We start from the raw sequence: 56,840 nt of genomic DNA on the forward strand, positions 1-56,840 counted from the left end.
CCTGAGCTCATCGAAGATTGCCCCCCTGATGCGGGTTACCGCATAGGTTTTGAATTTCACGTGCTTTTCAGGGTCAAACTTGTTTATCGCATCAATCAGTCCAAAAACTCCGAAACCCACCAGGTCATCGAACTCAACGTTATGCGGCATTCCCATGGCGACCTTTCCGGCAACGTATTTAACCAGAGGCGCATACTGCTTTACAAAAGCATCGCGTATTTTTGGATCCCGGTTTTTCTTGTAAAGGGCCCAGAGTTCTTCTTCAGTTTTTCCCTGCAATGCGGTCTCTGCCATATCTTATCCTTCCTGGTCCCGTTTCATCATCGTTTTCACAGCCCTGGCTACATCTCCCGGATTCTGGGTCTCCCCAAGTATATCCACCTCAGACTCCCTTCCTCCGGACGAAGGTTCCTCGTCGGATTCGGAACCCCAGCCGGAATCGAAGGAATCGCTGAAGGCGTCCAGACTGGGAAGACCATCTAGCTCTTCAACCGAATCTACCGCTTCCTCGCCTTCGTCATCGGAAACAGAACCATCAGGTTCCGATGAAGTGGAAGCCTGAATTTCCTCAACAAAACCGTCACCTTCGGAAAAGAGATCACCAGCTCCGGAGGCAGTATCGAATTTTCTCCCGGTCTCATCATCCTCGAGGGTAATATCAACGCTTCCACCCGGGCTTTTCTCAGGCTCATCCTCAGTGCCTGCATCCTGGTCCACCGATTTTTTATTCTCAGGGATAAGCTCCGGAAACAATGTTCTTCCCAGGAGAGCTACCCCCATTCCCAGGCCGGCAAAAACAAGCCCGGACAGGAAGGCCCTGACAATAATACTCAGAAAGCCAACCCCGCTTATAAGTCCGATTAAAAACGATGCAATAAACGCGAAACCGGCAGGGCCGGCCGCAAACAGCCAGGACACCACTTTATGCACACCTACCCTTATTACAGATTATGGGAAATGACTCCGGCAGTCAAGGTTTCCTTTTTTCGCCTAGTCTTTGCCCAGAAGCTTCCGGATAAAATTTCCAATACCGCTCCCCTCACGGTACTCAACCTTCTCAAGACGTCCGACAATATGCTTGACGCAGATAGCGGCTTTGCTGTTTGGGTCCACCACCATAAAAGGTTTCTGCTTCAATACGGAAGAACTGACCACCGGGTCGTCATATACATACCCGAGATAATCAACCTTCAGATTCAGAAACTGACCTGCTATGCTGATTACCCGCTCAGAAACCTTTTTGCCCTCAGTAACCGACTTGACCCGGTTGACAATCAACTTGAGTCCCAGGTTCATGTTGTCTATTTCCGTAGCGATTATCTTGATAATACCATAGGCATCGGTGATGGCGGTGGGCTCGGGAGTTGTTACGATAAGGGCCTCATCCGCGGCGGCAATAAAATCCAGTACATTGTGAGACACTCCGGCGCTCGTATCTATGACGATTACATCCGCCTCCGAGAGCCCCGAAAGTTCTTCAATAAAGTGCTCCCGTTCCTCATCAGAAAGATTGGCGATCTTGGAAAATCCGGAAGCCCCCGCGATTATCTGAATACCATAGTTGGTATCCAGAAGGATTTCCTGCAGGTTCTTCTGCTTTCGAATCAAATGGTAGAGATTATATTTCGGGATAATTCCCAGTACCACATTGACATTCGCCAGTCCGAGGTCGGCATCCATTACGATGACCTTTTTCCCCAGCCGGGCATAGGCAAGGGCAATATTTATGGACAGATTCGTTTTGCCGACCCCACCCTTTCCGCTCGCCACGGCGATTATCCGGGTTTTCTGATTCCCGGCACCGTTTTTCGAACGCATGATTTCCCGCAGCTGTTCCGCTTGATCCGTCATTCCCATACTCCGTTCTTGACATATTCAGCCCCCGACGGGGTACCACTTGCCCGTCCTTCCCTGGGACGTAAACTCATTTTAGCAGATTTAAAACCATCGAGATTCATCAACAGCCGGGGTACGGATGCTTCATGTATGTCCTGAGGTACAGATTGTCCGTCGGTAAGAAAAGCAACCGGTTTGTTGTGCTCGGTGATGACACTGATAACATTTCCAATGCGCTGGGTCTCATCAAGCTTTGTCAGAATTATAGCCTGGTACCCGAAGGGTTCAAAGGTTTTGAAAAGATCCTTTATGTCAGAAATCTTGGTGGTGGAACTCAAGGTAAGAAAGACTTCGGCATCGTGACCACAGGCATCCAGCATCTCCCGCATCTCGGCGAGTTTCATATAGTCCCTGGGACTCTTTCCTATGGTATCGATAAGTATCAGGTCCGCTCCCTCGTACAGGGCCAGGGTCTTCTTCAGGTCCTGAAAACTCTCGACACCGCTTACCGGAATATTCATGATGCTCCCGTAGGTGTCGATCTGCTGTTTGGCACCTATACGGTAATTGTCGATGGTTATCATGCGGACATCCACAGGCTTCCCGCCCTTGTGTCCCAGTCCATAGATGGCGGCGAGTTTCGCGATTGTCGTCGTTTTTCCCACCCCGGTGGGACCAACCAGAATCATAATTTTCGGAGTTACCCTGGGCTCGTATATTTTGATCTTCTCACCGATCCACTGAAACACCGAGGACTCCACAATATCCTGACGGTCCAGATCTTCCAGGGACATCTCACGACGCAATCGGTTACTCATTTCACGGATAAACCCGGCGCTGAACTCATTTTCCTCGAGGAGCTGTTCCATCGCCACAATCGAGGGATGAAGCTCCTCCTGTTTCTGGGGTTCATGGGTATCCAGACGTTCCTGTATGGCGTTAACTGCTTTGAGAACCTGCTGCAGGGTTCCGTCGCTGCTTCCCTTGACGCTTTCCAGAATCTTTTTTCGTTCCTCTTCCGGATCAAGCATCTTCCTCGGCGGCTTGGGTGCTTCCTTTGCAATATATCCCGTTACCTCTATGCCCTCCCGGGCGAACATTCCCAGGAAACCGCCCACACGTACACTTCGCTGGGTAAGCACACGGGCTCTTTCGCCATAACGGTCCCGTATTTTTTGCAGTACTTCACGGTGCGAAGCCGCCCGCTCAGTAAAATACTCCATGCCTGCTCCTTATATTCGGTCGCCTGTCCGGTCGCCATCGGACCTGTCTCTTCCGGCGCCGGCGTATCTCAAAATCAGGCGCTTTCGCGCTCATCCAGGCTTATTTCTCCCAGAGGTTCAATGTTTATGTCCGTCGGTATCTCCGGAACCGACAGGACCGCTACTTCCGGCAGATCCCGCAGAAGACTTGCCCGGACCAGGGGCCGGGCAGCTTCGGAACAGAGGATCAGGGGAACATAGCCCTGACGCTGTACGCTGTGAACGGCATTCGCGACAGCGTTAATCCAGCGACGATAGAGCCCCGGTTCCAGCGCTGCCGTGACTCCTGATGCCGTTTCCGTTCTCGAATCGATAATCTCCCCTTCCATCTCAGGATTTATCGTCAGCACGTGCAGAATCTTGTTGCCATCACTGAACTGCAGGCAGATCTGCCGTCCCAGAATCTGCCGCGCCTTTTCTGTCAGGAAGGTCGTATCCTTCGATACCGGGGCATAATCCGCCAGGGCCTCGAGAATGGGTACCATATTCCGTATGGAAACGTGTTCAGCCAGCAGGGATTGCAGGACCTTTTGAATCTCTCCCAGGGAGAGGACCTTGGTAACCTCATCCACAACGGCCGAGTAATCGCGCTTGAGCTCATCCAGGATCTTCCGCATCTCCTGACGTCCCAGCATCTCCCAGGCATGGGATTTGATGATTTCCGTCAGATGCGTTGCGATTATCGAAGGACTGTCCACGACAGTATAGCCGGCACGCTCCGCCTTGTCCCGCAAGTCCTCGGTTATCCAGAGGGCGGGAAGTCCGAAAGCCGGATCCCTGGTGGATTCTCCCTGCAGCTCCGTCTCAACGCCTCCGGGATTGATGGCAAGGAACTGCCCCGTCCGTATCGTTCCCCGGCCGACCTCGACACCCTTTATCTTTATGCAGTATTCAGAGGGTTCGAGGCGCATGTTGTCGATAATCCGTATCCGCGGAACCGCCAGACCCAGTTCCAGGGCGGTCTCGCGGCGGATGCGGGTGATTCTATCCAGCAGCTCCGCCCCCTGGTCCCTGTCGACCAGGGGTATAAGTCCGTATCCGAGTTCCAGCGAAAGGGGATCCACCGGAACGACGGGAGCGAACTCCGTCGGTCCTTCGGGTGCCCGCTCCTTCTCCGCCGCCTCTTCCGCCTGTTCCCGGAAGCGGACCTCCTTACGGGTAAGCCGGAAAGCCACGATCCCGGTAAGTATCCCCAGGGGTATCATGATGTACCAGGGGAAGCCCGGCAGGAGTCCCAGAAGGATTAAAGCAACAGCGGCGATCCAGTATACCCTGGACTGCTGAGAGAACTGCTTTGATACATCCGAGCCGAAAGTACCGTCTGATATTGCTCGGGTAACGATAAGACCGGTGGCGACGGAGACCAGCAGGGCCGGGAACTGGGTTACCAGTCCGTCGCCGACAGTCAGGGAAACATAGTTGTTCAGGGCTGCCGCAAAGGGTTCCCCGTGGATCGACATGCCCACGATCAGTCCGCCGATCATGTTTATCAGTGTAATGAGAATTCCGACTTTGACGTTACCCGAGACAAACTTCGTCGAACCGTCCATGGCCCCGTAAAAGTCAACTTCCCGCTGCAGGTCGTTCTTCTTTTTCTGGGCCTCCTCCTCCGTCAGGGAACCGGAATTGTACTCCGCTTCAATTGCCATCTGTTTTCCCGGCAGGGAATCAAGGGTAAAACGGGCGGCGACTTCCGCGACCCTGGTTGCACCCTTGGTAATTACAATGAACTGGACCGCGATTATTATGATGAATATGATAAGCCCGATAACAAGACCCTCGGAACCGGAAGTTCCGACGACAAAGGTCGCAAAGGCCCTGACTATTCGTCCGTCAAAATTGATTCCCTGGGAAAGAATCAAGCGGGTGGAAGAAATATTCAAGCCGAGACCGAACACGGTGGTTATAAGCAGTAAAGTCGGGAACACCGAAAAATCCAGTGCCCTGTGGGTATACAGAACAATGAGGATAACCACAAGGCTGAGCATCAGGTTCAATGCCATGAGAAGGTCAAGAATGAATGTGGGCAGGGGAATGATCAGCATCATTACAAAGAACAGAACACCCACGGCTACAAAAACATCACTGCGATTATTCAGAAAAGAGGTGGAGAGTATTTTCTGTACATCCGACATCAGCCTACCTCCCTTTCACGCCCGGCCATGCCGTAAACCTGGGCAAGGATAATGGCGGTTACTTCGTAATATGTTTCGGGAATCTCATCCCCTATTTCCACCTCGGCGTACAGGGCCCGGGCGAGAGGTTTATTTTCGATTACCGGAACACTGTTCTCCCGGGCAATCTCCCTTATTCTCAGGGCCATGTTGTCCTGCCCCTTGGCGCTGACCGTGGGGGCGGACATGGTTTCCCGCTTCCACTGCAGTGCTATGGCAAAGTGCGTCGGGTTAGTAATGACCACATCCGCCTCGGGTACCGCACGCATCATATTCTGGGAGAGAATCTGCTGCATCCGTTCCCTCAGCCTGCTCTTTATTAGGGGATCTCCCTCGGTCATCTTCCGTTCTTCCTTCAACTCCTGCTTGCTCATTTTCAGGGATTCCCGGTGCTGATGACGCTGGAACATGTAATCGGGAAACGAGAGTGCAAGCATCAGCAGTGCAGCCTCTATAAGAATCTTGAGAGCTGCAAGGGCTATTGCCTGCAGGGACATGAAGAAGGGGACATCCACGAAGCGTACAATCCTGTCCATCTCCATTCGTATATTGATATAGGCGACAAGACCGATGGCAATGACTTTGAAGAAAGTCTTCCCCAGGTTGAAAAGAGCTTCCGTGGAAAAGAAGGATCTCTGCAGGAATTTCCCCAGGTTCGGAACAATCTTGTTCATATCAGGGGTAATGGTCTTTGTGGTAAACAGAAAGCCCACCTGCAGAAGGTTCGCCATTATGGCGGAAACGAAGGCGATTCCAAAAACCGGCAGGGTAAGACGGGCGGAATACCGGACAAAAACGGGGAAGATTCCATTATCGCCCACTATATTCGTTTCCACCGACACCGTAAAAAAGTATTGAATCATCTCGAGCATTGTTTTCAGCGTATAGGATCCCAGAAGTGCGATGGCGAGAATGGGAAAAAGCAGGACTATGGCTGCGGAGAATTCGGAGGATTTGGCGACCTTGCCCTCTTCCCGGGCTTTTCGAATCTTATGCTCCGTCGGGTCCTCGGTTCTTCCTTCATCCTCCGCGGCAAACCAGTTTAAAGGAATCTCCCAGGGCCGTAAAACAGCTTCATGCCCGGCGGGTATTCTGCTGCGTATCAGGAGGAGGAAGTAAATCCGCTGAAGGCTCTCCAGAGCACGGGTAAGGGAATTACCAGTCATACCGCCGCCCCAGTTCCGGTTCTGAAAAGACGCATGATTTCCAGAAAACCGGAATTAAGGATGGTAACATAGGCAAAGGTTATAGCCGGCAGCGTAAGGAGCAGAACGATAAATGCGACCCCTATTCGAATCGGAAATCCCAGCATAAGCAGATTCATCTGGGGTGCCGCCTTCGCCAGGAGTCCCTCGGAAACCGTTACCAGCATCAGGGTGCCCATTACCGGAAAGGCGATAATAAGAGACTGTCCAAAGAGGTTTGTGAGCCCCCTTCCCAGCATGGAGACGATGTACTCCTGCTGCAGCACCAGATCCACGGCCCGGAAAGCCTGGAAGGAACGGTAGATCCCCTTCAGAAATATATCCATGAAACCGCTTGCCGCCATGAAGGCGTACATGGCAAGGAGGTTCAGAAACTGTCCCATCAGGGGCAGTTCGATCTGGGCCAGGGGATCGAACACCACGGAGGCTCCGAATCCCATTTGAAAAGCGTAGAACTGTCCGGAAATCAGAAGTACCGAATAGATCATGGTAATGAAGAATCCCACAAGGATTCCGATCATCGCCTCTCCCATCATCAGCATCCCATAACCCAGGGCGTTGTCGGGCAGGGGATATCCGAATCCCTGTACCATGGGAAACACCGCCAGGCTGGTAAAAAGGGTAAGGGCGACCCGGGCGACCCCGGGAATGGAAGACGACGAAATAAGCGGGGCGGTCTGAAACAGGGCGAAAATCCGCGCGAAGATGAGAAGATAAATCTGGGCGTTTACAATAACCTGTTCAAACTCCATCTGAAATTACATCATCCTTACAATACCATCTGCGGTATCTGTCGAATAATATCGATTGTATAGGCCCGCATGGAACCGAATATAATCGGTCCAAAAAGGACCAGGGCCAGAAATATTGCAATTATCTTTGGAACAAAGGTCAGTGTCTGTTCCTGGATCGAGGTCGTGGCTTGAAAAATAGAGATGATCAGTCCGACTCCCATACCAATAAGCAGCATGGGAGAAGAAATAATCAATACCTGAAAAACCGCGTTCCGCATCAGGGCAACGGCATATCCAATGGACATTTTCTCCTCCCGTAAAATCAGCACTTTTTTCCCGGCGCCGCCGGTTTTTAAAAGAAACTCGCCACAACCTGTTCCGTAATAAGCCCCCAGCCGTCTACAAGTACAAAAAGGATCAGCTTGAAGGGCATGGAAATCATAACCGGCGGCAGCATTATCATACCCATGGACATGAGGGTTGAAGCGACAACCATGTCTATAATGATAAAGGGTATGAACAGCAGAATCCCGATCTTGAAGGCAACGGTCAGCTCATGGAGTACAAAGGCCGGTATGAGTACATGAGTCGGAACCTCCGTTGCGTTTGCCGGACGCGGCAGATCCGACAGGCGCATGAACAGTTCGATATTGTTATAATTCCGCTGCATCTGCCTGAACATAAAAAGCCTTAAAGGGCCTTCCGCATTTGCATACATCTCTTCAAAACCGATATCCCCTTCGGCGAAGGGAACGAAACTCTCTTCATACACAGTGGTCAGGGTCGGCCACATTATGAAAATTGTTAAAAACAGAGCGATACCCATGAGTACCTGGTTAGGCGGCACCTGCTGTAACGACAGAGCCCGTTTGATAAAGTCAAACACGATAGCGATACGCAGAAATGCAGTGGTAAGTATTAGTATCGATGGAGAGAGGGTGATGACCGCAAGAAGCAGAAGCAGCTGCAGCGACAGTGCGACTTCCTGATTGTCTCCGGCGCTCCGGATCGTGAGATCGACAAACGGAATATTCAAGCCGTCAGCTGGTACATTGACATCCTGCGCCTCCTGGGCAGTCAATACACCGCTACACGTCACCACTATCAGCAGGATGACGAGTACTTTTTGTTTCATTCCCCCCCCGGTACATCTCGAAACTACTCACTTCAGCATACTCACAGATTCTTCATCCTTTGTCCCTGGTTTTTCAGGAAGTGGGCCGATGACGATACCGAGTCGTCCCCGCCCTCTTCGTTTCCGGAAAGAAGTCCGCCGATAAGCTGCCTGAAGCTTTTTTTCGGGGAGGAATCTTCCCGGGCAAGAAAAACGTCAATCTCGTCACGGCTCTCTTTATCATCGATTTCCGCGATAAGGTTGACGCTGTTTTCGGCGGATCCTACAAGCAGGAAACGCCGCCCCAGAGAAATAAGATGTACACTGCGTGTACTGGAGAGGGATTTTGAAGAGAGGATCCGGATAAGATCATTGTCCGGGTATCCCCTGCCCGCAATGCGCTTGAGCAGGAAGAACAGTCCGTAGATAGCTGCAACGACTCCCCCGAGAACCAGGACCATGGAGACAAAACTCCATATCGTGAGGTTTCCACCGGGCTCGACAGCTTCTGTTGTGTTGTTTTCCGCAGCTCCTTCACCGCCGTCGAAGATTATGTCTTCTTCAGACACAATGGCTTCTCCTGCAGGAGCTTCGCTTTCTTCCCTTTCCTGTGCTGAGAGGCTACCAACCACAGCCGCCACTAACAGCAGGAAAAGAAGCACGTTTTTTTTCAATGTCCCCCCCCAGAGACGTTATATCATAAGCCTACCAACAAAGTCGGCGTTTGTCCAGATTTAACTCCTTATATCATGTCAAATCAGACATTCTTTCCATGGGAGATACGATTTCGGTTACCCGAACACCGAAATTCTCGTCAATTACAACAACCTCGCCCTTGGCGATGAGTTTGTGATTAACCAGAATATCCACCGGTTCGCCTGCCAGCTTGTCCAGCTCGATAATCGTTCCTTCTCCCATTCCAAGAATCTCACGGATGAGCCGCTTGGTCCGTCCCAGCTCAACGGTCATCTCCATATAGACATCCATCAGGAGTCCGATATTTCCCTGATCACCGGCCGCAGCCTGGGGATACAGATTAGGAAACTGAACCGACTGTACATTCGGCGGCTGCTGATAACTCATGCTCATGCCCTGAGGCATCTGCTGTTGCATTCCTCCTCCCATCATTCCCTGTCCCATGGCGCCCATCTGCGATGACGGCTGAACACCGGGAGATGGAGAAGCCTGTTGAGGCTTAACGACATCTGAAACAGCGGAAATAGAAAATACCTCCATCAGCTGAGAAGGTTTTTCTCCTTCGATAGTCACGGGGTAACTGACTCTAAGGAACCCGTCACCGGGCAGTGAAATATCGTCCCGGGAAAGTATCTCGGTTTCCCCGGGACTGGTCATTACGGTCTTCCGTACAGCATCTCCCAGGGTAGTGGCTATGGCCCCGGCAAGGGTATTTCCCGCTTCCGACAGGGCGGACAGGGCTGCCTCGTCCAGGTCAATCTGCTCCTGTCCCATCATCAACCCGGCTATGGCGGTAGCCAGATTGACAGGCATCAGGTACATATGTTCCCCCACAATACCTTCGGAAAAACCTATGCTGGTTACCACCAGCTGTTCAGGAGCGGTCCCGACAAAGCCGTCCCGGGTCATAAATTCAACCTCGGGCTTTCCGATGTTGACGCTTTTTCCTATAATGCCGCTCAGATTCGAGGCCTGACTCGATACAGCCCCGGACAGCTTTGACGCGAAGGCCATCTGCTGTTCCTGGGATAACCCGGCGGGAGCCTGGCCTGCGCTCTCCTCCCCGCCAAAATCAAATCCGCCGCCGCCCTGCAGCAAAGCATCAATTTCGTCTTGCGATAATGAACCATCACTCATGGCTACTCTTCTCCTTCGACGGCGAGCTCTTCGAACTCTTCTTTTTCTATATCCTCAAGTTTCTGTGTTATCTGCACAGCCACCTTGTTTCCCACAAGGCCCGGCCTGCAGAGAAACTTTTTACGGTTCCCGATCTTCAGAACCATAGGGTCCGTTGTTCGGGTATCCTGAAGCCGTATGACATCTCCAACCCGGAGAGACAATACATCCCGCACGGTAAGGTTAATACTGCCGATTTCCGCAACAACATTGACATGTACGGTGGACAGACGTTCCTTTATGATATTCAGGTTCTCCGTTGTCGCACCGGAACGCACGGTGGAATACATGTACTGTGCTGAGAGCTTGGAAATAATCGGCTCGATGGTCAGATAGGGAATACAGAAGTTCATCATACCTTCCACTTCCCCGACCTTCGTTTCCAGGGTTACAAGCACAACCATTTCCGTGGGAGGGACAATCTGGGCGAACTGGGGATTCGTTTCAATCTGTCCCAGCCGCGGCCTGAGATCGATAACCTGGCTCCAGGCTTCCCGAAGGTTCCCCAGTATGCGGACTATGATTCCCTCCATTACCGACTGCTCGATATCCGAGAGGTCCCGCTGCACCTTCGTCCCTTCCCCCTGTCCGCCGAAGAGGCGGTCGATGATGGAAAAAGTAATGGCGGGATCGATCTCCAGCACCGCGGAGCCCTTCAGGGGATCCATATTTATTATCCCCAGGGTAGTGGGATTGGGTATGGACCGTATAAACTCCTCGTAGGTCAGCTGATCAACCGAGGCGACGTGGACATGGACCATGCTCCGAAGCTGCGCGGAGAGGGCGGTGGTGGTCAGGCGCGCGAAGGTCTCGTGCATAATGGAGACAGTACGAATCTGTTCCTTGGAAAATTTGTCCGGACGCTTGAAATCATAGATCTTGATCTTCCGCTGATCCGTTGCCTGAGAAACCTCTTCGCTTTCGATATCCCCTGTCGAAATCGCCGTTAACAGCTGGTCGATTTCATCCTGGGATAAAACCTCATTCATCCTCTACCCTCTAAACCGTCTCGGATGCTAAAAATCAAGTATCTGCAGGTCCATAATAATAACCCTTTCGATGTTTGGACCTGTAAGCCTGTCATTGATAAGGGTCTTCAGTTCGTTTGTTATCTGGGCCTCGTGCCGGGGAGTAAGCTCCGCCGCATTTTTTGTGCTGAAGTAGTGCCGTATTTCCGCCTGCAGAGGTGACTGCCGGTCGTTCAGCTCTGTAAGTATGGTTTTATTGTCCTTCTCGAAGCCGATCTTTACCTTGACGATCACCGTCATGGGTTCGGTATCCGAGGTCCTTGTACGGATCTCCTCTATTCCGTCCCACCACTGCAGAATCGGGGCGACTCCCTGGTAGTCCGGAGAAACCGCGGGCAGGGACTGCTGTGCCGAACCCCGTCCGAGGATCTGCATGGTAATGACAACCACGGTGACAATAAAGATTATAGCCGCAAGCCCCATGGCTACCAGCTTGAGGATTTTTATTACTATTTCGGGGAGAAAACCTCCCCTTCCTCCGGAGTCCGGTTCAACACCGCCGGTTACATCTTCGTCGCCGAATACGACATCTTCGTCTGCCATGTCCACCTACTCCTGAAGAGCGGTAAATACCGCCCTTACATAAAAAAGTATCAAATATATGTTCCTTATGCAAACCCTCATTGTTCCCTGCCTATAAGTGTCCTTCACTCAGGATTACAATGTCTATACGCCGGTTGTAGGCCCGGCCTTCGGGGGTATCATTCGTCGCCAGGGGCACCGTATCGGAAAAGCCTGCAACCTGAAACTGGTCCTCCGGCACCCCGTACTGAACCAGGTATTTCAGGGTATTGATCGCCCTTGCCGAGGACAGCTCCCAGTTCGTCGGCCAGGGACCGGTCGGATCCGTTGGAGCCGCATCGGTATGCCCTTCTATCCTGAACTTCCGTCCCTCCAGGGATATAAGCAGCTGAGATACCTTCTGCAGGGTCTCACGGGTATTTTCGATGTCTATCTCCGCACTGGCGGGGCGAAAAAACGAATCCGCCGCCAGACTGATTATAAGGCCCCGTTCATCCTCGGTAACCCGGACCTTCTTGGTCTTGATCTCCGGCTGGAACTGGCTTATCGCCCGCTTGCGGGCCTTGTCCAGGGCCCTTCCCTTGTCGACGGAAGGCAGGGTCATGATGTTGTTTCCCAGTTCCGCGAGCTCCCCTGCCTGGAGGGTGTTGCCCCCCTCGAGAACACCAAGACCGGAGAAGGCAGCCAGGATCAGCTTTAACTGGGAACCGTCCACCTCCGCGGTGGTATACATCATTACAAAAAATGTCAGAAGAAGGGTCACCATATCGCCATAGGTGAGCATCCAGTCGGCGGCGCCTTCGGGGGGACATTTTTTGCATTTATTCGGCCTTGGCATGCTTGCTACAAATCCTATTCGGCGGCAGATTCCGCCATGATTGCCTCTCTCTTAAGGGGAGGCAGAAAACTCAGAAGCTTGACTTCGAGAATCCGGGGGTTGTCTCCGGACTGGATGGAGAGGATCCCTTCGATCATAATCTCCTTGACCAGGGTCTCACCCTTGTCCCGGTCCTCCAGCTTTGCCTTGATGGGAATCAGTACCAGGTTGGCAAATATTGCACCGTACATGGTGGTAATAAGAGCCAGAGCCATACCCGATCCGATGGAATCAGCGTCGTTAAGGTTTGCCAGCATGGCGATAAGCCCTGCCAGGGTACCGATCATTCCGAAGGCGGGAGCGACCTTTCCCCAGAAGTCGAAGAGCATTATTCCGTCCTGGTGGCGTTCCTGTATCTGATTCAGCTCATTGTAGAGAAGGTTCTTGATTATTTCCGGATCAGTACCGTCGACAACCAGCTGAATTCCTTTTTTCATGAACTCCTGTTCAACCTCTTCCAGGTCGTCCTCCAGGGCAAGAAGCCCCTCGCGGCGGGCTTTTTCGGAAAAGTTGACCAGGGTGGAAATAATGGCCTCTTCTCCCCAGTTGGGAACATTGAGGGCATGGTTCAGATAACGCATCATTCCCAGCACCCGCTGAAGGGGACTGGAAACCATCAGGGCCGCAAAGGAGCCGCCGATAACCATAAAGATCGATGGAATATCGACATAGGAAGTCAGGCTTCCACCGGAAGTAAAGATTGACATCAGGATCATCACAAATCCGAGTATCAATCCAATAATCGTTCCTAAATCCATTCTTCGGTTACTCCTCGTTCTTGAAGGCCCCTATCTGCCTGCGGTATTCGATAATCGAATTCATAATCGTCCGGCGGTCCTCCCGGACCACCAGACGTTTACCCGACAGCATAATCAGGGTTGTATCCGGATTGGCTTCCATGTATTCGATCTGATGGGGGTTAACCCAGTAGACCGTTCCATCCAACCTTGTTACTTCAATCATCTGCGGCCTATTCTAACCCCTTAACGCTTTAAGGTCAAAAGCTCCTGCAGCATCTGGTCCGATGTTTGTATCGTTTTACTGTTGGACTGGAAACCCCGCTGTGTAACGATCATGTCGGTAAATTGTTCCGCCAGGTCCACGTTGCTCATTTCCAGGGCGCCGGCGATAAACTTGCCCTTGCCGGCAACACCGCTCTCGGAGACATTCGGGTCGCCTGAGTTGTTGGTCACGATGTAGGTACTCTCGCCGGCCTTCTCGAGCCCTCCGGGGTTAACGAAACTCGCCAGGGCGACCTGTCCGATGGTACGGTTGGTACCGTTGGAATAGACCCCGGTTATCATTCCGGACTGATCGACTTTGAAGCTCTCCAGGTATCCCATGGGATAACCGTTCTGCGCAAAGGCCTTGGTGGAACTCTTTTCAGCAAACTGGGTCATGGAGTTCACAACGCTCCCAACCTCTCCCAGATTCAGATTGAAGGTCTGCCGCAGCACGCCGCCTTCAGCGTCGGGATTGGCGTCGGGCACATCGAAAGAAATCTGCGTCTGAAGCGCCCCCTCTGTCAGTATATCACCCTGGGCGTCGGTTACCGATTCCAGGGTCCCGAGATTGTTGAAATTTACCGTAAAAGTGGCTGTGGCGTTGTTCGCCTCCCCGACCTCGGCAAGGGTGTTCGCCGTATCTGCACCGTCTGCGTCGGGATTCATGATTACCACCGCATCCCAGCTGTTCGGAGCTCCCACGGTCTTGGTAAAGTTAATCCGCATGGTGTGGGTGTTCCCGAAATCGTCATACACTGTCTTGTCGATGGTCCAGGTGTTCTGCAGTACTTCCGCGGGGCCCGCGTCGGCGGGGATTTCTCCAACTCTCTTATCCAGGTTACAGGCCAGATAGACTTCGCTGGTTGCGGAGGCAGGGTCCTTACCGCCTATGGGAATGGTAATGTCCCCCACATCGGAAGCTGTATTGATGATTGTCTGCCCCTCCACCTCCTGGGCCATCCATCCCTGGACCTTCAGGCCATTGGCGGGATTCACCAGGGTACCGGCTTCGTCAAGGCCAAAAGCGCCGGCTCTGGTGTAGAACTCCTTGTCTCCCTCCCGGAGGATAAAGAACCCGTTTCCCTGGATTGCGATATCCGTCATGACCCCGGTGGTCTGCAGGGAGCCCTGGGTGTGGATGGTATCGATAGCGGCAATAGTCATACCCAGTCCGACCTGTTTCGGGTTTACTCCCCCAAGGTCATCGGTAGGACGGGCGGCCCCGGACATTGTCTGGGACAGCATATCCTGAAAATTCACCCTCCCCTTTTTAAAACCGATCGTGTTGACGTTGGAGATGTTGTTACCAATAACATCCATCCGCGTCTGGTGATTCTGCAGACCGGAAACACCGGCATAAAGGGACCGCATCATATGTTCATATCCTCCTGGCGCATTACCTTTTCAATTTCATCCACATCGTAGTAGGTTCCGTTTACAAGAACCTGGGGGAATTCCCGTCCGGATACCGCTTCTACGGTACCGCGAATAACCTGATCTCCCCGAATAATCTCCACCTCGTGTCCCAGGGTATTCATGGCCTTCGATGAAGCCATTACCCCGGAGAGCTGAGTAAAGGAGCTTGCCATGTTCGTCATCTGTTCCAGTGTTGAGAACTGGGCCATCTGGGCAATAAACTCCTTGTCCTTCATGGGTTCACTGGGGTCCTGATGGGTCAGCTGGGTCAGAAGAATTTTAAGAAAATCATCCTTGTCGAGCTCCTGCTTTGACTGCCTGCCGGGATCGATCGTCTTGTTCAGCAGATCAACCTGCATCTGTGTTCTTGCCTTGTCGGCGCTGTTCATGGTTGTGGAAATATCCATCCTGCTCTTCTCCTACACATATACATTGACCCGACTCTCGCCGAAAATATAATCTTCGACCCTGGGTACCTGGTCATCAAAAATCCTGGTCATTTTTTCAAGAGGAAGCCCTTCGAGATTCTGTTCTCTTCGTCTTCCGGAAAAACCTTCCCTCTGTCCGACAGAGACGTCCAGGCCGGCGGTCTGAAAACCGTTTTCCCGGAAAGCCCGGTTCAGGGCCTCCATGTTCTCCTGAAAAACCTCTCGTACACTATTATTTTCGACAATTATTCGGCCGGCTATATGCCTATTATCCGAGAGATTCAGCCGTATCCGTACTTCCCCCAGTTTTTCCGGCTTGAGTATCAGGCGGATCTCACCCTGGTCCCTGTCCTTGAGTACAAACTGGGCTTTTTTTATGATCTCCCCGTTCCCCTCTTCCTTCAGAGCACGGGAAAGGTCTGCTGCAGCCTGGGCGGGACCGGTCTCGCCGCGGGAAATCGTGGAATCCGCCTTTCCATTGAAAGCCTCGATAACGATGAAATCCTGACGGTTCTGGCCTTCCGGCTTCAGGGAATCCTGCAAGCTGACAGCCTCGATCTTCTGTGCCTGGTGTGAAGCTGTCTGTTCGCTTTTTGTCTCCTTTCGGCTGCGAAGATCGATAAGTTCGGCCTTTACCGTCTGCCGCTGGGCATCATCGCCGGAATGAACCCTGCGAACAGCGGATGCATCGCGGCGGGCCTCACTGTCATGTCTGGTTTTTTCTGCAGCCGCTTTTCCTGCCTCTTTTGCACTTTCAGCATCTCCGGGGCCGATCCCTTCGCCGGATACAGTAAGGCCCTTTATGGCCGATTTTTCCTTATCCCTGGCATCAGAATCTGAGGTTTCTGTACGTCTTTCGGAAGAAGATGCTGACTTTTCCGGATCTATTCCGGCTTCCGCCTGTACCGGGACCTGTATCTTTACATCTGATTTGTTGTCTTTACCGGTTCCACGGGCTCCCGCGAAGACATTTTCAGGATTATTGACCTTCCGGCTGTTCTTTTCGGTGGTCTGTTTGCCATCCCCCCGGGGGGTCGGAACATGGACGGGGTTCTCTTTTTCATCCCTGGAAACGGATTCATCCGATCCTTCGCCGGAATGGTCCCTGTCTGCTTCCTTACTGTTTTCAGAAGTGTCGGTTTCCTCTTTTTTTGATTTCGCGGCGGCGTCCTTCACGGTTTCCGCATCTTTCGATTCCTTCGCCCTGCCAGGACTCTCCCCCTGAAGGTCCGCGTCTGTTTTCTCAGTCTCCCTCTGATCCGCCGAATTGCTCCTTTCCGTTTCTGCACGGGCAAGGTATTCGCCGAAAGGAGGCCCCTCAAGCTCCGTTACCTGGGGAGAAAACTCCGCAGGTCGATGGTCGCTGGAGATAAACTCTACCGGGGATATCATCTTTTTGTATCATCCTCCTTGAACCTCCGGTTTCTTGAGCATTTTTCGGTTTAAAACCGCAGCTCTGTCCGCAGGCATCAGAGACAACCAGTACGAAACGACCGAAACGTTCCCGGCCTCCCGGGCCATCTGTTCGGTCATGCGCAGAATGTCAATCACATCCTGGTCGTCCATTGCAACGAGCCGTTCGACAGCCGCTTCCGGGGGCATCCCCGCAAAATACTCCGCGGCTTGACGAAGGTTTGCACTCTTATTTTCGTACTGTTTTACAATTTCATTGAATGATTTTTCCCGATCTTCCAGCGCCTTTTCCCGCTCTTCAAGGGCTTCCAGCTTTTGAACAATCTCCTCTTCCCTGATATCCAGCTGCTCTTCCTGTTCCAGGAGGGCGGTTTCTCTCCGGTCAAGCTCTTCCCACAGCTTCTCCAGACGTGCCTCATCCAGCAGAAGGACGGAACCGTCATCCGGAACCTGCTCGGGGGTTTCCATTCCCAGCAGCCGGAACACCGGGTTCAGTCGTTCCCGGACATCCACCAGGCCCAGATGATCGAACCAGAGTAATCCACCGAGGAACAGAATTCCAATCAACAGGACGAGGACGATTATCCGGTATCCTGCATTTACCTTTGCCATTACTCTTTTCCTCCCGCTTCAATACGACGTGCGGCGGCACTGCTGTTCAGATCGTCCTGTTTCAGAATCTCGTTTTTGCGTTCTTCCCGGTAAAATTCCGCCGCTTTTTTTTCTTTCAGTTTCTCGAATACCTTTCGTTCCCGGGACGCCTCGATATAGCCGGCCTGTATTTTTTCCCGTTCCTTTCCAAGCCGGCCCAGATCCTGATGCAACTGACTGCTGGTATGCTCCATTCTCCTGATGTAATTTTCCGCAGCCACCCGGGCGACAAAATCATTTCCCGCAGCAGCTCCGGAAACAAAAGCCTGACGCCTCTTCCGCCCGCACTCGGCAATCCGCTGGCGAATCGCTTCCATACGTCCGGTAAGCTCGCCGAGTTTCTGTTCCCATTCCCGTTCCCGGTACTCCTTGAGTTCGAGGAGCTTCTGCAGCTTGAAATGAAAACGTCGCATTGCCTAATCCGTCCCCGCCAGTGAACGCAATGTTTCCAGAGTGTCTGCGATATCCGCCCGCTCATCGATTCCCTGCACCAGGAAGTCCCGTATGGCAGGCATCTTGGCGATTGCTTCATCCACAAGAGAATTGGCACCCTTTACGTATGCTCCCACGTTGATAAGGTCTTCGGACTCATAGTAGGCAGACAGCAGCTGTCGCAGTCTTCCCGCAGCTTTCAGGTCCGCTTCCTTCGCCACCTTGTTTCCCAGGCGCGACAGGGAATCAAGGACATCCACCGCCGGATAGTGATACCGCTGTGCCAGCTGCCGGCTCAGGATAACGTGTCCGTCCAGAATACCCCGTACCGTATCTGCCACGGGGTCATCCATATCATCGGCGTCCACAAGAATGGAATAAAATCCGGTAATTGTTCCCTTGTCGGAGGTACCGCAGCGTTCAAGAAGCTTGGGCAGCAGGGAAAAAACCGAGGGGGTGTATCCCCTGGTGGCCGGCGGTTCGCCCACGGCGAGGCCGATCTCCCGCTGGGCCCGGGCAAAACGGGTTACCGAATCGAAGAGAAGCATTACATCCTTGCCCTGGTCCCTGAAGTATTCGGCAATGGCCGTGGCGACGTAGGCACCTCTGAGGCGTGCCAGGGGGGGAGTATCGGAGGAGGAGACCACCAGCACTGAACGCTTGAGCCCCTCAGGCCCGAGATCGTTGTCGATGAACTCCTTGACCTCCCTGCCGCGTTCCCCGATGAGGGCAATCACGTTGACATCTGCGGAGGTGTTCCGGGCGATCATACCGAGAATGGTGGACTTTCCGACCCCGGAACCGGAGAAAATACCCAGTCGTTGTCCCTTTCCCACGGGGGTAAAGGCATCCAGGGAACGGACCCCGGTAACAATGCGTTCCTTAATGGCGGCACGACGCAAAACATCCGGCGGCTCCGCTATGACCGGGTAGGTTTCCACCGAACCGAGGGTGGGCCCGTTGTCCATGGGTCGGCCAAGGCTGTCCAGTACGCGCCCCAGCAGTCTGGGAGAGACGGGAACAGAGAGGGATTCACCCATGGCGGTAACACGACAGCCTGCCTCAATGCCCTCCATGCCCAGAAAGGGCATCAGCTGGACAGATTCCTCGGAAAACCCGACGATCTCCGCCGGCACGGTTCCCCTGCCCTTGGGGACATCGATATGACATAATTCGCCCACCATCCCATGGGGGCCGTGACTCTCGATCATGAGCCCCTTCACGCGCTGAATGAGTCCCGTATATTTTATAGGATCAAAGTCGCTGAGAACTGTATTATACTTTTCGAACATCCTTCCCTCCCTTAAAGGATGAACCTGGAACCTCAGGCCTCCCCTTTTTCTCTGATGGGTGCCATCTCCAGGATTTTTTCCTCAATTTCGTTGAATTGCGATTTTATCCTGGCATCGATCTCCCCGAAGTCTGTCTCGATAATACAGCCTCCACGGTCTACCCGGGAGTCTTCCATTACCGTTATGGATCTGACGTTCTCGACCATACGCATGAAATCCTTGACATGGTCGGTGGTAAGATCAACGTCTTCCAGGTTAACCCTGAGAATGACGTCTCCACGGCTCTTGAGTTTTCTCAGGGCCTGAATAACATTATTGATGACCACGTTCTTCTGGTTTTCCGAGATAACCTTGATTACCTTCTTTGCAATCAGAAGAACAAGGTTGATCACCTGGGTTTCGGATTCCTCGATTATCTCCGTGCGCTTTTCGATGGCGGAACTGATGATACCGTGAAGGTGGGTGACCAGCCGTTCAACCTCACCCCGACCCTCCTGGTAGCCTTCTTCCCGACCGGATTCAAAACCCTCGGCGTAGGCGTCCTTACGGATCTGTTCGAGCTGATCGTTGGCCTCTTTGAGAATCTCATCCCGCCGGGCTTCGGCTTCCGATTCAATCTCCGCGGCATTATCCTCGGCTTCCTGCTTCAGCTTCTCCCCTTCATCGGTCTTGGCCTTGAGAACCTGAAAAGCCCGTTCCTCCGCCTCCTTGACGATATTCTCCGCCTCTTCCTGTGCGGAGGCGATCATCCCGGCCTTCTCTTCTTCCCACTGAGCCCTGAAGGCCTCAGCCTCTCTGCGCAGGTCATCGGCGGTTGGTCCGCTGTACTCCTCTGCGGGAACAGGAACCTCCACGGGCTTCTGTTCCTTGAAGGGGGTATCGAGAACGATTCTGCCGGAACTTAACTGTGTTACCTCCGTGGGCCGGAAAACATTCTTTGCCATTCCCTACCTTCCCTATACCACCATCTCGTCCTCGCCGGAACGGGCAACAACAATTTCGCCCTGGTCCTCGAGCTTGCGGATAATGGAAACAATCTTCTGCTGGGTCTCCTCAACGTCCTTAAGCCGCACGGGACCCATGTACTCCATCTCCTCCTTGAGCATTCCCGCGGCGCGCTTGGACATATTGCGAAAAATCTTGTCCTGAACCTCGGCTTCCACACCCCGCAGGGCCTTGGCCAGTTCTCCGGTATCCACCTCCCGCAGCACCTTCTGAATCGCCCGGTCGTCGAGAAGCACGATATCCTCGAATACGAACATGCGCTTCTTGATCTCCTCTGCCAGTTCCGGATCCTCCTCTTCAAGGCTTTCGATGATGGTCTTTTCCGTCGAACGGTCCACCATATTGAGGATCTCAACGATATTCTCGACTCCACCGGCGGCGGTGTAGTCCTCGGAACTGAGGGTCGAAAGCTTCTTCTCAAGGACCCGTTCGACCTCCCGCAGAATGTTGGGGTCTGTACGGTCCATGGTTGCAATGCGCTTGGATACATCGGACTGTATCTCGTGGGGCAGACTGGCAAGTATTATGGATGCCTTCTGGGGTTCCAGGTAGGCCAGGATCAGAGCGATGGTCTGGGGATGCTCCTGCTGGATAAAGTTCAAGAGGTGCGCGGGGTCCGTACGCCGGATAAAGTCGAAGGGACGCACCTGCAGCGAACTGGTCAGACGATTGATGATATCCACCGCCTTCTGGGCACCCAGGGATTTTTCGAGAAGCTCCCTGGCGTAATCGATACCTCCGGAGGTTATGAAGTCCTGGGCCATCATGAGTTCCTTGAACTCCATCAGCACCGTGTCCCTGTCCTCAGAATCGATATTGTCCAGCCGCGCGATCTCGAAGGTAAGCGCTTCAATTTCGTCTTCCCTGAGGTGTTTGAAAATCTCCGACGAGATTTCCGATCCCAGGGTGACAAGAAAGATTGCAGCCTTCTGACGACCGGTGAGTTCCTTCTTTAAGCCCTTCTTGGGAGCCCCGCCTGCGGCGGCTCCCGGGGTCTGTGCTTTAGCTTGTTTGGCCATATCGAGTCTCCTTCGTCACTGTGCTACTCCTCAAGCAGCCAGGTGCGAATCAGCTGGGCAACATCCTCGGGATGCTCCCGGGCCATGTTGATGGCATGCTCCTGCATGTCCAGCCTGGCCCGCTCCTCGACGGACATTTCGACATCCACCCCCTCCTCTTCCGCACTTCTGAGGGCGGCCTCGCGCATAGCCTGGTGCTGCCGGGAGAGCTCCTCCTCCCTGAGTCTTCGACGCCGTTCCAGCTCGCGGCTTATCAGACGGAAGACGATAAGGGCGATAATCAGTACCGCCACGGCTATGAGGGAATAGATGATCATCTGCTGCAGCCGCTGCCGTGCCCTGAACTCCTCGTCCTCCATGGCGAACTGTGCAGTCCGGTCGAACTGCAGGTGTTCAACCGAAACGCTGTCCCCCCGGTTGCGATCATAGCCGATGGCATGCTCCACCAGGGTGCGGGCCTTCGCAAGGTCTTCATCGGAAACCGGGGTATAGTTGCGGACAATGCTTCCGGTACTGTCGAGTTTTACCGTACCCTTATCGGTATATTCCCTGCGCCACAGGCCGTCAATAGCGGCACCGACGCTTATGCGATTAATGACCCAGGGGGTTTTTTCTTCATAGGTATTCTTCTGGTTTACCTCTTCGTTCTGGGTAACCGAGTTGTTTTTATACTCCCCGAAGAGGGCGTCGGCATCCTTGTATGAGGGCGGCACCTGCCCTTCCACCCCGGGAGGACCTTCAGGATTGAAACCTGTTCCCTTCCACTGTTCGTCGATAACCTCCTTGGAACGGGTTACCGAGGGAACTACCTGCAGTTCCGAATAGGGTGTGGCCGGATTGTCGGGAACCATGGTTATGGGAAAGAACTCCTCCGTTTCCACAACCCGTTTGCTCATATCCAGGTCGATGTCGACCTTGAGCACCCGTACCCGATCCTCGCCGAAGATCTGCATAAGGGCTTTCTGTATCTCGTTACGGTAGGCCTTTTCGAGATTATCCTTCTGTGCAAGCTGCCGTTTGGTGAGTTCCAGGCGGTCAAAATCCGCCAGGTCCTCGAAATCATTCAGGACGTTCATATTGTGATCGCTGATCACAATATTCTCTTCCTGCAGGCCCTCAACGGCAAAACGTACCAGTTTTACAATACCCTCGATCTTTGCCCGGTTGGTGGAAATGCCTGATCCCGGAGACGGGGTAATTATGACCGACGCGGTTACCGGCTGCTGGTCGTCGCTGAAAAGCTCGGTTTCCGGCATTACCAGGGTAACCTCGGCATCGTCGACATCCGCCAGAGCCTCTATGTGCTGCTCCAGGCTGTCGGTTATTGCCCGCCTTAAGTTTACGTTCCGTTCAAAATCGGTAATAGTCCAGCGGTCGAGCTTGAAGACATCCCAGGGAGACACCTCCTTGGGAATAAGGTCTTCCCGCATCAGAATCGAGACCATTCGCTGGGCAGTAATTTTGTCTTTAACGAAAATCCGCCCCTCCGCAGAGATGGTGTGTTCCACCTTCTCCTCATCGAGACGCAAGGAAATTTCAGACAACTTTTCCTGATCGGTAATTGCGGTAGTCAGCAGCGGCACCATGCTCGGCCGGGAACTGAACGTCACCAGACCTGCCAGCGCGCCGATAACCGCGACGACGATTACAATAAACATGATCCGCTGAACCAGGGACCACTTACTCCAACCGCCCTTTACCTGCTCCAGGAACTTTTTCAACCATTCGTTCATCTCCCCTCCCAAGGCACTAATGGTTAATTAGCTCCGTTTGATAGAAATATGTAACCTACCTGGTTATCATCTTACAGCAGAACGAGATACTTGGCTACCGTAAACTGATAATCTCTTTGTAGGCCCGTATGGCTCCGTCAACAACGGATTTGGTCATGGTGACGGCCATATTCGCCTTCGCCATGGCAATTGTAACATCATGAGAATCAACACTCTCCGGGTCCGTAAGCATTGCCTGAGTCAGGGATGTACTCTCCTGCTGCAGGGCATTTGCGCCGTTCAGGGCCTTCACCATGGCCTGGGAAAAACCCGTGGTCGAACTGTCTTCAGGCTGATTCTGAGGAAGCTTGCCGGACAGATGCCTGGGATTTGTCCTTTCCAGCCCGATTTTGTGGCCCGAAACATGCATTGAATCAAAAATATCCATAGTTTACCTACCTTCCTATATCCAGCGAGCGCATGAACATGGTCTTCGAGCCGTTAACCAGGGCAATATTTGCCTCGTAGGAACGGCTGGCGGAGATCATATCCACCATCTCTTCAACAATATTGACGTTAGGCATTTCAACATAGCCGGTTTTCGGACCCGATTTGATTGCGTCGGGATGCGTCGGATCGTACACAAGCCGGGTTTTAGCATCCCTGTCCTTGGTAATCTCCGCGACCCTCACCCCTTTTCCGATGCCGTTATCCAGGCGCTTCGGTAAAAAGGGAATCTTGAAGTAGGGCTCCGAGACCCGGGGCTTCATTATCACCCGGCTGCGACGATAGGGTCCCCCCTCGGGGGTCCTGGTGGTGTCCGCGTTGGCAATATTATTGGAAATAACATCAAGACGAAGCCGCTGGGCGCTCAGACCCGATGCCGCCGTGTTTATGCTGGTAAACATACCCATTATTCTCTATCTCCTCTCTTCCGCTAACGCAGAACGGTGTTTACCTGACTGAACTGGTTCGCCACCGAACGGGTCATTATTTCGTAGCGCAGCTGGTTCTGCAGCTGGGCCATCATCTCTTCTTCCAGGTCCACATTGTTTCCGTTGTTATCCGACTGGGTCAGATAATCCAGGATCTTCTTCGGTTTTACCGTCCGGTAATCAGTACTCCGGTGAAAAGGAATATGCTTAGGATCGGTCAGCGCGGCCTTCAGGCGTCCCGTCGGTTTTTCCGAGTCCAGGGCCCGTTTGAGCTCAGCCTCGAAATTGATCTCGCTGCGCTTGAAGTTCGGCGTATCGGCGTTGGCAATGTTGTTGGAGATAACACTGCGCCTGAGTACAGCCACATCCATATTTCGATGCAGCAGATCGAGGGTTTTTCCAAAACTGTTACCGTAAAACACAGCATGCTCCTTGCATAATTCTCTTTCTTATCCTCTAGTTTCGGCAGGAACAGCGTCCCTCCTTACACCTCTGTTACAGGATGTACTGACTCAGGTCCTTGTCCTGAAGCACATCGCTCAACCGATCGTTCACGTAATCCGGGGTTATGGTTATGGTCTGCCCGCTTATTTCCGGCGCCGTAAAGGAGACCTCCTCCAGAAGCAGCTCCATTATGGTATGCAGCCTTCGGGCGCCGATGTTCTCGCTCATGCTGTTTACCTGGGCAGCTATCTCCGACAGCCGTTTTACCGCCTCGGGGGTAAAATCCAGGGTAACGTCCTCGGTACCGATAAGCGCCTTGTACTGGGTGATCAGGGCGTTCTGAGGCTGGGTCAATATCCTCTCGAATTCCTCGGCTCCCAGGTCCTTGAGCTCGACCCGCAGGGGGAAACGTCCCTGGAGTTCGGGAATCAGATCCGAAGGCTTGGAGATGTGAAAAGCCCCGGCGGCAATAAAGAGGATGTGACTGGTGTCGATCATCCCGTGCTTTGTATTTACGGTGCTGCCCTCCACGATGGGAAGAATATCCCGCTGGACCCCTTCGCGGCTCACGTCCGCTCCGGATCGGTTCTCCTTGCCTGCAACCTTGTCGATCTCGTCTATGAAGATGATTCCCATCTCCTGGACCCGATCCCTGGCGATCTCCGAAACCCTTTCGGTATCCACCAGCTTGTCCAGTTCCTCAGCCATGATTATTTCCCTGGCCCGTTTTACAGTTACCCGTTTTCTCTTCTTGCCTCCGCCGAGGATATTGGAAAGGTTGCCCAGGTTCAGGTCCATCTCTTCCATGCTGTTGCCGGCGAAAACCTCGATGGTCGGGAAACCTCCCCGGGATACGTTCACCTCAACACTCTTCTCCTCGAGTTTGCCTTCACGAAGCATCTTCCGGAACTTTTCCCGGGTATCGCTTCCACCGCTCTCCTCCACGGGAACAGGCATAGTGCCCTCCTTCGGGGCCTCCGGCTTTTTTATACCCGGAAGGAGAAGATCGAGGATCGCCTCCTCGGTCCGCCGTTCCGCCTCTTCCCGGACGCCCTCCTGAAGCTCCTCCTTGACCATGGAGACGGCCACACTCATGAGGTCCCGAACCATGGATTCCACGTCCCGTCCCACGTAGCCGACTTCGGTATACTTGGTGGCCTCCACCTTTACAAAGGGTGCGCCGCTGAGGCGGGAGAGACGACGGGCGATTTCAGTTTTTCCGACCCCGGTGGGGCCGATCATTATGATATTCTTGGGGGCAATCTCGTCCCTCAGCTCCTTGGGAAGCTTCTTTCTCCGGGTGCGGTTTCGCAGTGCGATGGCCACGGCTTTCTTTGCCTCGTTCTGACCGATAATGTATTTATCAAGCTCCGCCACAATTTCCCGGGGAGTCATGTCGTCAATAATCATGCCAGCTCCTCACTGATAATGGATTCGTTGGTGTAGATGCAGATTTTCGCCGCTATCCTCAGGCAGCGTCGGGCGATTTCCAGGGCGCTCAGATCGACACCGGAATCAAGGTAGGCCAGCGCAGCCGCGTAGGCATAACTTCCCCCGGAACCGATGGCAATGGCGCCCTCCTCGGGTTCGATAACATCCCCGGTCCCCGAAATCAGGAGTATCTTCTCCCTGTCCGCCACCAGCAGCATTGCCTCAAGGCGGCGAAGCATACGGTCCGTGCGCCAATCCTTGGCCAGCTCAACCGCAGCCCTTGTAAGGTCTCCCTTGTATTCCTTTATGCGGCCCTCGAAGTGTTCGAAGAGGGTAAAGGCGTCCGCCGTCGCCCCGGCAAAACCGACGAGGATTTTACCGTCGTATATGGTCCGCACTTTCTTGGCGTTACCTTTCATAACAGTATTGCCCAGGGTAACCTGGCCGTCCCCGGCCATGGCTGTTTTACCGTCTTTGCGTACAGCAAGTATGGTTGTCGCTTTCATCTGGTTCATTTATTCACATCCTTCGTGTCGCTCCCCTTTTCAGGGATATTCTTGCTTCCATGGGGGTGGGCCCTGGCATGGACGCCCCGCAGTCTGTCCAGCTCCACGTGGGTATAGACCTGGGTTGCCCTGAGGGATGAATGGCCCAAAAGTTCCTGAACAGTACGGATCCCCGCTCCCTTGTCCATCAGGTGAGTGGCAAAACTGTGCCGCAGCGTATGGGGAGAGATCTTCTTCCCCAGTTCCGCCCTCCGGGCAGCTTCGGCCACGACGGTACGGATACTGCGGTCGCTCAAGGCCCCGCCATTCCTGTTTATTAAAAGCGGGCCCTCAGGCCTATCCCTTTCCGTGGGAATCTTTCCTTTTCTCCGGAGAAGCTCCTGCCGAAGGGGGAGGTACACCGCCAGTGCGTCCAGGGCAGGACCTCCCAGGTAGACATATCTCTCCTTGTCGCCTTTACCAAGAACCCGTATCCGCCCCTCCGCCCTGCGGAGGTCTCTCATCCTGATCCCTGCTGCCTCGCTTACCCGACAGCCGGTAGAGTAGAGAAGCTCAAGGATAAACCGGTCACGGCTTCCGGCGAAGCCGTCTTCCTCAAGGGAGAGCATCCTGTCCATCTCCTGAACAAAAAGAAAATCCGGAAGCCTCCGGTTTGTTTTCAGCCCCTCAATCTCCGAGAGGGGATCAGTATCTATGACCTTCCGCTTCTGCAGGTAGCGGAACCATCCCCGCAGAGAGGAAAGAACCCGGTTTATACTGCGGGCCCCCAAACCCTTGCGGTTGAGAAAACCGATAAAACCCCGCAGGACCCGACGATCCGGCGGAAAGGAGAGGTCCTGAACCTGCGAATACTCTGCATAGAGCCGGACATCCCTGGAATAGGCTTCGACCGTCCTGGCGGAAAGACGCCGTATTCCTGCCAGATAATCAAGATATTCGTCTGCCAGAAATGCTGCAGAATATTCTCCTCCCCTGTTCATGGCAGCTGCTCCTCTGGCAGTGCCCGGGGTAAATATTCCCATTGGCTCTTCCACTCTTCCATGAGTTCACCGGCAGAGTTTATCGCCCGGGCTCCGTCTTCATGAAGAGCGAATCCGCCGTCACCGACACCTGTCTGAAAACAGTCGGCATGAACAAAAACCTCCCGCCCCTGTTCCAGGGCGTAATCCGCCGTAATCAGTGCCCCGGAGCGCCTGGGAGCCTGAACAATAACGCAGCAGCGGGACATTCCGCTGATAATTCTGTTGCGCATGGGAAAATGGTAGCGCCGGGGCTGAGTAAAAACGGAATACTCGCTGAAGAGCGCACCGCCTGAAGCAATCAGCCTTTCCGCAGTGGGTCTGCTTGAAGCAGGACCGACCTCGGAAACACCGGAACCCAGTACCGCGACAGTGACTCCGCCTCCATCGATGCAGCCTTCGTGGGCCTGGCGATCTATACCCCGGGCAAGTCCTGAAACAACCGAAACATTGAATCCGGCGAGTTCCCGGGCCAGTTCATAGGCGCTGCGGGCACCCCGCCCGTTGGGTCTGCGGGTCCCCACCAGGGCTGCATACGGCGCATTTGAATAAGGCCTCCTGCCGCGATAACAGAGGGCAAAGGGAGGATCGTAGATCTCCCGGAGCAGCTCCGGATACTCTCTGGAGGAGAAAGGGATAATTCCTCCGCCGTTTTTATCAAGCCACTCAACTTCTGCAGCAGCCTGATCATATACCTCGCCGGCATTCCAGTCTTCCCTGTAGCGCCGTCCGATAAGATCCGCAACCCGGGAGGCGTTTAAGGTACCGCAGTCATACCCGGCAAGCTCATGCAAAAGACAGCGTTCATGCAGGGTGAGCTTCGGCAGATGCTGGATAAAAGCGGTTGCGATCACCCGTTATCCTCCTGCAGGATTCCCAGGAGCCGCTCGGCTTCCCTGGCGGCATCACTGTCGGCATCGATGTCCATTATAGACCGGTACTGATCTTCAGCGGCCTCGTACTCCCCGATTGACGCATATGCCCGGGCAAGTACAAACCGCGCATCCGTATTGGATTCACTGATTGAAACAAGCCGCTCAAGATGGGGAATGGCCCTCTCCGGAGTTCCGAGCTCGAATACGTAGAGCACCCCCAGTCCGTAGAGGGCGTCCCGGTAATCCGGCCTGTACCTGAGGGCTTCGAGATAATAGTATTCAGCCTCGAGCATACCCTGACGCCGCTGTGTTTCATCTCCCCTGGTTTTTGCGATCCTTGCAGACGCGAGGGCGGCATAATAATAGAGGATATGGTTTTCCGGATAGATTCTCAGGGCCTTATCCAGGTACTCCAGAGCGGGACCGAACATCCCGTCATCAAAGAAATCCACCGCCAGCATCCTGTACAGGGTCCCCAGGCGGGCTGTTGAAGAGACAATCTTTTCCACGTCATCCGTGAGCGCACGGATATCCTCTTCCAGCGCCCGGACCTCCTCTTCCGTAACGGCGGTCTCTTCACCGGCTTCCAGGGCCCGGACGCGCTCGAGATACTCCCTGCGCTGGGGAGAGCATGAGGAAAGAAGTATGACGAGAACAAGTAAAAAGATGATCAGTTTTGAGAATGAACCGCTCTTATGCATCCTTTACCTCCTCACTATCATAACCCTGCAAAATGCCGTCCCGCTTCATCAAGCCTAACCCCGGGGATGGAATTCCCTGTGTGCCCGATGCAGTCCTCCCTCCGCAACATGGGTGTATATCTGAGTCGTGGTAATGTCCCGGTGCCCCAGGAGCTCCTGCACTGAGCGAAGATCCGCCCCCCCTTCCAGCAGGTGGGTCGCAAAGGAGTGTCTGAGGGTATGGATTTTTCCCTCCACTCCCGCTTCCAGGGCAATCTCCTTGAATCGTTTCCACATTCCTTTTCTGGAAAGCGGTCTGCCGCGATGGTTGAGAAAAACCGCGTTTGTCGGATGCCTCATAGATACAAGCCTCGGACGACCGAGGCTGAGGTAACTGTCCATTTGTTCTTTGGCCGCCTCCCCCATGGGGACAAAACGCTCTGCATCACCTTTACCTACAATTCTGACCACCAGGTCCTGGGGATAATACCGGTCAAGGCTCAGTCCGCAGGCTTCTGATACCCGCAGACCGCAGGAATAGATCAGTTCAAAGAGGGCCCGATCCCGCAGACCCAGGGGATAGGCAATATCGATCTGCTCCAGAAACCTTTCCACCTCTTCCAGACTCATGGTATCCGGCAGACGCCGGCCCGGGCGGGGTCGCTCCAGCAGGAGTGCCGGATTATCCTTCCGCAGGTCTTCAAGCACCAGGAAACGGAAAAATGAACGAAGTGCGCTGATTCCTCTGGCAGCGGTCCGGGGATCAGGGAGGAGACCCTCAGGAGTCCGCTGGTTCATGAGCCAGAAGGAGATTTGGCCTTCATCCGCCTCGACCGGGGATATCCCGGCCTCGAAAAGATAATCCAGAAAGCGGCCAACCACCCCGGCGTAGGTATCCACCGTGGCTTCGCTGTAATGCCGTTCGATCGCGAGGTAATCACGGTAGATCTGGAGCAGCTTCTGCACTACTCCCCCTGGCCTGCTATCTTTCGGTCCCTCAGAATGGTCGGAATTCCAAGATCGGTATCGCCGTTGTTTCGGCCGGAGAGAAAGAGACTCGGAGTCCCCCCCTTGGAAAGCCCTTTACCGCGAATTTCCAGCCAGTCCTTGTATTTGATAATCTCGTCCTCGTTCTCCTCTTCCGCGGCATCGGCATCCGCGGAAACAGCTTCGGATTTGAAACCCGTGGCAACAACGGTCACCCGAATTTCGTCCTCCATAGCGGGATCGAAAACACTCCCGGGAATGATCAGAGCGTCATCATCGGCGTTTGCGGTAATGATCTGGACCACCTCTTCATATTCCGACAGGGAAAGATCCTCTCCTCCGCTGATATTTACCAATATGCCTTTGGCACCTTCGATCCGGGCGTCTTCAAGCAGGGGGTTGTTGATGGCATTCGTCGCAGCATCCACCGCCCTGTTGTCACCATGACCGACGCCGATACCCATAAGGGCATCGCCCCGCCCCTTCATGACGGTACGCACATCGGCAAAATCGATGTTTATCTCTCCGGGTACGGTTATAAGTTCGGATATCCCCTGGACCCCCTGACGGAGAACATCGTCGGCCATAAGAAAGGCCTCTTTTATGGGAGTACGCTTTTCCACAATTTTCAGAAGGTACTGGTTGGGGATGGTAATCAGGGTGTCCACGGCTTCCCGCAGTTTACTGATTCCCTCCTCCGCCAGGCTGCGCTTTTTACGCCCCTCGAAATCGAAGGGTTTTGTTACCACCGCCACGGACAGTATGCCCAGTTCCCGGGCAATTTTTGCAACCACCGGCGCCGCTCCGGTACCGGTTCCGCCGCCCATTCCGGCGGTAATAAAGACCATATCGGCTCCACGCAGGGCCTCCTTGATCTTCTCGGCGTCCTCCATTGCAGCCTTCTCGCCGACCTCGGGAACTCCCCCCGCACCGAGCCCGGAGGTCAGCTTGGTTCCCAGGGGAAGCTTGACCTCCGCCTGGGAGCGCTGCAGAGCCTGCAGGTCCGTGTTCGCGGCGATGAATTGTACCTTCTTTAAGTTGGATGCGATCATGCGGTTTACTGCATTGCTTCCGCCGCCGCCGACGCCGATTACCTTGATCAATGTAGGATCAGCGCCCTGTTCTTCGATAACTTCAATATGCATTGCCCCCTCCCTGAAGCATTTTTATAAATTCTCCTTCCCTCAGATTCAACCGGACCCTACCAAAATCCGACCAGACCCTCAGGGAAGGCTTTTGCCTGCAGGCATCCCCGAATATTCCGGGATGCCCTGTTTAAAAGAATTCCTTCATCCAGCCCTTCAGCCTGCTCATGAGGCCTTCGCCCTTTCTGCGGCCGATACCGCCTTCGGTGACGGATACGCCTTCGCTTCCGTACAACACGAGGCCCATGGCCGTGGCGTATACGGGGTTCTGATACTCCTCCACCAGGCCCCTCAGTTTGTCGGGAATCCCGATGCGGGCGGGAATCCCGAAAACCTCGAGGGCAAGTTCTGCGGCGCCGGGAATCAGGGCTCCGCCGCCGGTGAGGACGACTCCTCCGCCCAGATGGCGCATATAATCCTTCTTCTCGAGCTGATCCCTTACCATGGAAAAGATTTCAGCCATTCTGGGCTGAATTATCTTTACCAGCTCCTGCCTGGGTATTGTGGCAGCGGGCCAGCCGCCTACTCCCGGGATCATAACCCGTTCGTCCTTATCCACGAGGGGCAGGTAACAGCACCCCGACTCCTTCTTGATCCTTTCCGCCACATCCAGGGGGGTCTTGAGGATTATCGATATATCGTTGGTAACCTGGCTTCCCCCCAGGGCCACCACATCGGTGTGATAGGGAGCTCCGTCCAGATGAACAAGGACATCCGTGGTTCCGCCCCCCAGATCGATAAGCAGGACACCAAGCTCCTTCTCGTCCTCTGTCAGCACAGCCCGGGAAGCGGCCAGGGATTCAAGAACAATCTCGCTGACCCGGAAACCGGCCCTGTTTACGCATTTGAGCAGGTTCTGGGCCGATGTTACAGAGCCGGTGACAATATGGACCTCCGCCTCGAGACGGATTCCAATCATATCCAGAGGATCCTTGATACCCCGCTGATCGTCGACAATGAACTCCTGGGGGATAACGTGCAGAACCTCCCTGTCCATGGGAATGACAATGGCCTTGGCGGCTTCGATAACCCTGGCGATATCCTCAGAGGAGATCTCCCGGTCCCGTCCCGAGACAGCCACAACCCCGCGGGAATTGATGCCCTCGATATGGGCGCCGGCGATACCGGTTATGACCGACTCAACCTCCCGGCCGGACATGAGTTCCGCGGCTTCTATTGCGGCGGCCACGGATTTTAATGTGGATTCGATATTTATAACTACACCGCGGCGCAGCCCCTGGGACGGAGCAGTACCGACACCGATTACTTCGAGGATGCCGTTGTCATTTGTTTCAGCGATACAGGCACAGACTTTGGTTGTTCCTATATCAAGTCCGACAATCAAACCGTCGTGCGGCACCGTCATCCCCCCCTTGTCCGGTATACGACTTCCCCGGCCCTGAAATCGAGCTCTGCCAGGCTCCCGGTGAGCCCCTGCTTCTGCACTACATCTATAACCAGCAGAATACCCTTCAGCAGTTCCGGATTTATTTCCGGACCGGTCCGGACCCGGACGCGGGCATGCCCCGGAAAGAGCACAACTTCATAGTCGGTTGTACTCTTTTTAACGAATTTTATCTCGCTTATCAAGCTGAAAAGCTCGGGAGAAGCTGCTTTCAGGTCGGAAAGTTGTTCAAGATAGCGCACCAGCTCTTCGGGAAACCTCATACCCGGCCGTGCGTCAACGAAGCGTACCCCGGAGATTACCGGCATGGGTTTGTTTTCTCCCGCTTCGGCGGCGATTATATAGCCCTCCCGGTCCACACAAAGAGGAATGCTGGAATTCCCGGTATCAACCAGAACTGAAGCCAGGGCTGCCCGGGGAACAATGCTCATGGCGATGGAATGGGGAAACTGCTTTTTTACCCTGGCGTCCTTGATCAAGGGATTGGCGATGAGTTTCTCTTCCAGGTCGCGTTCCCTGACGCCGAGGAATGATACGCCCCCTTCAAGGCCGGCGATCCTGAGGATCTCCTCGTTACCATAGGGATAATACCCATCAATATCCACTGAAACCTTTTTCAGGACAAGCCGGGGAGTGATTACCAGATGAAAAACCAGCTCCCCGATGAGTACAAGAAGAAGAAAAATGATCAGCACGGATAAAATCCGGTTCAGATCCAAGGCTCCCTTCTGCCTGTTGTGTTTATGACGGCTTTTTTTCCTGCCCAGAGGGGACTGGTTGTCCGCATAGTATCGCTCGTAAACGGCAAAACTGCTCACCGGAGACCTCCCTGCCTGGTATCGCTTCGGGAAATATTGTGCAGCAAACCGCACATGATCATGGTAATTATAAGAGAGGAACCCCCGGAGGAAAAAAACGGAAGAGGAATCCCCGTAGCCGGAACGAGGCCGGCAACGACCGCCATGTTGAACAGGGCCTGCAGGAAAATAGCGCTTACACAGCCGAAACCCAGGAGAAACGAGAAGGAATCTCCGCTTTTCAGGGCGATTCCGTAGCCCCTGACCGCGAAAATCACAAATACGGTTATGATGGCAAGGACTCCCAGCAGACCCGCCTCTTCCGCAAGGACGGCAAATACAAAGTCCGAATGGGCTTCGGGAAGCCCTCCGATTTTTTCGGTTCCATGTCCAAGTCCGGCGCCCATGAAGCCGCCCTTCTCCAGGGCATCCCTGGCGGCGATAACCTGATACCCCGTACCCACCGGATCGAGTTCCGGCTGCAGGAAGGCTATTATTCTCTGTACCCGGTGTTCCTTCGTGAAAATCAGCATGGCCCCCAGGGGAATAATCGCGGTCATCAGGAAAAGAAAATAGGAAAGTTTTACGCCGGAAACAAAAAATATTGCCCCGCTTACAGCAACAAGAAAGAAGGCTGTGGAGAAGTCATTCTGGCTGTAGATGATTAAGGCAAAAAGAGCAGTAATGATCAGAGGAGGAAGAACCGTATTAACCAGATCGTCCAGACGGTCCTTCTTTTTGCTGAAAAAGTGGGCAAGATAGACAATCAGCGCGAGCTTTGCCAGTTCCGACGGCTGGAAGGAGTTGCCGAAGAGGAAAACCCAGCGCCGGGCTCCCATCAGCTCACCGCCGATACCGGGAACAAAGGGAAGCAGCAGAGTGAAGCCGCTCAAGAGGAGAAAGGGAGCCACCATTTTCCGCAGTACTTCCAGAGAAACCCGGGCGGCCGCAAGGAACCCGACGCCCCCAAGCAGAAGAAACACTCCCCGTTTGAGGAGGAAATGATAAGAGTTTCCGAATTTCAATTCTCCGTAATAATAGGAGGCGGAAAACAGGAAGGCCGCCCCGAGCCCTGCCAGGAGCACCATTACACCGGTGAAGACAGGATCGGGAGGACGGGTATCTACTCTTTCCGCAACAAATATATTTCTCATTACTGCAGCTTAAGCGTCGAAAGACTGAGGATCGCAAAAAGACCACCGAGAATCCAGAAGCGTATCACGACCTTGCTTTCGTCCCATCCTTTCAGTTCAAAATGATGATGCAGCGGGGCCATCTTGAAGACCCGCTTTTTCCTGAACTTGTACGAAACAACCTGTATTATCACCGACATTGCTTCGAGAACAAAAACTCCGCCTACAATAATCAGGAGGACCTCTTTTTTTATCATCAGGGCAATAACACCCAGCACGCCCCCCAGGGCCAGGCTTCCGGTGTCCCCCATGAAGACCTCCGCTGGATGAGCATTGTACCAGAGGAAGCCCACGCTCGCCCCTACAAGGGCAAGGCAGGGTATGGCGAGCTCCCCACCCTCACGGATGTAGGGTACCAGGAGATACTCAGCGTAGTCGGCACGTCCCGTCAGGTAGGTCAGCAGTGTAAAGGCAAGCCCGACCAGGATAACAAGACCAATGGCCAGTCCGTCGAGACCGTCGGTAAGATTCACCGCGTTGGATGTAAATACCAGCAGAAGAACAGAAAAAGGAATATACAGCAGTCCGAGATCGACCACAGGATGCTTGAAGAAAGGTATATACAGAAGGGTTGTATACTCGGTTCTGTTCATATACAGATAGATGACGACCCCTCCGGCGATCAGCACCTGCCCCAGCAGCTTTGAGGAGACACTCAAACCGGCGGACGAACCCCTGAGAATCTTCAGGTAATCATCCAGAAAACCGATAAAGGCAAAGCCCATCAGGGCGGCCAGGGCAATCCAGGTATACATATTATGCAGATCCTGCCACAGCAGAACCGATACAAGAATGGAAACCAGGATAAGCAGTCCGCCCATTGTGGGAGTTCCGGATTTGACCAGGTGGCTTTCCGGTCCGTCATTGCGAATGGACTGACGGAATTTAAGGCGCCGCAGGAAGCTGATCATTGAGGGCCCCAGAATAAAGGAGACAAACAGAGCCGTCACAGCGGCGTAGGCCCCGCGGAAGGTTATGTACTGAAAAATGTTGAAGGCGGTTTCAAATTTAACCAGAGGCAGAAGCAGCTCTTTCAGCATACCTGCCTCCTGACGGATCCTTCCTGCAAAGCTTCGGCTATACGCTCAAGGCCGAGAGCCCGGGAACCCTTCAGATAGACGAGATCCCCGGGACGGACATATTCCAGCAGGTCAGCCTTCAGCTTGACATCCTCGGCACTCCAGAAGGCGGAATTTCCGCCCGCAGCTTTGTACGCGGAATAGGCATACCGGGCCTCGGGTCCAAGAAAAAACCAGGCGTCGAAACCGCTTGCGGCGCACACCCTGCCCGCCTCTTCGTGCAGCTCCTTCTCCAGGGAGCCGAGCTCCTTCATGGAACCGAATACGCCGACTCTTCGTCCCCTGGTCCATCCGCTGCTTTTAATCGTATCGAGACCGGCCCTGAGGCTCTCGGGATTCGAATTGTAGCAATCCTGGTAAAGGGAAATGTCGCCGGAGATAAATTCACTGCGTCCAAAGGAGGGACTCACCTCTTCAATACCGCGGATAATGGAATTATCCTCAGCGCCGCACAACTGGGCCACGGAGATTGCAGCACAGGCATTCATAACGTTATGCTCACCGGGCAGGCGCAGTTTAATCTGCTGTCCCTTGAAATGAATGATCGATCCTTCAAGCCCCCTGTACTCGACTTTCTCAACCCCCGGAGTACTGCCGGGCCCAAAGCTGCCGAAGGTTCCGCGTTTGCCCGCCAGAAGGCGGGAAGCAAAGGGTTCATCTTCCCGGATCAGACCCCGGGAAAGGGAGTCAAAACTCGAGAAAATCCCCCCTTTTTCATCGGCTATCGCTTCCCTGGAACCGAACATTCCGATATGGGCGGTTCCGATATTCGTAACCAGAGCGATATTCGGTTTCAGAATAGAAGCAAGAAGGGGTATTTCTCCCTGCCGGTTTGTTCCGAACTCAAATACACCGAAAAGATGTTCATGTCTAAGGCCAAAAACCGACAGGGGCAGACCTATTTCGGAATTATAATTCCCGGAGGACGCGTAGGTCGGACGATGATTTCGCAGAATTGAGGCCAGAAGCTCTTTCGTTGTTGTCTTGCCGTTGCTGCCGGTAACAGCGATCTTCAGAACCGAAGAATACCTGTCCAGATACCAGCGTGCCAGCTCCTGCAGAGCCGCCAGGGGATCCTTCACAAGGATAAAAGGCCCGGCCTCCCGTATTTCCAGAGGCAACAGTTCCCATTTATCCACATCAGCCAGGGCTCCTGCAGCACCTGCTTCAAAAGCGGCCTTCAGGTATGCGTGGCCGTCGGTCTTCTCCCCCGGCAGGGCGACAAAAAGATCCCCTCCCGCGAGGGTCCTGGTATCGATGGATACCCCGGTAACCGAAGCTCCGCAGGAAGCGCCGACAAAACGTCCCGATACGGCATCCACTGCATTTTCCAGTGTAAAGAGAGAATCAGCCATCATTCCCCCTTCCGGGAATTCGTACGCGAAGAATATCCTGCTGATCCGTTTTTTCCAGCCCCAGTTCTCTGGCAAGCTCACTGATTCGTGAGGGGGAAGAGGCGACTGCAATATTGACAATCATGAGTTTGTTTTCTTCAAACAGCTGTTGCTGCTCATCCTGCATCCTGGCAATATAGCGCTCTGCTTCCCAGAAACGGAATCCCTGCCAGATATTCAGAAAAAGCAGCGCCGGAACAGAAAACAACATAAAAACCACAAGTAAACGCTTCATACCTATTCCCACTCTTTCATTTTCCGGGCAACGCGAAATTTCGCGCTTCTGGACGGGGGATTATTGTGCTTTTCTTCCTCATCGGGAACAAGCGGCTTTTTGGTAAGAATAGAAACAATCGGTTCCCCCTCACATTTACACATCGGCCAATCTTCAGGACAAGTACAGGTCTTATTCTTGCCCAGAAAGAAATGTTTCACAATCCTGTCTTCCAGACTGTGAAAGGAGATTACGCCCATTCTTCCTCCCGGAGCGAGTATACGCAGGGCATATTCCAGGGCCTGTTCCAGGCGGGCCAGCTCACCGTTCACCGCGATCCGTAAAGCCTGAAAGCAACGCGTGGCGGGGTGGATTCTTCCCCGGCGGTATTTGTCGGGTACAGCCTTCCAGATAACCTCTTCCAGGGCCTTACTGCTGGCAAGAGGTTTTACCGCGCGGGCCCGGACCACCGCCGCGGCAATTCGCCGGGAATACCGTTCTTCACCGTAGTGATAGAGGATATTCGCCAGCTGCTCTTCCGGATATTCATTTACAATATCCGCGGCGGTGGTCTCGAGACTCGTATCGAGCCTCATATCAAGAGGCTCGTCTGCACGGAAGGTAAATCCTCTTTCTCCCTTTTCAAAATGGAAGACGGAAATACCCAGATCAAAGAGTATAAGGTTCGGACGTTCCCCTCCCAGTGGATAGTCCTTGAAAAACAGATTAAACCAGGTATTGAAAAAACGAACCCTGGGCGCATAGGGGGCAAGCCGTTTTCTGGCAATGTCCTGAATAGCAGAATCGGCATCAAGGCCGACAACCTTCAGGTCCGGATACTTCTGCAGGAAAAGTTCAGAATGCCCCCCCTCGCCCATCGTACAATCGACGAGCAGGGCATCATTCTTTTCCGGCGCAAGATATTCCAGAACCTCTCTGCTCATTACCGGAACATGCACAATATCCGTCATCCCCATTCCTTGCTCAAAAATTTAGAGGGAAAGTATTTTTCCCAGCTCCTCGGCGGCTGCCATGAACTCTTCTTCGTTGGATTCGAGATCTTCCTGGTAGGAAGATTCGTTCCATATTTCCATATAGTTTTCCAGCCCGAGGATTATCGTCTCCTTGTTCAGATCAGCATACTCCCGCAGGGTCGGAGGAATTGTGATCCTGCCCGCTTTGTCTATTTCCACTTCCTGGGCAGGAGCAATGATGCGGCGCTTCAGGATACGCGCCCTTTTCTGAAAAAGGGAAGTCGACTGGGTAAGCTGTTCAGCCAGAGACTTCCACTGTTCAAGAGGAAAAAGCCAGAGACAGGTTTCGACCCCCCGGGTCAGCACGAGGCGCTCCCCTTCGAGATCCGTCCGGAGTTTGGACGGGATCAGAAGTCGTCCCTTGTCGTCCAGGGAGTTTTTATATTCCCCGGTAATCACCCTGGCCTACCACTTTTCTCTACAATCTCCCACTTTTCCCCACACATAGTAACAATACTACCTCACCAGCCAAAATTGTCAACGTCAATTCTTTTTAATTAAAGTATTTGCGAAGAGATGCCGATACTATCAGCTTTACGTTTGTGTAGTAGCAAAAGATTTGCAGCTGGGTAATCATTGATCCGGAGGAATCATTGTGTCGATTTACCGGGTCCATTTTTCCTGGAAAGGCAAGGAAGTAAGCCTGAAAGCCCGCAGTCTGGATCTGACCCACCCCTACTTTGTTTCAATCAAGGATCTGATTCTGCCGAAGAACAGCAGCCTCATTATCAACCCCGCGGAAGACGATTTTCGCAAGGAGTTCTCCGAGGCGAAGCACATTATGTTGCCCTTTCAAAGCGTCTCCCTGATTGAGGAACTGCCCGAAGAGAACGCCGAAGGACCAAAGACCCTGAATTTCGTAAAAAAAGAGGAAGAGGACAAACCTGAATGACCCTGCAGGAGTATTATATTGTCTATCCCGACGGAGACCGGCAGGAAATCGAATTCCCCCTTCGGGTCAACCAGGTTGTAGACCTGAACGGAAGACCTCTCCGACCATCATGGCCGGCGCCGAGGATAATTGCCTACCGTATCTGCAAGGTGCGAACCACCGAGGAACGGGGCTTTTTGCGACGGTTCTATTATGCTGAACTCATGACTATGGAACAGCTTGAATCCTATGCCCGGCATGGAGAGTAAAAGCCCTTTTTTTCAGCCGTTTTCCTTGAATATTCTATAATCAATATCCGGAAAAACATTGTTCTTTTTTTCGATTCCGGTTACCCATTCGGTATCCACGGTGTTACGGCACAGGTTGTCGTATATGCGATTGAAGTTATACAGGTGTTCCTTTATGCGCTTCTCCGCGTAGGGAATCGTTGTACCGGTCTTGATAATAAATGGCCAGTCCGAAGCCTGGCTCAGAAGCACCTCCCGGGCTGCCTGATTCAGAACCCGCAGCTTGAGTCCGGACTCAGCAGGGTAACGCTTCACCAGGTCCTTCATCCGCTCTATGGCCTTGTGAACGTGCCGGTATATCCAGTCATTGCTGCCGTCGATCCATACCTCGGCGTATCCCTTGTTTCCCCAGCTGGAGAAGGTCGGTTCACCCCTGGGATTATCAGGGTAAACTTCAAGATAATCGCTGGGGGTAAGCATTTCAAGGCCGTCACCGGATTCAGCCATCAAACGAATCAGAGATTCAAGCCACTGTGGCCCTTCAAACCACCAGTGACCAAAAAGTTCCGCATCGTAGGGACAGACGATAACCGGAGGTCGGTCCATAAAACGCGACAGTTTGTCCGCCTGTTTTACCCTGTTGTAGAGAAAGTTCTCCGCGTGATCCTGGGCCTTCGCCGCTGCCACCCCGGGATCGTAGGGGCGCTTTTTATCAGTCTTTCCCGTAATCGCATAGTACTTGAAGCCTGTATATACGCGGATATCATCATCATGAATATAGGGCCGGATATAATCCATGGGCAGATCGAAGCCGATGTCCCGGTAAAACTCGCGATACGCGAAGTCTCCGGGATACCCCTCCTCTTCTGACCAGACCGCCCGGGAGGACGGAATATCCCGACCGAAAAGGGGAAGTCCGTTCCGGCATTCCATGGGAGCATAGATGCCGTAGGGGGACTTGGTATCGGAGAAAAGAATACCGTGGGGTGAAGCTATGCTGTAGTTCAGGTTGTACTGTTTGATGATCCGCTCGACTCCGGGATAATAACCGCATTCGGGCAGCCAGAATCCTTTTGGGGCGGTACCGAAAAGCCGCCCGTGATTTATTACCGCCGTATGGATCTGGGCCTCCACGGCTTCCGGGTACTCCTCGAAGAGGGGCAGAAAGGCGTGAGTCGCTGCAGTGGTAATAAGCTCTATATGCCCTGATTTTTCCAGCTCCCGTATTCCCCTGAGAATGTTGTTCTTGTACAGAACAGTAAAATCCTGATAATTCTGATCCAGCAGCTCTTTGTACATCCTCACCACAGGACGAAACTGCTCGTCATCCCGGGTGCGCAGAAGCTCCTTGCTGGCCAGCTCGAGCTGCTTTTCCAGATGACCCACATACCGTTTCTGCAGGAGTTCGTCATTCAGCATGCTCGCAAGAGTCGGAGATACCGAGAGGGTTATCCTGAAGGGGATTCCCTCTTCCTTCAATGCGAAAAACCGGCGAAGCAGGGGAAGATAGGTTTCCGATATAGCCTCAAAAAGCCAGTTTTCCTCAAGAAAGTGTGCATACTCCGGATGGCGCACAAAAGGCAAATGGGCATGTAAAACAAAACTGAGATATCCTCTCGGCATAAAAATCCTCTTAATTAGTCAGATGTACGTACTGGCTGTCTATCAGTGAGATTATTCTCTGAGGAATCTCATCTTTCTCATCGGCGATGTTTACATCAAAGAGTCCCGACAGAAAAAGGGTTTCAAGCAGCGGATTGTCGGCGGACTTCATCTCTTCCTGAACATCTCCCCGGGGACTGGAAATTATATTCGATCTGCATAATCGCTTTATGGATCCCTTGGTAATCGAAACCAGGTCGATGCAGTAACGGATTCCGCTCTGGGGCAGGTTGATGTACCAGCAGTCGTCGGAAAGCGAGACGGGAATGTCAAAATAGTCACTGAAACTCTTGATCGTCAGTTCACCGTCAGGGAGGGTATACACACGGAGGAAAAGCTCCGTAAGCCCCTCGGAGCGCTTTATTTCAGCAGCCTCGGAAGGGAATATCTCCCAGTAACAGAAAGCCCAGTAAGGATCCCTGAGCATCAGAAAAATTTTCGTTTCGTTATAGCTTTGAGGAATCGGATACTCATTGTCATCCGAAATAAAGATATCTTCATCCTGAACGACCTCGTATTTCTTTTCCTTTATCCGCATTGCAAGATTATTTAAAACCTCGCGATCCACACGGTCCTCGTCAAGGGCCTCGATAATCTGCTCGACGAGTTCTTCCCTCCCCGTTTCAGGAGAAAAATGAACTCCTTCTTTGCGTGCAAGCTCCCGGATTATCTCGTCGGAGAGTCCTAAAAGACGCTCTTTGGTCATGCATTCCTCCCACGAAGCATTTTGAAAGTCTAGAAAAAAGAGAAATTCCTGTCAAGTACCGAAACAGCGGGTCCAGCTCCAGCTGTTCAGCCCTCCCCGGATAAAGGTTTGCGGGCCAGGAGAATCATTACGTCCCCCTGATTCAGAAATTTACATGCCCTGTCGGCGATTCTCTTGAGAGGTGCCGGAGCCGTCCCGACAGCAAGGCCTCCCCAGGAACGCCGCTTCTCCACGCTGAAACCCTTGTCTTCAAGCAGGCGCCGGAGGGTGGTCCTGGAAAAAAGTACCATGTGATCATGTATAGCAGAGCGCCAGCCTTCTCCGAAGAGACGAGCCTGCATGCCCTGAATGTCCGGAGTCGTCACAAGGAAGATCCCCCCGGGAACAAGAATACGACGGACCTCATCAACGAAGGCCGCAGGATCGGTCAGATGCTCAATCAGGTGACTGCAGTGAACGACTCCGAAGCTCTCATCCCGGAAAGCCGCCTCCTCAAGGGTGCCGATAAAGATGCTGACCCCCCGTTTTTCTATTCCGTAGCGGGCCGAAGGAGCACATATTTCGACCCCTTGTTCCGAAAAACCCAGCTCCTTTACGTGGGCTATCAGCTTTCCGGTCGCACAGCCTACATCCAGGAAGCTTCGGGGAAGATCCCCCGCAAGCTCGGGGAACCCGATATCCTCGAGTCCCATGAGCATAAGAGAGAAGAAATTCTCCTCATTTTCACGTTCATATTCAAAGTATTCATCGTCATAGCGCTGCGCCAGATCCTCAAGCATCGGCTGCGGGTTCTGATACACCAGCCCGCAGCGGCCACAGGTCACAAAGCCCATACTCCCTGACCAGCGGGGACTGCTCTCCGGGTATCCGCACACAGGACATTCTATGAGCCTCTTTTTTTCTTCTCCGGGAGACATGGAAAAGGTCTTCATTACCGGACCGCCAAAGCCTTCTGAAATACGGTCTCGTTGCCGGCATAATCCGCTACAACGATTTCAAAACGCGTCTCACCGGGATTCAGATTGATCTCTCCGAGACTTATCCTGGTTTCACTGATATACATGGTGTCGTGGGAAAATCCCGGGGTATTCAGCAGATAATGGGTACCATCCCTGATGGAAAGGAATTCATAGGTCATGTATACCGATTCTGAACCGTTCATGTAAACGGTAACCCTGAAAGGCGCCATGGGCCAGTAATAGGAGTGCTCACTCTGATCATGCATCTCAAGCCTGAGATCCCAGCGCCCTGAAGCGACGGGTTCACTCCTCTCATCCAGAGCAATCTCCTCCTGTCCCCGTACCAGGAAAACTCCGCTTATGTTCGGGTGAGTGGTATCTATCAGGGGAGGCAGAATCAAAAGGGGATTGACGATATTATCCGTATCCGAATCTATCACCGAAAGATGCAGGTGTACTCCGAGGGAGCTTCCACTCTCCCCCATCACCCCCAGAGGAACCGCAGGGTCAAGCTGATAGTTCCGGGCGTCCTCGGTACTCTCCTGTAAATGGGCATACAGGGAACGCACCCCCCCTGTATGCTCGGCTACAACAAAGTTCCCCATACCGGAAGGAACACGCGAGGCCGGTGCCGATTCTTCGTAGAAGAAGATAAGCTCTCCCTGATCGACAGGATAGATCTCCTGTTCGCCGCCTCCAAGATCAATACCGGAATGGAAATGGTCTCCCCGGTCTTCACCGAAGGTACCCGTAAGGAGGATATTTTTTACCGGCCACTGATAATCCAGTGAAAAGAGGATCAGGGGGCAAAGAATCAACAGAGCAGAAACCGCAGACCTTTTTAACCGGACCATACTACACGGACTCCAGGCGGTAGACCAGAACATGTCGGTCTGCAATCAGAATAAGCCTGTTACCTGACCAGACAATCGAGGTTCCCGCACCTGTCCCGGGAAGCGTCAGATGCCCCCGGTACCGGCTTTCACTGCCCAGAAGCGTAATATACCCATCCGCCTCTTCACGACTCAATACAGCCAGCAGATCCGATCCGGGATGCCCTGCCACGGCGAGCAGCCGTCCGGGAAGGCTGAAATTCCTCCTCCGCAGATTTGACCGGTCAAGCACAAGAAGCCCATTTTCCTGTTCAATGGCGAATCGGCCTGAATGCAGGTCTGTTATACTAATGTTCCTTCTGAGTTCAGATTCGAGGGGAAAAGAGTCTATATTGTTCAGTTCGCCCTTCAGCTCTTCCAGAAGGTAGGCTGTCTGGGGATCTATACCGGCTACAACCACAGAGGCCTCCGCCGAAGCGTCCATGGCCGCACCGTAGGCGACCTTTATCCGGCCCTCCGGAGGTTCAAACCGGAAGATGATGCTGCCGTTCTGATCGAGAAACAGGAAAGTCCCGTTCAAGAGACCGACCAGGGTACGGTTTCCCGATGCCACACAGGTCGTCACGAGGGACGGAAAGGCGATACTCCACAGCTGCTCGCCCTCGGGGGTATACTCTCCAAGACGAAGGCGGTCCGTGGAAATCACGAGAAGACGATCATCAAGAAAAAAGGGGTACCCCCGGGTTTCAATCACAGCCCGGATATCCCCTTCCCGGTTTCGCAATACAAGCTGTGTGGAGACTGAATCGTAGTTAATTAAAGCTTCAGCAGAAACCGCAGCTCCGTAGCGGACTTTCTCGGTATACAGAGGCCGACCTTCGGGATCGAGAAATCCTGCATATCCTGAAGCGACAAAAGGGATGGTCCCGTCGACCGCCTGAGGCGCCGTTGAGACATCCAGATCAAATATCGCCTGAGGGGTGAGTGTCAGAGCTGAAGAGAGTTCTCTGGGGAAAAAAATCAGATATCCGAGAACAGCCAGAAAAGCCAGCAGGAGACGGTAACGTCGCTTCATAATCTACGGGACATCCTACTTACTTGCGCTGATACTGTCAACGAAGGTCTGAGTCAGCCTTTCCGTTTCGCCTGATCCACCCGTTTAGAGTCGGATTCCATTTTAGCCCGCCAGACATCCATCTTTTTCCGTATGACCTCGCTCTCTTCCACCTCTCCCAGAAGGATGTGAATACGGCGCAGGGCGGCAAGATAATTAATGGCAAGCTTGAAATCATCAATACGGGATGTGGAGAGTTCGTATTTTTCGCGATACCTGTTGGCGGATTGTTCAAGGAGCTGCTTGGTAAGACGCAGGTGGGCGCTTCTTTCGCTGTAAAAATCAGCCCGGGGATCCAGTCCGGCGGTCAGCTGCTTAAGATCCAGCAGATTTTTTACGATTGTGGCGTAGCGTCCTTCAATTTCGACAAAGGACCATTTCCACTTTGAATTTGCCCCGAAACCGTCTTCCACCGCATTGATGGAAAACCCGAGTTTTCTGATAAGCTCCCAGCGTTTTCCCTCGTCGAAGCTTTCAATCTTCTGAAGAAACTCCTCGTAATCGGAAAACGGGGCATCGATCTGACCTGAAACAGCATCTTCCAGATAGATGATCGCCTTATAGCAGCCCTTCCTGGCATCGTTCAGATAGGCTTCGTTCTTGACCCCAAGCAGGGAGAGGGAAAGGGCATTCATAAGCACGTAATAAGAGACCAGGTTGAGGACCTCATCGGCAAGAACAAGTTTATTCAGATTCGCGGTATCCCCTTCAACGGCGGCAAGCTCTTTTTCACGTTTCTGGATAGTCTCGACGGCTGCCTTGTATTCGGCGATCTTGTTTATATAGCGTCTTTTGGCCTCTTCGCTTATCTTACCCACTCTCCGACCTCTTGAGCCCCGCCTTGGGCGGATATTTTCCGATTAGTTCGCGGGCGTGGCTGATAGAGGCGGCTCCCACGGGATCACCGGACAGCATTCTGGCTATTTCGGTCACCCGTTCATCTTCGCTCAGGCTTCGTGTATGCGTGATAGTGCGTCCGTCCTCGATCTCTTTCGTCACCACAATATGATTATCGGCACGAACGGCCACAGATGCAAGATGTGTTATGCAAAGTATTTGTTTTCGTTCAGCCAGCAGGGAAAGCTGTTCTCCCAGGGCGAGCCCCACTTCTCCTCCGATGCCTGTGTCGATTTCATCGAAGATAAGCGAGTCGATCTGGTCAGCCTCGGACAGAACCGTTTTTATTGCCAGCATGAGACGGGAGAGTTCTCCTCCGGAAGCGATGGTTCTGAGGGGCTTAAGGGGCTCCCCCTGATTCGGAGCAATGAGAAACTCAACCTGGTCGGTACCGGAAGGTCCGCATACTGTCTTTCCGTTCTCCCCGGTCCTCGGCTCTACCTGTACGGAGAATACCGCCTTCTGCATTCCCAGGGGACGTATTCTCTCTTCCACGGCGGCCTTGAGATTCCCGGCAACCTGCCTGCGGGATTCGCTCACCGACCGGGCAATCTGTCCGATCTTGCGATTAAGCTCTGACAGCTGCTGTTCCATCTCCTCCTTTCTCTCCTGCCAGGAATCGATGGAGTTGATTTTTGCCGCGGAGTCCTCACGGTACTGAAGGACCTCCTCGATACTGTCGCCGTATTTTTTCTCCAGTCTGCGGATCTGCATGAGGCGCTGCTCGATTTCATCCAGGCGGCCGGGTGAAAACTGAACTTCGTCATTATAGGCCCGGACAGATTCGATTATGTCCTCCATTTCGAGAAAAGCCGATTCGAAGCGGCCCAGGAGGGGTTCCAGCTTCTGAACAATACCGGTCAGAAAACTCAGCTCATCCCTGGCTTTTCTTAGGTAAGCGATGGCCCCTCCCCGGCTTTCACTGGAAAGGCGGGAAAACTCCTCGAGATGGGAATATATCTTTTCCGCCTGGGAGATTATTTCGAGCTCTTCCTGAAGGGACTCTTCTTCTCCCGGCTTGAGATGGGCGGCGTCAATTTCCTCGATTGCATGATTCAGGAAATCGAGCTCCCGCAGCTGTTCACGCTCCGCCTGATTCATGGAGTCGTATTCCCTGCGCAGCCTGGTTAATTCGCTGAAGTTGGAGGCCAGCTGTGAAACCTGATTTTCGATACCGGCGAAGGAGTCCAGGAGCTTCCGGTGCTGATCAACCTGGAGCAGTGACTGGTGTTCATGCTGACCGTGCATGTCAAAAAGCAGGGAGGTGAACTCCTGAAGCGTTGCCCGGGGAATCTGGCTGTCCTGCAGAAAAACACTTCCCCGTCCGTTTCGGCGAATGACCCTGCGCACTATGACGGTCCCCTCTTCGGGTACGATATCGTGTTCAGAAAGCCATGCCAGGGCATCGGGATTATGATCCACCAGGAGAACCCCGGAGATTCTTGCCTCGTCGGCGTGGCTGCGGATTACACCCGTATCCGCCTTGTCCCCGAGAATTGCTCCCAGCGCCCCGACAATTATCGATTTTCCCGCACCGGTCTCTCCGGTAAGGATGTTCAGCCCCCGGGAAAATCGGATATTGATGGAATCTATAAGGGCGAAGTTCTCGATCCTCAGTTCCTCAAGCATCGGGGCCTCCCGACCAGTTGAGCTTGGTCCGCAGAACCTCGTAAAAGTTTCGTTTATCCGAACGGATCAGAGAGACCTTGCGGGAGGAGCGACGGATATGCAGCTTGTCTTCCGGTTCCAGGGGGAAGACTATCTGTCCATCCATGGTCAGGATTATCCTGGTACGCTGATCTTTTTCCACCAGAATGGTTATGCATCTGTCACCGTTGACAACAATGGTCCTGTTGGAAAGGGTAAAAGGGCAGATAGGATTCAATACCAGGGCTTCCATTTCCGGATCGAGGATCGGGCCGCCCGCCGCGGCGCTGTAGGCGGTGGATCCCGTCGGGGTGGAGACGATGATTCCATCCGCCCGGTATTTTCCCACCGGGGTATCGGAAATATCAACCGAAAGACGAACAACCTTGGATATCCCGTCGGAGGCCACAACGGCGTCGTTCAGGCCTTCGAATTCCCGAACGATCTCTCCCCTGCGCTCCACGGAGACGTTGACCAGGACCCGCTCGCTCAGGCCCAGGATCCCGGAACGATACTTCTCAAAGGCCTCTTTCCACTCATCCAGGGTAACCTCGGTAATGAAACCAAGACTGCCAATGTTGACCGCCAGAATAGGGACGTTGAGACCCGCCAGGGCCCTGGCGGTGTACAGCACAGTACCGTCGCCTCCCAGGGAAAAGACGATATCCGCGGCGTTCTCTTCGGAAAAACTTGATATATCCGGTTTGCCGGTGATACGGTTGACGGTATAGAAGATCCTGTGCTCCTGAAGATAGCTTCCGATATCGGAGATAAGAGACTCCGCCTTCTCCTTAAGGCAGTTCGCAACAAGCAGGGCACGCTTTACTTCTCTTTGCATTGACTCCAAGTCTACACCTTTTTTACGGCAAAGTGGATAATATTCTGACCAGCAATTCCGTGTTTTTCCGACCCATGGATGGGTACAGGGGAAAAAGAATGGTCCGTAAAGCCAGACTGGCAGCTACGGGGCAGTCGATTTCCTCCGACTGAAGCCTGGCATAGGGGGTGGAAGCAAAGGCGTTTTCCGTCTGGACACCGTTTCTCAGAGCATACTGCCGGACCTCATTCATCCCTGTATCGATGACCACCGGAAAAGCCGTGGGAACCACGCTTTTTTCGCTGTCCGGGGAGAAGCCGTGGTGTTTGGATTTCATCAGGGCCTGGGATAGAACTTCGTATATTTCACTTCGCTGCTGATGCATGCTCTCGATGTTCTGCATCTGGGCAAGGCCCAGAGCAGCATTTATGTCGGGCATGCGCGTTTCGGTCGGAAGTTCGTCCTCCAGAGGCTTCAAAAGGCGGCGGTATTTCATGCTTCCAGGCAGGATGACGGCCCCTCCGCCGGTTGTAATGGGATCCATGTATTCTGTACGGATCATCGTAAAGGCCGCTGCCCCCTGCTCGTCTTCCTCCGGAGCGGCTACCACGGATGTAAGGTCCTCAATAAGCGGCGTGCCCTGCTCGCGGAGGATCTCCGTATCCGGCCGGATGCCGAAGGGGGAATGAATTATCCAGGCGGCGGGATTCTGCTCCACAGTCCTCCGTACCCCTTCCGGGGATATGCAGGCAGAGGACTCATCCACATCGATAAAAAGGGGCTGCAGACCCAGGTTTTCCAGGGCATCAAGATAATAGAGGGGAGAAAGTGCGCTGACTGCCACACTCGCCCCCTGGGGAAGATCCAGGCTCCGCAATGCGAGGCCGAGAGCCTCGGTGGGGGAACGCAGGGCAAGCCCGAGCTTTTTGTCGAGATACCTGGAAAGCTCCTTGCTGAATTGTTCCGCAAGGCTTCCGGGCCCGATTTCATCACTGACCATACACGTTAAAACCGCGTCCATGTCCCGACGCTTCAAGGTAGGCTTATAAACTGGGATTGACATACTGTATTCTTATCTTTTTCCGATTTTTCCGAGCTGCTGCAGCTCTTTTGGATCGAAAATCCTTCTTATATCAAGAATAATCAGATACCCCGTCTCTTCGGATGTTACTCCCTGAATATACTCGGCGCCGATACCGGATATCATTTGCGGCGGGGGCTGTACTTTACTGCTGTCAATACTTATGACCCGGGAGACCTTGTCGATGAAGACTCCCAGCTGCATGCCATCGAGGTTAAGAATGAGAAATCCGGAAAGCAGCTTGTCTTCTTCGCTCAGAACAGCCCGACGAAGATGAAAACGCTTGTGCAGGTTGATAATCGGAATTATCTGGCCCCGAAGGTTGAAAATTCCTTCAACATAGTTCGGCGCATTCGGTATGGACCGCACCTCCTGGACCTTCTGGATCTCGTTGACCTGCATAATATCGATGCCATAGACCTCATCGCCTAGCTGAAAGGTAACCAGTTGTAACTGTTTTTCGTCTGCCATCCTAAAACCTCTTGGTAGTAGAATAATTTATGAATCAATGTTTTGCAATACGGTTTTCAACTTAGCAGTACGCAGAGAGCCGGGAGGGCCCCTGGAGGGCAGAATCCCGGTTTCTGCAGATTACAGCCGGTCGGCCTGGTCAGATGCTTCGTTTTCGTCTTATTGCAGCGAATACACTCTGGAGAACGATAAAAAAGCACAGCAGAGCGGAAAGTACAATCTTGTTCCACCAGGAGGATAAAGTCCCGTTACAGCGTATATAGGTCTCTATAACAGCCTTGATCAATACTCCGAAAAAGCTTCCGATAACCGTTCCCACCCCTCCGGAGAGCAGGGTGCCTCCGATTACCGTTGAAGCTATTACTTCGATCTCGAAGCCCCTGGCCTGCTCCACAAAGCCGCTGGTGGTATTCAGGCAGAAGACAAATCCCGCCAGAGAAGCGAGAAACCCGTTCAGAATATAGGCAAGCATCTTTGTGCGCCGGACATTCACGCCCATCAACAGAGCAGACCGCTCATTCCCGCCGATGGCAAACAGGGAGCGGCCGAACTTTGTATATTTCACAATGTACCAGACAACCACCAGTGCGCACAGAGCGATAATTACGCTGGGATGAACAAAGGGAAAGAGCTTGATTCCCCTCTTGTTCACCGTGGCTCCGAAAAAGAGATAGATATTCCTGGTCGCCATATTCAGAAAGGTTTCATTATCCGTAATGGCTATCTGGTCTACACTGATAACCGCGGTGAGGCCCCTGCAGAAAAAGAGGCCTGCAAGGGTGACAATAAAGGGCTGCAGCCGCATATACGCAATCAGCCAGCCCTGCACGGTACCGAATACCAGACCGAAAAGCAGTACTACGGCGATGGAAGCATAGGCATTCATCCCCATAACCTGCATCATATAAGCCAGCATCATGCAGACAAGGCCGATGACAGAACCGACGGAGATATCGATACCCCCGGTTATAACAACCGCGGTCATTCCTGCCGCGGCTATTATGAGCCCTGCGTTGTCAATGAGCATATTCATAAAGGTCTGCATATTACCGAAACCCTGGGCACTGTAGACCATTACCCCGCCGGCGTACATAATCAGGAACATTATGATTGTGATGAACAACAGAAAACCGGTACCGGCCATCTTCTCCTTGATGTAATTGCCGATTTTCATTGCAGCACCGCCTTTGGAGCTTCTGATTTCTGCCTGAAGTTTCGTATCCAGCGCTTCAGTTCCTCTGACTGCATGGATACAATCAGCACAACAACGATTGCCTTGTATACCGGAAGCTGGTCAGCCGTTATTCCCATGGCGTACAGACTCGTCGTCAGTGCCTGAATCGTAACTGCGCCGATCACCGCTCCAAGCAGGCTGAATTTTCCCCCCGACAGGCTGTTTCCCCCAAGGGCAACCGCGAGGATCGCATCCAGCTCCATGTAGAGGCCGATATTGTTTGCGTCGCTTGAATAGATCCGGCTGGAGGTAACCACGCCGGAAATAGCCGCGGTAAACCCGCATATGAGATAACACATGAAAATGATCATCTGAGAGTTGATACCCACCAGGCGCCCGGCCCTGCTGTTGATGCCGACGGTTTTAACATAGAGCCCCAGGGCAGTACGGGTCAGAATAAAATAGGCGATAATCACCACCCCCAGGGCAATGAATACCGGCGTGGGAACCACCACTCCGGGTAAAAAGCCGCCGATAGCCTTGAAGGATTCCATGCGCACGTACAGAATCTGCCCGGGAACCATTTTTCCGCCGATCTCCCTGGCGCTTATGAGCTGGGCGATTCCCCGGCCTGCGGTAAATAATATAAGAGTGGCAACCATGGCCTGTATTTTCAACCGGGATACAAGGAATCCGTTGAAGGCTCCGCAGGCCATCCCGGCCAGAAGGGCAAGGCCGATGCTGAGAAACATTGGTGTGGCGTAGGCATCATAGCTTGCCCCCAGCAGGCGAACGCATACCGCAGCCGCCACCGCACCGACAGCCCCCACAGAAATATCGATCCCCCCGGTGGCAATTACCAGGGTCATGCCGACGGCAAGTATGATGAGCTCGCTGGCACGGTTGATAATATCGATTATGTACCCGTAAAGTACGCCATTCTGAATGGAGATATTAAAAAACGTGGGGGTCTCGATGATGTTGATTATCAGAACGAGACAGAGAGCAAATATGGGTAAAAACAGCTGCTTTTTAGAAAGTGCAAGCGCTGCGTTCTTCAGCTTTCGTAATTCAGGATTCATGGGTCTGAGCTCCTCCGGCAATGGCCGTCATAACGTCATGCTGGGTAATATCATCGTTGTTCAGCTCTCCGACTTTCTGCCTGTCGCACAGAATACAAAGCCGGTTAACGGTCCGCAGCATTTCTTCTATCTCCGAGCTGATAAAGAGCACGGTAACCCCCTGTTTCGCCAGATCAATAATCAGCTTCTGGATCTCCGTCTTGGTACCAACGTCAATACCGCGGGTAGGCTCATCGAGGATCAGAAATTCCGGATTCGTGATAAGCCATCTGCCGAGGATTACCTTCTGCTGGTTCCCGCCGGAGAGCTGCTTTACCAGTGTTTCCGGCGATGGTGTCTTTATCTGAAGGAGCTCGATGTACTTCTCCGCCAGTTCATTCTGTTTTGCTTCCGGCAGAAGTTTCAGGATCCCGGTCTTGGCCTGCAGGGCTATCAGCAGGTTTTCCCGAACCGAGAGATCTTCTAGAATTCCCTCCTCCTTGCGGTCTTCCGGCAAAAAGGCCATTCCCAGTTTCATTGAATCGATGGGAGCCCTGGTGCGCACCGGGGTCTCCCTGACAAGGAGTTCCCCCCTGTCCGGTTTCTCGGCACAGTAGAGCAGCCGCGCCAGTTCGGATCTTCCCGAACCCAGCAGACCGGCGAGGCCTATGACCTCTCCCTTCTTGATAATCAGGTTAAAGGGGTCGATCATTCCGGCCCTGGTCAGATCCCTGGCCCTGACCATTATTGACTCGGTACTGCCGGAATCGGAATCAGCCTTGACACTTTTTATCTCTGCCAGATCGTCAAATTCACGCCCCAGCATCCGGGCAACGAGCTGAACCTTCGGAAGTTCCGCGACACGGTAGGTTCCGACCAGTGCCCCGTTTCTCAGTACAGTTATTGAATCGCAGATCTCATAGACCTGTTCAAGAAAGTGGGTGACAAAGATGATACCAACTCCCTGCTTTTTGAGGTTTCTCATGACCTCGAACAGGGTTTTTACCTCGCTTTCATCAAGAGAACTGGTAGGTTCATCGAGGATCAGGGCCCGGCAGTTGATATCGATCGCCCTGGCAATAGCCACCATCTGCTGAATGGCCACTGAATACTCTCCCAGGGGTTTGGATACATCGATGTTCAGACCGACTTCCTTGAGAGCCTGGCGGGCCATGGCCTCCATTGTCTTCCATTTAATGCCCCCGAAAAGATTCAGCGGCTGCCGTTCGAGAAACATGTTCTCTGCAACGGAGATATTCGGGCAAAGGTTGACCTCCTGGTACACCGTGCTGATTCCATTTCGCTGGGCTTCCTCGGGAGAATGGTTCACCACAGGGCCGTCCTGCCCCTGCACCCGGATTTCTCCGGCATCCATCTCATAAACCCCGGTCAGTACCTTAATCAGGGTGCTTTTTCCAGCACCGTTTTCCCCCATAAGGGCATGGATTTCGCCGCTTTTCAAAGAAAAATCCACGTTTTTCAGTGCCTGTACCCCGGGAAATGTCTTATCTATATGACGCATGGTCAAAATACTGTTATCTTCCATCCCTTTCCCTTCTTCCGGCTTGGTCGGGTCCAATAAAAAAAGGCAGGGATGCAAAGCACCCCATACCTTTTCACTTTTTTTGCAGATCAGTACATTCTGGTAGGAAGAATCTCTTTCGCGTTGGAGGTATCGAAAACCTCTTCCACGACATACTGGATTTTATCGACCTTCTCACCCCGCTCAAGCTTCTGGATGATCTCTGCCACCCGGGGACCGTGAAGAGGATTACATTCAACAGAGCAGTTGATCTCACCGGCTATCATCCGGTTGAAGGCCTCGTGCACTGCATCGAAGGAGATAATTATAATATCCTTGCCAGGCTGCTTTCCCACTGCCTTGATAGCGTCGATAGCACCGAAGGCCATATTGTCGTTTTCGGCGAATACAACATCGATGTCAGGGTACGCCTTCAGGAAAGATTCCATAACTTCCTGCCCCTTGGCCTGAGTAAATTCTCCGGTTTGTTTTGCAAGGAGTTTGAATTTCGGATTTGCATCGATACCTGCCAGGATTCCCTGGGTACGTCCGACCTGTGCGGAAGATCCGATTGTTCCCTGAAGAAGAACAATGTTCAGCTCCTGGCTGGCCAGACCGTTTTTCTTGACATAGTCATTCAGCCATTTAACGCCGTCCTGACCTTCCTTGAGGAAGTTTCCACCAACCCATGCTGTATAGAGGCTGTCGTCGGAAACATCCATCATGCGGTCAGAGAGGATAACGGGAATCCCGGCAGCCTTTGCTTCGCTGAGAACGGTTTCCCAGCCGGTCTCTACAACCGGTGCCACCACGATGTAATCCACATCCTGCTGAATAAAATTGCGGATCGCCTTGATCTGATTCTGCTGTTTCTGTTGAGCATCATCAAAAATAAGCCGATAGCCGTTTTCTTCAACAAAAGTACTTTTGAAGGATTCCGTGTTTGCCGTTCGCCAGTCAGACTCAGCACCGACCTGAGCATAGCCGACAACAATCAGATCATCCTCTGCACCTGCGGCAGCCTCGTCCTGTCCACCTGCGAACACATAGCCGAGGGAGAATACCGCCAAGACCATGAAAATCACTAATACCTTTTTCATAACTCCTCCTTGGAATTGTGATTGAGCTCATGGTATCCCCGCTGTGCTTCCCGGTACATGAGATATCTTCCTGAGTTTTTTATGAATTTTTACCCTGCTTTAAGATCAGTTTGGATTTTTTACGGAAAAAGTATAAAAAATTACGGACAGGCGCAGGGATCCCTGGAAACTGCCGTCATTCGATAGTCCCTGGGAGAAATGCCCGTGTTTTTTTTGAATATGAAGCTGAAGTAGTGGGGATCGCTGTACCCGACTTCGTAGGCGATATCGGAACACTTCATTGCACTGCAGCTCAGAAGTCTTTTAGCGTTTTCTATCCTGGTATTCGTCAGGTACTCGATAAAGGTTTCTCCGGCTTCCTGAGAAAAAATTGTGCTGAAGTGATTCGGGCTGACATATACGAAGGAGGCCACGGTATTCAGAGACATATCCTGACTCATGTAATTTTCGGCTATGTAGTTCTTTGCCTTTCGTATAATCCCGTTATGCCGGGTATTCATATGCTCATCCCGGTAAAGGATCCACATCTCAATAAGGTTTCTGAGTTGTCCGCGAAAGGGAATCGAAGAATCAGCAAGTGAATCCCCGAGATCATGTTGCAGGGAGACGGGAATTGCCTGCTGCGGATCGCCCTCAATCTCTTCAACCAGTCCCGAGATAATTTCTATCAGATCGTTGTAGACAAGAAGAAAAAAACTCGAGTCCGCAACGTCAAGGGACTTCCTGCCAAAGACATCAAGATACAGGTCAATAATGTCGTCGACCTCTTCCCGGGCGGCAAAACGAAGTCTTTCAACCACAGGGCCTTCTTCTTTTCGTCTGGAATTATCCCTGCGGCTCCACTGTATATCACTGACACCGATGATCTTGTTCTTCCCCGTCAGGGACATATATCGTACAGCACGGTCAGCATCTGCATAGGAATCGACAATCTCACCTACGTGGCTTACCATCGAACCAATCCCAATGGAAACCCTGCAGCCGCTGTTACGCTCAGTCTCAAAGCGTATCGCCTGGGCAAGGGAATACACGGTATCATCAGCAGAATCTCTGCTCAAATTCTTGAAAATAAGTCCCTGTTTTTCCAGACTGGGAGAAAAAAGCAGGACTTCCTCTCTCTCCTTTACCAGGGAGGATATAATCGATTTAACCACAGCATAGTCGGAAAAGGTATCCGATCCGGGCACAACATCCACGATCATTACAACATATGAGTTCGCTATAAGATCGATTCCCAGGGCACGGGCAGACTCAATCGCATCCCCTGAACTCAGCTGTCCGGTGACAAGATCACAAATCCATTTCTCCCGCATTACCTCCTGGGAAGAACGGATCTTCATTTTCAGGGTCTCGATATTGGTAATACGCTCCTTTTCTTCTTCTATCTGCCGGGTAACTTTCTCGAGGGTTGCGAGCATATCTGCAGAAGATACAGGCTTCAGCAGGTACTCGTCGATACCTATGGAAATCGCATCTTTTGCATATTGGAACTCATCGTGACCGGAAAGAATGATTATCTTAATCCAGGGCTGATCCTTCTTGACAATCCGCGAAAGGGTAAGTCCATCCATAAAGGGCATTTTTATATCCGTAATCAGTATGTCGGGTTTTACCTCCTGTAGAACCGTCAGTGCCATCTCTCCGTCAGGGGCCTCCCCCGCCAGTGTATAGGGAGTACGATCCCATGGAATACTGTTTCGGATTCCCTCCCTGGTAACAATTTCATCCTCAACAAGAAATACGCTATACATATTCTCTGATCTCCGGCAGTTTAAAAGTAACAACGGTTCCTTCTCTGTACCGGCTCTCAATATGCAGTTTCGTTCCGCTGTTGTAATAGAGGGCCAGACGTTTATTTACATTATACAGACCGTAAACATCACTCAATTCGGAGCTGTCCAGGCTTCCATCAATCTGTTTATTAATATCTTCCAGCCGCTCAGGTTTCAACCCGATACCATCATCGGCAACCTGAAAACAGAGGTAGGGCTTCTCTCTCCAGCCCTTTACTGAAAGTCTGCCCCGACCCCTCTTGTTCTTTATCCCGTGATACAGTGCATTCTCCACCAGGGGCTGCAGAAGAAGCTTGAGCATGGTTTTATCCGCCATCTCATTATCATAATCTATACTGTAATCCAGTATATCCCGATAGCGAATTTTCTGGATCGTTAAATAATTGAGTACATGTTCGAATTCGTCCTTGACAGAAACCCATTCCTTTCCGCGGCTCAGGGAGCGGCGAAAAAAGCTGGAAAAATTACGGGTGACAGAGATTACCTGTTCATACTGCCGTCCTTCGGCGAGCCATATTATTGAGTCGAGGGTGTTGTACAGAAAGTGGGGGGTAATCTGTGCCTGCAGGGCTTTCATCTCCGATTTCTGAAGATTTTTCTGTTCCCTGATATTTGCATCAATAAGTTCCTTGATCTTCACCGCCATGGAATTCAAATTTTCCGTAAGGTTGTCCAGCTCCAGTACATTCGGCAGATCGGCCCTGGCGGCCAGATTCCCGGCGGCAATCTGGCTGGATAACTTTTCAAGCT

The 56,840-nt window shown here is 52.9% G+C and carries 61 protein-coding genes (2 of these 61 cut by a window edge); 2 read left to right on the top strand and 59 right to left on the bottom strand.

Annotated features, from left to right (window positions below; translation table 11 throughout):
• The 43 genes from whiG to mraZ form a co-directional block, all read right to left on the bottom strand.
• A protein-coding gene (whiG, locus tag B4O97_RS13155; protein WP_083051485.1) for an RNA polymerase sigma factor WhiG crosses the window boundary here: on the bottom strand, positions 1-294 show its start. It extends 495 nt beyond the left edge of the window; the window shows 294 of its 789 coding nt (coding positions 1-294); the start codon lies at positions 292-294; its stop codon lies beyond the left edge, outside the window.
• A 3-nt stretch (positions 295-297) separates the two neighbouring features.
• Positions 298-921, bottom strand: a complete 624-nt coding sequence (locus B4O97_RS13160; RefSeq protein WP_143305707.1) for a midas domain-containing protein — start codon at positions 919-921, stop codon at positions 298-300.
• A gap of 69 nt (positions 922-990) precedes the next feature.
• Positions 991-1,851, bottom strand: a complete 861-nt coding sequence (locus B4O97_RS13165; protein WP_083051488.1) for a MinD/ParA family protein — start codon at positions 1,849-1,851, stop codon at positions 991-993.
• Positions 1,848-3,059: a flagellar biosynthesis protein FlhF gene (gene flhF / locus B4O97_RS13170; RefSeq protein ID WP_083051490.1), complete on the bottom strand. Its 1,212-nt coding sequence runs from the start codon at positions 3,057-3,059 to the stop codon at positions 1,848-1,850. Before flhF ends, B4O97_RS13165 begins: the two co-directional genes overlap by 4 nt.
• A gap of 74 nt (positions 3,060-3,133) precedes the next feature.
• Entirely contained in the window at positions 3,134-5,233 is a 2,100-nt protein-coding gene (gene flhA, locus B4O97_RS13175) for a flagellar biosynthesis protein FlhA (RefSeq protein WP_083051491.1), read from the bottom strand.
• The gene (gene flhB / locus B4O97_RS13180) at positions 5,233-6,438 is read right to left on the bottom strand and encodes a flagellar biosynthesis protein FlhB (RefSeq protein ID WP_083051493.1); all 1,206 of its coding nucleotides are present in this window, start codon (positions 6,436-6,438) and stop codon (positions 5,233-5,235) included. Before flhB ends, flhA begins: the two co-directional genes overlap by 1 nt.
• The gene (locus B4O97_RS13185; protein WP_083051494.1) at positions 6,435-7,229 is read right to left on the bottom strand and encodes a flagellar biosynthetic protein FliR; all 795 of its coding nucleotides are present in this window, start codon (positions 7,227-7,229) and stop codon (positions 6,435-6,437) included. Before B4O97_RS13185 ends, flhB begins: the two co-directional genes overlap by 4 nt.
• A gap of 17 nt (positions 7,230-7,246) precedes the next feature.
• Positions 7,247-7,516 (bottom strand): flagellar biosynthesis protein FliQ, encoded by a 270-nt coding sequence (fliQ, locus tag B4O97_RS13190; RefSeq protein ID WP_083051577.1) that lies wholly within the window; start codon positions 7,514-7,516, stop codon positions 7,247-7,249.
• A gap of 47 nt (positions 7,517-7,563) precedes the next feature.
• A complete protein-coding gene (fliP, locus tag B4O97_RS13195) occupies positions 7,564-8,346 on the bottom strand; it encodes a flagellar type III secretion system pore protein FliP (protein ID WP_083051496.1) in 783 nt (260 codons plus the stop codon).
• 41 nt (positions 8,347-8,387) lie between these two features.
• The gene (locus B4O97_RS13200) at positions 8,388-8,999 is read right to left on the bottom strand and encodes a FliO/MopB family protein (protein ID WP_083051497.1); all 612 of its coding nucleotides are present in this window, start codon (positions 8,997-8,999) and stop codon (positions 8,388-8,390) included.
• 73 nt (positions 9,000-9,072) lie between these two features.
• On the bottom strand, positions 9,073-10,158 hold the full coding sequence (gene fliY / locus B4O97_RS13205) for a flagellar motor switch phosphatase FliY (RefSeq protein ID WP_083051499.1): 1,086 nt from the start codon (positions 10,156-10,158) through the stop codon (positions 9,073-9,075).
• Positions 10,159-10,160: 2 nt separating this feature from the next.
• On the bottom strand, positions 10,161-11,186 hold the full coding sequence (fliM, locus tag B4O97_RS13210; RefSeq protein WP_083051500.1) for a flagellar motor switch protein FliM: 1,026 nt from the start codon (positions 11,184-11,186) through the stop codon (positions 10,161-10,163).
• A gap of 27 nt (positions 11,187-11,213) precedes the next feature.
• On the bottom strand, positions 11,214-11,768 hold the full coding sequence (locus tag B4O97_RS13215) for a flagellar basal body-associated FliL family protein (RefSeq protein WP_083051502.1): 555 nt from the start codon (positions 11,766-11,768) through the stop codon (positions 11,214-11,216).
• Positions 11,769-11,859: 91 nt separating this feature from the next.
• Positions 11,860-12,585 (bottom strand): flagellar motor protein MotB, encoded by a 726-nt coding sequence (motB, locus tag B4O97_RS13220; RefSeq protein WP_083051503.1) that lies wholly within the window; start codon positions 12,583-12,585, stop codon positions 11,860-11,862.
• Between the two features lie 14 nt (positions 12,586-12,599).
• Positions 12,600-13,382: a motility protein A gene (locus B4O97_RS13225; RefSeq protein WP_083051505.1), complete on the bottom strand. Its 783-nt coding sequence runs from the start codon at positions 13,380-13,382 to the stop codon at positions 12,600-12,602.
• 7 nt (positions 13,383-13,389) lie between these two features.
• Complete coding sequence (locus B4O97_RS13230; RefSeq protein ID WP_083051506.1) at positions 13,390-13,587, bottom strand: flagellar FlbD family protein; 198 nt, start codon at positions 13,585-13,587, stop codon at positions 13,390-13,392.
• Positions 13,588-13,607: 20 nt separating this feature from the next.
• On the bottom strand, positions 13,608-15,002 hold the full coding sequence (flgE, locus tag B4O97_RS13235) for a flagellar hook protein FlgE (RefSeq protein ID WP_083051508.1): 1,395 nt from the start codon (positions 15,000-15,002) through the stop codon (positions 13,608-13,610).
• Positions 14,999-15,451 carry a flagellar hook assembly protein FlgD gene (flgD, locus tag B4O97_RS13240; protein WP_083051509.1) on the bottom strand — a complete coding sequence of 151 codons (453 nt, stop codon included), beginning with the start codon at positions 15,449-15,451 and terminating at the stop codon, positions 14,999-15,001. Before flgD ends, flgE begins: the two co-directional genes overlap by 4 nt.
• A 12-nt stretch (positions 15,452-15,463) precedes the next feature.
• Positions 15,464-16,864, bottom strand: a complete 1,401-nt coding sequence (locus tag B4O97_RS13245; RefSeq protein WP_083051511.1) for a flagellar hook-length control protein FliK — start codon at positions 16,862-16,864, stop codon at positions 15,464-15,466.
• A gap of 9 nt (positions 16,865-16,873) precedes the next feature.
• Entirely contained in the window at positions 16,874-17,497 is a 624-nt protein-coding gene (locus B4O97_RS13250) for a periplasmic-type flagellar collar protein FlbB (RefSeq protein WP_083051512.1), read from the bottom strand.
• Positions 17,497-17,949 carry a flagellar export protein FliJ gene (fliJ, locus tag B4O97_RS13255; protein WP_083051514.1) on the bottom strand — a complete coding sequence of 151 codons (453 nt, stop codon included), beginning with the start codon at positions 17,947-17,949 and terminating at the stop codon, positions 17,497-17,499. Before fliJ ends, B4O97_RS13250 begins: the two co-directional genes overlap by 1 nt.
• A 3-nt stretch (positions 17,950-17,952) precedes the next feature.
• Positions 17,953-19,260, bottom strand: a complete 1,308-nt coding sequence (locus B4O97_RS13260; protein ID WP_083051515.1) for a FliI/YscN family ATPase — start codon at positions 19,258-19,260, stop codon at positions 17,953-17,955.
• 32 nt (positions 19,261-19,292) lie between these two features.
• Positions 19,293-20,204, bottom strand: a complete 912-nt coding sequence (gene fliH / locus B4O97_RS13265) for a flagellar assembly protein FliH (RefSeq protein ID WP_083051517.1) — start codon at positions 20,202-20,204, stop codon at positions 19,293-19,295.
• 12 nt (positions 20,205-20,216) lie between these two features.
• A complete protein-coding gene (gene fliG, locus B4O97_RS13270; RefSeq protein WP_083051518.1) occupies positions 20,217-21,284 on the bottom strand; it encodes a flagellar motor switch protein FliG in 1,068 nt (355 codons plus the stop codon).
• Between the two features lie 23 nt (positions 21,285-21,307).
• Positions 21,308-23,017: a flagellar basal-body MS-ring/collar protein FliF gene (gene fliF / locus B4O97_RS13275; protein WP_083051520.1), complete on the bottom strand. Its 1,710-nt coding sequence runs from the start codon at positions 23,015-23,017 to the stop codon at positions 21,308-21,310.
• A gap of 94 nt (positions 23,018-23,111) precedes the next feature.
• Positions 23,112-23,444, bottom strand: a complete 333-nt coding sequence (gene fliE, locus B4O97_RS13280; RefSeq protein WP_083051521.1) for a flagellar hook-basal body complex protein FliE — start codon at positions 23,442-23,444, stop codon at positions 23,112-23,114.
• A gap of 7 nt (positions 23,445-23,451) precedes the next feature.
• Entirely contained in the window at positions 23,452-23,910 is a 459-nt protein-coding gene (flgC, locus tag B4O97_RS13285; RefSeq protein WP_083051523.1) for a flagellar basal body rod protein FlgC, read from the bottom strand.
• 23 nt (positions 23,911-23,933) lie between these two features.
• Positions 23,934-24,353, bottom strand: a complete 420-nt coding sequence (gene flgB, locus B4O97_RS13290) for a flagellar basal body rod protein FlgB (protein ID WP_083051524.1) — start codon at positions 24,351-24,353, stop codon at positions 23,934-23,936.
• A 73-nt stretch (positions 24,354-24,426) separates the two neighbouring features.
• Complete coding sequence (gene hslU, locus B4O97_RS13295) at positions 24,427-25,785, bottom strand: HslU--HslV peptidase ATPase subunit (RefSeq protein ID WP_083051526.1); 1,359 nt, start codon at positions 25,783-25,785, stop codon at positions 24,427-24,429.
• Positions 25,782-26,321 carry an ATP-dependent protease subunit HslV gene (gene hslV, locus B4O97_RS13300; RefSeq protein ID WP_083051527.1) on the bottom strand — a complete coding sequence of 180 codons (540 nt, stop codon included), beginning with the start codon at positions 26,319-26,321 and terminating at the stop codon, positions 25,782-25,784. The genes hslU and hslV overlap by 4 nt, the downstream gene beginning before the upstream one ends.
• Positions 26,318-27,292, bottom strand: coding sequence for a tyrosine-type recombinase/integrase (locus B4O97_RS13305; RefSeq protein WP_158084295.1), 975 nt, complete (start codon positions 27,290-27,292; stop codon positions 26,318-26,320). Before B4O97_RS13305 ends, hslV begins: the two co-directional genes overlap by 4 nt.
• Positions 27,289-28,185, bottom strand: coding sequence for a DNA-processing protein DprA (dprA, locus tag B4O97_RS13310; protein ID WP_083051530.1), 897 nt, complete (start codon positions 28,183-28,185; stop codon positions 27,289-27,291). Before dprA ends, B4O97_RS13305 begins: the two co-directional genes overlap by 4 nt.
• Entirely contained in the window at positions 28,182-28,907 is a 726-nt protein-coding gene (locus B4O97_RS13315; RefSeq protein ID WP_083051531.1) for a tetratricopeptide repeat protein, read from the bottom strand. The genes dprA and B4O97_RS13315 overlap by 4 nt, the downstream gene beginning before the upstream one ends.
• A 54-nt stretch (positions 28,908-28,961) precedes the next feature.
• The gene (locus B4O97_RS13320) at positions 28,962-29,852 is read right to left on the bottom strand and encodes a site-specific tyrosine recombinase (RefSeq protein WP_083051532.1); all 891 of its coding nucleotides are present in this window, start codon (positions 29,850-29,852) and stop codon (positions 28,962-28,964) included.
• Positions 29,852-31,018: a cell division protein FtsZ gene (gene ftsZ, locus B4O97_RS13325; RefSeq protein WP_083051533.1), complete on the bottom strand. Its 1,167-nt coding sequence runs from the start codon at positions 31,016-31,018 to the stop codon at positions 29,852-29,854. Before ftsZ ends, B4O97_RS13320 begins: the two co-directional genes overlap by 1 nt.
• A gap of 130 nt (positions 31,019-31,148) precedes the next feature.
• Positions 31,149-32,384, bottom strand: coding sequence for a cell division protein FtsA (gene ftsA, locus B4O97_RS13330; protein ID WP_332890747.1), 1,236 nt, complete (start codon positions 32,382-32,384; stop codon positions 31,149-31,151).
• Positions 32,381-33,241 (bottom strand): cell division protein FtsQ/DivIB, encoded by an 861-nt coding sequence (locus B4O97_RS13335; RefSeq protein ID WP_158084296.1) that lies wholly within the window; start codon positions 33,239-33,241, stop codon positions 32,381-32,383. Before B4O97_RS13335 ends, ftsA begins: the two co-directional genes overlap by 4 nt.
• On the bottom strand, positions 33,238-34,374 hold the full coding sequence (gene ftsW, locus B4O97_RS13340) for a putative lipid II flippase FtsW (protein WP_083051535.1): 1,137 nt from the start codon (positions 34,372-34,374) through the stop codon (positions 33,238-33,240). Before ftsW ends, B4O97_RS13335 begins: the two co-directional genes overlap by 4 nt.
• Positions 34,374-35,453 carry a phospho-N-acetylmuramoyl-pentapeptide-transferase gene (gene mraY / locus B4O97_RS13345; RefSeq protein WP_083051537.1) on the bottom strand — a complete coding sequence of 360 codons (1,080 nt, stop codon included), beginning with the start codon at positions 35,451-35,453 and terminating at the stop codon, positions 34,374-34,376. Before mraY ends, ftsW begins: the two co-directional genes overlap by 1 nt.
• On the bottom strand, positions 35,447-36,850 hold the full coding sequence (locus B4O97_RS13350) for a UDP-N-acetylmuramoyl-tripeptide--D-alanyl-D-alanine ligase (protein ID WP_083051538.1): 1,404 nt from the start codon (positions 36,848-36,850) through the stop codon (positions 35,447-35,449). Before B4O97_RS13350 ends, mraY begins: the two co-directional genes overlap by 7 nt.
• Positions 36,840-37,121: a hypothetical protein gene (locus B4O97_RS13355; protein ID WP_083051540.1), complete on the bottom strand. Its 282-nt coding sequence runs from the start codon at positions 37,119-37,121 to the stop codon at positions 36,840-36,842. Before B4O97_RS13355 ends, B4O97_RS13350 begins: the two co-directional genes overlap by 11 nt.
• Before the next feature lie 2 nt (positions 37,122-37,123).
• The gene (gene rsmH / locus B4O97_RS13360; RefSeq protein WP_083051541.1) at positions 37,124-38,071 is read right to left on the bottom strand and encodes a 16S rRNA (cytosine(1402)-N(4))-methyltransferase RsmH; all 948 of its coding nucleotides are present in this window, start codon (positions 38,069-38,071) and stop codon (positions 37,124-37,126) included.
• A gap of 21 nt (positions 38,072-38,092) precedes the next feature.
• Positions 38,093-38,533 carry a division/cell wall cluster transcriptional repressor MraZ gene (mraZ, locus tag B4O97_RS13365; RefSeq protein WP_083051543.1) on the bottom strand — a complete coding sequence of 147 codons (441 nt, stop codon included), beginning with the start codon at positions 38,531-38,533 and terminating at the stop codon, positions 38,093-38,095.
• Positions 38,534-38,729: 196 nt separating this feature from the next.
• Here mraZ and B4O97_RS13370 point away from each other — a divergent pair, with 196 nt between their 5' ends.
• Both B4O97_RS13370 and B4O97_RS13375 read left to right on the top strand, forming a co-directional pair.
• The gene (locus B4O97_RS13370; protein WP_083051544.1) at positions 38,730-39,026 is read left to right on the top strand and encodes a DUF1820 family protein; all 297 of its coding nucleotides are present in this window, start codon (positions 38,730-38,732) and stop codon (positions 39,024-39,026) included.
• Entirely contained in the window at positions 39,023-39,274 is a 252-nt protein-coding gene (locus B4O97_RS13375; RefSeq protein WP_083051546.1) for a hypothetical protein, read from the top strand. The genes B4O97_RS13370 and B4O97_RS13375 overlap by 4 nt, the downstream gene beginning before the upstream one ends.
• A gap of 12 nt (positions 39,275-39,286) precedes the next feature.
• Here B4O97_RS13375 and B4O97_RS13380 read toward each other — a convergent pair whose 3' ends face one another.
• The 16 genes from B4O97_RS13380 to B4O97_RS13455 form a co-directional block, all read right to left on the bottom strand.
• Complete coding sequence (locus B4O97_RS13380; protein ID WP_083051547.1) at positions 39,287-40,876, bottom strand: glycoside hydrolase family 57 protein; 1,590 nt, start codon at positions 40,874-40,876, stop codon at positions 39,287-39,289.
• A 10-nt stretch (positions 40,877-40,886) separates the two neighbouring features.
• On the bottom strand, positions 40,887-41,621 hold the full coding sequence (locus tag B4O97_RS13385; RefSeq protein ID WP_083051549.1) for a DUF4912 domain-containing protein: 735 nt from the start codon (positions 41,619-41,621) through the stop codon (positions 40,887-40,889).
• A gap of 86 nt (positions 41,622-41,707) precedes the next feature.
• A complete protein-coding gene (locus tag B4O97_RS13390; RefSeq protein WP_083051550.1) occupies positions 41,708-42,553 on the bottom strand; it encodes a methyltransferase domain-containing protein in 846 nt (281 codons plus the stop codon).
• Positions 42,553-43,434, bottom strand: coding sequence for a M23 family metallopeptidase (locus B4O97_RS13395; protein WP_158084297.1), 882 nt, complete (start codon positions 43,432-43,434; stop codon positions 42,553-42,555). Before B4O97_RS13395 ends, B4O97_RS13390 begins: the two co-directional genes overlap by 1 nt.
• A gap of 1 nt (position 43,435) precedes the next feature.
• On the bottom strand, positions 43,436-44,488 hold the full coding sequence (locus B4O97_RS13400; RefSeq protein WP_083051553.1) for a hypothetical protein: 1,053 nt from the start codon (positions 44,486-44,488) through the stop codon (positions 43,436-43,438).
• Between the two features lie 53 nt (positions 44,489-44,541).
• Positions 44,542-45,345 (bottom strand): hypothetical protein, encoded by an 804-nt coding sequence (locus tag B4O97_RS13405; RefSeq protein WP_083051555.1) that lies wholly within the window; start codon positions 45,343-45,345, stop codon positions 44,542-44,544.
• On the bottom strand, positions 45,338-47,053 hold the full coding sequence (recN, locus tag B4O97_RS13410; RefSeq protein WP_083051556.1) for a DNA repair protein RecN: 1,716 nt from the start codon (positions 47,051-47,053) through the stop codon (positions 45,338-45,340). The genes B4O97_RS13405 and recN overlap by 8 nt, the downstream gene beginning before the upstream one ends.
• Positions 47,046-47,909, bottom strand: coding sequence for an NAD(+)/NADH kinase (locus B4O97_RS13415; RefSeq protein WP_083051558.1), 864 nt, complete (start codon positions 47,907-47,909; stop codon positions 47,046-47,048). The genes recN and B4O97_RS13415 overlap by 8 nt, the downstream gene beginning before the upstream one ends.
• Before the next feature lie 22 nt (positions 47,910-47,931).
• Positions 47,932-48,951 carry a DegT/DnrJ/EryC1/StrS family aminotransferase gene (locus tag B4O97_RS13420; protein WP_083051559.1) on the bottom strand — a complete coding sequence of 340 codons (1,020 nt, stop codon included), beginning with the start codon at positions 48,949-48,951 and terminating at the stop codon, positions 47,932-47,934.
• 9 nt (positions 48,952-48,960) lie between these two features.
• Positions 48,961-49,440 (bottom strand): chemotaxis protein CheW, encoded by a 480-nt coding sequence (locus B4O97_RS13425; RefSeq protein WP_083051561.1) that lies wholly within the window; start codon positions 49,438-49,440, stop codon positions 48,961-48,963.
• Positions 49,441-49,579: 139 nt separating this feature from the next.
• Positions 49,580-50,614 (bottom strand): ABC transporter permease subunit, encoded by a 1,035-nt coding sequence (locus B4O97_RS13430; RefSeq protein WP_083051562.1) that lies wholly within the window; start codon positions 50,612-50,614, stop codon positions 49,580-49,582.
• Positions 50,611-51,696: an ABC transporter permease gene (locus tag B4O97_RS13435; protein ID WP_083051564.1), complete on the bottom strand. Its 1,086-nt coding sequence runs from the start codon at positions 51,694-51,696 to the stop codon at positions 50,611-50,613. The genes B4O97_RS13430 and B4O97_RS13435 overlap by 4 nt, the downstream gene beginning before the upstream one ends.
• Positions 51,686-53,221 (bottom strand): sugar ABC transporter ATP-binding protein, encoded by a 1,536-nt coding sequence (locus B4O97_RS13440; RefSeq protein ID WP_083051565.1) that lies wholly within the window; start codon positions 53,219-53,221, stop codon positions 51,686-51,688. The genes B4O97_RS13435 and B4O97_RS13440 overlap by 11 nt, the downstream gene beginning before the upstream one ends.
• 86 nt (positions 53,222-53,307) lie before the next feature.
• Positions 53,308-54,297 (bottom strand): ABC transporter substrate-binding protein, encoded by a 990-nt coding sequence (locus tag B4O97_RS13445; RefSeq protein ID WP_083051567.1) that lies wholly within the window; start codon positions 54,295-54,297, stop codon positions 53,308-53,310.
• Positions 54,298-54,437: 140 nt separating this feature from the next.
• On the bottom strand, positions 54,438-56,048 hold the full coding sequence (locus B4O97_RS13450) for a response regulator transcription factor (RefSeq protein WP_083051568.1): 1,611 nt from the start codon (positions 56,046-56,048) through the stop codon (positions 54,438-54,440).
• Positions 56,041-56,840, bottom strand: the 3' portion of a protein-coding gene (locus tag B4O97_RS13455; RefSeq protein ID WP_233143048.1) for a sensor histidine kinase. Its footprint extends 679 nt past the window's final position; 800 of the gene's 1,479 nt are visible here — the last part of the coding sequence; the start codon falls outside the window, past its right edge; it ends in the stop codon at positions 56,041-56,043. The genes B4O97_RS13450 and B4O97_RS13455 overlap by 8 nt, the downstream gene beginning before the upstream one ends.

Origin of the sequence: Marispirochaeta aestuarii (assembly GCF_002087085.1) — a bacterium.
GTDB classification, from domain to species: Bacteria; Spirochaetota; Spirochaetia; order JC444; family Marispirochaetaceae; genus Marispirochaeta; species Marispirochaeta aestuarii.

Excerpts from the sequence above, each read along its gene's own strand:
- B4O97_RS13165 (WP_083051488.1), bottom strand. The coding sequence starts at position 1,851 with ATGACGGATCAAGCGGAACAGCTGCGGGAAATCATGCGTTCGAAAAAC.
- flhF (WP_083051490.1), bottom strand. The coding sequence starts at position 3,059 with ATGGAGTATTTTACTGAGCGGGCGGCTTCGCACCGTGAAGTACTGCAA.
- flhA (WP_083051491.1), bottom strand. The coding sequence starts at position 5,233 with ATGTCGGATGTACAGAAAATACTCTCCACCTCTTTTCTGAATAATCGC.
- flhB (WP_083051493.1), bottom strand. The coding sequence starts at position 6,438 with ATGACTGGTAATTCCCTTACCCGTGCTCTGGAGAGCCTTCAGCGGATT.
- B4O97_RS13185 (WP_083051494.1), bottom strand. The coding sequence starts at position 7,229 with ATGGAGTTTGAACAGGTTATTGTAAACGCCCAGATTTATCTTCTCATC.
- fliQ (WP_083051577.1), bottom strand. The coding sequence starts at position 7,516 with ATGTCCATTGGATATGCCGTTGCCCTGATGCGGAACGCGGTTTTTCAG.
- fliP (WP_083051496.1), bottom strand. The coding sequence starts at position 8,346 with ATGAAACAAAAAGTACTCGTCATCCTGCTGATAGTGGTGACGTGTAGC.
- fliY (WP_083051499.1), bottom strand. The coding sequence starts at position 10,158 with ATGAGTGATGGTTCATTATCGCAAGACGAAATTGATGCTTTGCTGCAG.
- fliM (WP_083051500.1), bottom strand. The coding sequence starts at position 11,186 with ATGAATGAGGTTTTATCCCAGGATGAAATCGACCAGCTGTTAACGGCG.
- B4O97_RS13215 (WP_083051502.1), bottom strand. The coding sequence starts at position 11,768 with ATGGCAGACGAAGATGTCGTATTCGGCGACGAAGATGTAACCGGCGGT.
- motB (WP_083051503.1), bottom strand. The coding sequence starts at position 12,585 with ATGCCAAGGCCGAATAAATGCAAAAAATGTCCCCCCGAAGGCGCCGCC.
- B4O97_RS13225 (WP_083051505.1), bottom strand. The coding sequence starts at position 13,382 with ATGGATTTAGGAACGATTATTGGATTGATACTCGGATTTGTGATGATC.
- B4O97_RS13230 (WP_083051506.1), bottom strand. The coding sequence starts at position 13,587 with ATGATTGAAGTAACAAGGTTGGATGGAACGGTCTACTGGGTTAACCCC.
- flgE (WP_083051508.1), bottom strand. The coding sequence starts at position 15,002 with ATGATGCGGTCCCTTTATGCCGGTGTTTCCGGTCTGCAGAATCACCAG.
- flgD (WP_083051509.1), bottom strand. The coding sequence starts at position 15,451 with ATGGATATTTCCACAACCATGAACAGCGCCGACAAGGCAAGAACACAG.
- B4O97_RS13245 (WP_083051511.1), bottom strand. The coding sequence starts at position 16,864 with ATGATATCCCCGGTAGAGTTTATCTCCAGCGACCATCGACCTGCGGAG.
- B4O97_RS13250 (WP_083051512.1), bottom strand. The coding sequence starts at position 17,497 with ATGGCAAAGGTAAATGCAGGATACCGGATAATCGTCCTCGTCCTGTTG.
- fliJ (WP_083051514.1), bottom strand. The coding sequence starts at position 17,949 with ATGCGACGTTTTCATTTCAAGCTGCAGAAGCTCCTCGAACTCAAGGAG.
- B4O97_RS13260 (WP_083051515.1), bottom strand. The coding sequence starts at position 19,260 with ATGTTCGAAAAGTATAATACAGTTCTCAGCGACTTTGATCCTATAAAA.
- fliH (WP_083051517.1), bottom strand. The coding sequence starts at position 20,204 with ATGGCAAAGAATGTTTTCCGGCCCACGGAGGTAACACAGTTAAGTTCC.
- fliG (WP_083051518.1), bottom strand. The coding sequence starts at position 21,284 with ATGGCCAAACAAGCTAAAGCACAGACCCCGGGAGCCGCCGCAGGCGGG.
- fliF (WP_083051520.1), bottom strand. The coding sequence starts at position 23,017 with ATGAACGAATGGTTGAAAAAGTTCCTGGAGCAGGTAAAGGGCGGTTGG.
- fliE (WP_083051521.1), bottom strand. The coding sequence starts at position 23,444 with ATGGATATTTTTGATTCAATGCATGTTTCGGGCCACAAAATCGGGCTG.
- flgC (WP_083051523.1), bottom strand. The coding sequence starts at position 23,910 with ATGGGTATGTTTACCAGCATAAACACGGCGGCATCGGGTCTGAGCGCC.
- hslU (WP_083051526.1), bottom strand. The coding sequence starts at position 25,785 with ATGATTATTGACGACATGACTCCCCGGGAAATTGTGGCGGAGCTTGAT.
- hslV (WP_083051527.1), bottom strand. The coding sequence starts at position 26,321 with ATGAACCAGATGAAAGCGACAACCATACTTGCTGTACGCAAAGACGGT.
- B4O97_RS13305 (WP_158084295.1), bottom strand. The coding sequence starts at position 27,292 with ATGAACAGGGGAGGAGAATATTCTGCAGCATTTCTGGCAGACGAATAT.
- B4O97_RS13315 (WP_083051531.1), bottom strand. The coding sequence starts at position 28,907 with ATGCATAAGAGCGGTTCATTCTCAAAACTGATCATCTTTTTACTTGTT.
- ftsZ (WP_083051533.1), bottom strand. The coding sequence starts at position 31,018 with ATGCATATTGAAGTTATCGAAGAACAGGGCGCTGATCCTACATTGATC.
- ftsA (WP_332890747.1), bottom strand. The coding sequence starts at position 32,384 with ATGACGGTGCCGCACGACGGTTTGATTGTCGGACTTGATATAGGAACA.
- ftsW (WP_083051535.1), bottom strand. The coding sequence starts at position 34,374 with ATGAGAAATATATTTGTTGCGGAAAGAGTAGATACCCGTCCTCCCGAT.
- mraY (WP_083051537.1), bottom strand. The coding sequence starts at position 35,453 with ATGCTGAAAGAGCTGCTTCTGCCTCTGGTTAAATTTGAAACCGCCTTC.
- B4O97_RS13350 (WP_083051538.1), bottom strand. The coding sequence starts at position 36,850 with ATGATGGCTGATTCTCTCTTTACACTGGAAAATGCAGTGGATGCCGTA.
- B4O97_RS13355 (WP_083051540.1), bottom strand. The coding sequence starts at position 37,121 with ATGAAGCGTTTACTTGTGGTTTTTATGTTGTTTTCTGTTCCGGCGCTG.
- rsmH (WP_083051541.1), bottom strand. The coding sequence starts at position 38,071 with ATGACGGATATTGTGCATGTTCCGGTAATGAGCAGAGAGGTTCTGGAA.
- B4O97_RS13375 (WP_083051546.1), top strand. The coding sequence starts at position 39,023 with ATGACCCTGCAGGAGTATTATATTGTCTATCCCGACGGAGACCGGCAG.
- B4O97_RS13380 (WP_083051547.1), bottom strand. The coding sequence starts at position 40,876 with ATGCCGAGAGGATATCTCAGTTTTGTTTTACATGCCCATTTGCCTTTT.
- B4O97_RS13385 (WP_083051549.1), bottom strand. The coding sequence starts at position 41,621 with ATGACCAAAGAGCGTCTTTTAGGACTCTCCGACGAGATAATCCGGGAG.
- B4O97_RS13390 (WP_083051550.1), bottom strand. The coding sequence starts at position 42,553 with ATGAAGACCTTTTCCATGTCTCCCGGAGAAGAAAAAAAGAGGCTCATA.
- B4O97_RS13395 (WP_158084297.1), bottom strand. The coding sequence starts at position 43,434 with ATGGTCCGGTTAAAAAGGTCTGCGGTTTCTGCTCTGTTGATTCTTTGC.
- B4O97_RS13400 (WP_083051553.1), bottom strand. The coding sequence starts at position 44,488 with ATGAAGCGACGTTACCGTCTCCTGCTGGCTTTTCTGGCTGTTCTCGGA.
- recN (WP_083051556.1), bottom strand. The coding sequence starts at position 47,053 with ATGCTTGAGGAACTGAGGATCGAGAACTTCGCCCTTATAGATTCCATC.
- B4O97_RS13415 (WP_083051558.1), bottom strand. The coding sequence starts at position 47,909 with ATGCAAAGAGAAGTAAAGCGTGCCCTGCTTGTTGCGAACTGCCTTAAG.
- B4O97_RS13420 (WP_083051559.1), bottom strand. The coding sequence starts at position 48,951 with ATGTCAATCCCAGTTTATAAGCCTACCTTGAAGCGTCGGGACATGGAC.
- B4O97_RS13425 (WP_083051561.1), bottom strand. The coding sequence starts at position 49,440 with ATGGCAGACGAAAAACAGTTACAACTGGTTACCTTTCAGCTAGGCGAT.
- B4O97_RS13430 (WP_083051562.1), bottom strand. The coding sequence starts at position 50,614 with ATGAAAATCGGCAATTACATCAAGGAGAAGATGGCCGGTACCGGTTTT.
- B4O97_RS13435 (WP_083051564.1), bottom strand. The coding sequence starts at position 51,696 with ATGAATCCTGAATTACGAAAGCTGAAGAACGCAGCGCTTGCACTTTCT.
- B4O97_RS13440 (WP_083051565.1), bottom strand. The coding sequence starts at position 53,221 with ATGGAAGATAACAGTATTTTGACCATGCGTCATATAGATAAGACATTT.
- B4O97_RS13445 (WP_083051567.1), bottom strand. The coding sequence starts at position 54,297 with ATGAAAAAGGTATTAGTGATTTTCATGGTCTTGGCGGTATTCTCCCTC.
- B4O97_RS13450 (WP_083051568.1), bottom strand. The coding sequence starts at position 56,048 with ATGTATAGCGTATTTCTTGTTGAGGATGAAATTGTTACCAGGGAGGGA.